The organism is Erwinia sp. PsM31 (assembly GCF_030433775.1).
In the GTDB taxonomy this organism is placed as follows: domain Bacteria; phylum Pseudomonadota; class Gammaproteobacteria; order Enterobacterales; family Enterobacteriaceae; genus Erwinia; species Erwinia aeris.
The window spans coordinates 56,259-113,389 of record NZ_JARUWZ010000011.1 but is presented as its reverse complement, the minus strand read 5'-3'; the positions used below and the strand labels follow the sequence as shown (position 1 = coordinate 113,389).

Below are 57,131 nucleotides of genomic sequence, written 5' to 3'. Positions count from 1 at the left end.
TGTGGTTGTGCTGGCGAGCGGGCGGCAGAATTGTGCGCCTGCTGAAAAAGCCCCGGCTTGCCGTTCGCCGCCTGATGCCTGTAGAACAGGGCCATCGGCACGGCGCACACTGCGGCTGCGGGCATCAGCACGTGCCGGATAGCGGAATGCTGGATAAGGCGGTCAGCGGTAAAACCAAAGCGCTGGTGGTGCTGTCAATGGGGCTGCGGCCGTGCTCCGGCGCGATTATGATGCTGCTGTTTTCTAAAGTGATCGGTGTTTACGCATGGGGCGTGCTTTCCGCACTGGCGATGGCGGTGGGAACGGCCGTTACGGTAACGGCTATGGCCGTGCTGGTGCAGGTTTCGCGCGCGCTGGCGCTGAAGCTGAGTCGACGAGAAAACGCGCAGAGCGATCGCGCTTTTATCTGGGCAACGCTGTCGCTGGCAGGCGGCCTGCTGCTGCTGGCAACCGGCGTAATGCTGTGGTTGAGCGCGCAGCCTGCGTTATCCGGCGGGATACGACCGCTTTTTTAAATGCGCGGCAATAAAAAAGGGCTGAACAAACGTTCAGCCCTTTCTTGAGAGTGATTTAGCGCTTCAGCGCTTCGCTCAGCTCGTCGCGCATGGTCGCCAGCATCGCTTTTACCACGCGTGGGTTACCGGCGACGATGTTGCCGGAGTGCATATAGCCATGCGCGCCAACGAAGTCGGTCACCAGGCCGCCTGCTTCACGTACCAGCAGCTCGCCCGCGGCGAAATCCCACGGCTTCAGGCCGATTTCAAAGTAGCCGTCCACGCGGCCGGCGGCAACGTAAGCCAGATCCAGCGCGGCAGAACCGGTGCGACGGAAATCCGCGCACTGGGTAAAGAGTTTACCCACGATATTGATATACGGCGTGGCGTGCTGCTTCAGCTTGAACGGGAAACCGGTCGCCAGGATGGTGCCATCCAGATCGCGAGCGGTGGAGCCGCGCAGGCGATAGCCGTTCAGCTGGGTGCCCTGGCCGCGTACGGCGCTGAACAGTTCGTTACGCATTGGATCGTAAACCACGGCCACTTCGGTGCGGCCTTTGATACGTACGGCGATAGAAATACAGAAATGCGGCAGGCGCTTAATGAAGTTAGTAGTGCCATCCAGTGGATCGATAACCCATTGCACATCCTTGTCTTCTCCGGGCAGCTCACCGCTTTCTTCACAAATAATGGTGTGCTTTGGATAAGACTTGCGGATCACCTCAATAATCAGGCGCTCGGCGTCGCGGTCAACATTGGTAACGAAGTCGTTGCTGCCTTTCTGGCTGGCTTCAACGGCGTCTGGCGTTTCATAATTCTTGGCAATTAAATTACCGGCCTTGCGCGCAGCGCGCACGGCGATGTTGAGCATCGGATGCATCGGTCTCTCTCACTGGATGTTAAAGAACGGAAAACGGCGCGGATTATAGCAGGGGGCTCGGTAAAAGTCCTGAAAATATGTTAACATTGGCAAATTATCTCACAGACCTGAACTCCTATGCTGCATAACATCCGAATCGTGCTGGTGGAAACTTCTCACACCGGCAATATGGGATCCGTCGCTCGCGCGATGAAAACCATGGGCCTGACCAACCTTTATCTGGTCAATCCGCTGGTCAAACCTGACTCGCAGGCTATCGCACTGGCCGCTGGCGCCAGCGACGTGATTGGCGAAGCGCACATCGTTGACACGCTTGATGAAGCGCTGGCCGGTTGCAGTCTGGTGGTTGGCACCAGCGCCCGTTCGCGTTCGCTACCGTGGCCGATGCTCGATCCGCGCGAGTGCGGCATCAAGAGCGTGCAGGAAGGGCAGCAGGCGCCGGTTGCGCTGGTGTTTGGCCGCGAGCGCGTGGGCCTGACCAACGAAGAGCTGCAAAAGTGCCACTATCACGTAGCCATTGCCGCTAACCCGGAGTACAGCTCGCTCAACCTGGCGATGGCGGTACAGATCATCGCTTATGAAGTGCGCATGGCGTTTTTGCAATCGCAGGAAACCACACAGCCCGACTACGAAGAGTCGCCTTATCCGCTGGTCGACGACCTTGAGCGCTTTTACCAGCATATGGAACAGATGATGGTGAGAAGCGGCTTTATACGTGAAGGCAATCCCGGCCAGGTGATGAGCAAGATGCGCCGCCTTTATACGCGGGCGCGTCCGGAGCGCGACGAGCTGAATATTCTGCGCGGCATGCTCTCTTCGCTGGAAAAGCCAAAGAGCGAGAAATAGTCGAGGCGCGCAAAAAAGCAGCGGTAATAGTTGAGTAAATTACCAGGTTAAATACTTGAGTGAATTACTCGGTTAAATAGTTGACCAAAACACTCAGGAATGGCAGACTTCGACCATCAAATGTTCACGAACAACCGAGGTCGTTTACGCCATGAGACTGACATCCAAAGGCCGTTATGCCGTTACCGCTATGCTTGATGTTGCGCTGCACTCGCACGAAGGGCCAGTACCTTTAGCTGATATTTCAGAGCGTCAGGGCATTTCGCTGTCCTACCTGGAGCAGCTTTTCTCTCGCCTGCGTAAAAACGGTCTGGTGGCCAGCGTACGTGGGCCAGGCGGCGGCTATCTGCTGGGCAAAGCGTCCGGCGAGATTGCGGTTGGCGCGGTGATCACCGCCGTGGATGAGTCTGTAGATGCGACCAAGTGTCAGGGCAAAGAAGGCTGTCAGGGCGGCGAACGCTGTCTGACCCACGTGCTGTGGCGCGACCTGAGCGAGCGCATCAGCGACTTCCTGAACAACATTACGCTGGCGGAACTGGTGAACAACCAGGAAATCCTGGATGTGGCCGATCGTCAGAACAACACTGAAAAAGCGCGCGTGCCGGCCGGCCGCCTGCATGAAACGATTAACGTCAATCTGCGAGCCTGATTAAAGCGGCGGCGAAAGCCGTCGTCCTCATACCACTCTGTGTCGGGGACGATGGTCACCGACGCGGCAGACCGCATTGAATGACATACTTAACTGTACGGAGTTCAACGCAATGAAAGTCCCGATTTACCTTGATTACGCCGCCACCACGCCCGCCGATCCCCGCGTAGCGCAAAAAATGGTGCAGTTTCTGACCCTTGACGGGACTTTTGGCAATCCGGCTTCCCGCTCCCATCGCTTTGGCTGGCAGGCGGAAGAAGCGGTCGACGTCGCCCGCAACCAGGTTGCCGAACTAATTGGTGCCGATCCCCGCGAAATCGTTTTTACCTCTGGCGCAACCGAATCCGATAATCTGGCCATCAAAGGCGCGGCCGAACTCCAGCAGGAGAAAGGCAAACACATCATCACCAGCCAGACCGAGCACAAAGCCGTGTTGGATACCTGTATCCAGCTGGAGCGCGAAGGGTTCGAGGTAACTTACCTGGCCCCGCAGGCCGACGGCATTATCACGCTGCAACAGCTGCAGGACGCGATGCGCGACGACACCATCCTGGTTTCCATTATGCACGTCAATAATGAAACCGGCGTGGTGCAGGATATTGCAGCTATCGGCGAACTGTGCCAGTCGCGCGGCGTTCTCTTCCACGTTGACGCCACGCAGAGCGTCGGCAAGCTGCCGGTGGATCTCAGCGAGCTGAAAGTCGACCTGATGTCTTTTTCCGCGCATAAGCTCTATGGCCCGAAAGGCATCGGCGGACTTTACGTGCGCAGAAAGCCCCGTATCCGTATCGCCGCGCAGATCCACGGCGGTGGTCACGAGCGCGGCATGCGTTCCGGCACGCTGCCCGTGCATCAAATCGTCGGCATGGGCGAGGCCTACCGTATCGCAAAGGAAGAGATGAGCAGCGAAAGCGCCCGGCTTAACCTGCTGCGCAGAACCCTGTGGGCGGGCCTGAGCGAAATTGACGAGGTGTATCTTAACGGTAGCCTGGAGCAGAGCGCGCCGAATATCCTTAACGTCAGCTTTGCGCACGTGGACGGCGAATCGCTGATTATGGCGCTGAAAGATCTGGCGCTCTCCTCCGGCTCCGCCTGCACCTCGGCCAGCCTTGAACCTTCCTATGTCCTGCGCGCGCTGGGCCTGAGCGAAGAGCTGGCGCACAGTTCGCTGCGCTTTTCGCTGGGGCGCTTTACCACGGGTGAGGAGATCGAATACGCTATCGAGCTGGTGCGTAAATCCATTACCCGCCTGCGTGACTTGTCTCCGCAATGGCGAGCGGCGTCTTCGCGCTAATCTTTTCCGTTCTACGGGCTGTTTAGCCCGTTATGCTTAATCTGTTAATCTTAAAACGAACAGGCAGCGTTATCGCTGCCGTCGGCCGTTGCAAGGTCGATATAACAAATTTTTAACAAGGAGCCAGGTTATGACAACCACGCCAATGATCATTACGCTGTCGACGACAGCGGCGGATGCGCGCTGGGGCGAAAAAGCGACCCTGACCAGCAACGACAGCGGCATGACCATCCACCTTAACGGCGGCGATGTGCTGACCACCATTCAGCGCGCGGCGCGCAAAATCGACGGGCAGGGCATTCGTCACGTCAGCCTGCAGGGCGACTGGGACCTGGAAAAAAGCTGGGCCTTCTGGCAGGGCTATCGCGGGCCGAAAGGCGAAAGAAAAGTTGAATGGGCCGCGCTGAGCGAGGCGGATCGGGCCGAGCTCGATCGTCGTCTGAAAATCATCGACTGGGTGCGCGACACCATCAACCTTCCGGCGGAAGAACTTAGCCCGGAGCAGCTGGCGCAGCGCGCGGTCGATCTGCTCTGCGGCGTGGCGGGCGAAAAGGCCAGCTACCGCATTACCAAAGGCGAGGATCTGCGTCTTCAGGGCTACAGCGGTCTGCATACGGTAGGACGCGGCTCAACACGCAGCCCGGCGCTGCTGGCGCTGGACTATAACCCGACGGGCGATGAGAAAGCGCCGGTCTTCGCCTGCCTGGTGGGCAAAGGCATCACCTTTGATACCGGCGGCTACAGCCTGAAACCCAGCGGCTCGATGGATTCAATGAAGTCGGATATGGGCGGTGCCGCCACGCTGACCGGCGCGCTGGCGCTGGCTATCGATCGCGGACTGGATAAGCGCGTGAAGCTGTATCTCTGCTGCGCCGACAACATGGTCAGCGGCAACGCTTTCCGTCTGGGCGATATTATTCGTTACCGCAACGGGAAAAGCGTAGAGGTGATGAACACCGATGCGGAAGGGCGCCTGGTGCTGGCGGACGGCCTGATCGACGCCAGCGAACAGAACCCGCAGCTGATGATCGATGCGGCGACGCTGACCGGCGCGGCCAAAACGGCGCTGGGCAACGATTATCACGCGCTGTTCAGCTTTGATGACGCGTTGGCGCAGTCGCTGCTGGAGAGCGCCGCCAGCGAGAACGAACCTTTCTGGCGACTGCCGCTGGCCGAGTTCCATCGCGGCTATCTGCCTTCTAACTTTGCCGATTTAAACAATATTGCCGCGCCTTCGCATACGGCAGGCGCCAGCACGGCCGCCGCGTTTCTGTCGCACTTTGTGAAGCACTATCAGCAGGGCTGGCTGCATATCGACTGCTCAGCGACCTACCGTAAAGGCGCGGTGGATCAGTGGTCTGCCGGCGCGACCGGACTGGGCGTACGTACCGTGGCGAATCTGCTGCTGAAATAGAACGTGTAGCCGGGCGCTGCGCCCGGCGCTTTGACTGGAAGCAAGCAATGAACGAAATCAACCAGCGCCTGGAAGAGGTGTTGAAACTGGCGGCGACCGAGCCTGCGCACCGCCCGGAGTTCTTTACGTTACTGATGGAAGCCAGCGTCTGGGTGCCTGGCGAAAGCGTGGAGCAGGCCGATGCGGAGCTGCAGCACTGGGAAAAAGAGGACGGCACCAGCATTATTCCCTTTTTCACCTCAGAGCAGGCGCTACAGCAGGCCGTCACCGAAGAACAGCCTTTTCTGGTGATGCCGGTACGCACGCTGTTTGCCATGACCCAGGGCGAAACGCTGTTTCTGAATCCCAAACTGCCCGTCGGCAAAGAGTTTTCGCCGGGGGAAATCAGCAGCCTGTTGGGGAAAGAGGGCAACGCCCTGAGCCAGCAAACGGTGCTGGAAGGCGGCGCTTCGCTGCTGCTGTCGGAAATTGCCGAACCGCCTGCGCAAACCATCGCCTCGCTGACGGAGCTGTTTGCTAAACATAAGCAGGTGCGGCGCGCATGGGTAGCGCATATTAAAGAAGCGGCGGACGCGAAGCCTAATTTGCTAATTGGCATTGAAGCCGACGGTGATATCGAAAATATCATTCAGGCGGCGGGCAGCGTGGCGACCGATACGCTGTTAGAGGATGAGCCGGTAGATATTTGCGAAGTAGTGGATAATGACAATATCAGCCACTTCTTTACCGCGCATATCACGCCCTTTTATGAACGGCGGTGGGGCAGCTTCCTGCGCTCGCTTAAGCAGGACAGGATCCTGTAAACCGCCGGGCGACTTCTGCTTTGCTGATGGCGTTAAAACAGCGCGGCCAGTGTAAATAGCCGCGCTGAATATCGATCGCCATCGCCCGTCTTAATAAGGCTTTCCTTCCGGCCGCCGGGGCGACTGTTTATCGGGTAGCGATCGGCAAATCGTCGCGGCTACCCCATTCGCCCCAGGAGCCGTCATAGAGCGTGACGTTTTCCACGCCCAGCGACGTCAGCGCCAGGATCAGCACGACCGCCGTCACGCCGGAGCCGCAGCTGGCCACCACCGGCTCGTCGAGCTTCACGCCCTGACGCTGGAAAATGGCCGTCAGCGCCTCCGGCGACTTCAGCTGACCGTTTTCCACCAGTTCGTTCCACGGCACGTTCAGGCTGCCGGGAATATGACCGCGATGCAGGCCCGGACGCGGCTCGTCCACTTCACCGTAAAACCTGTTGGCGGCTCTGGCGTCGACAATCTGCGCGCCGCCTTCATGGCTGATGACCATCACGTCGGTGATCCGCTTCACCACGGCCGGATCGAAACTGGCCTCGAACTCCGCTTCCGGCAGCGCGACGTCGCCGGTAGCCACCTCGTAACCGGCTTCGCGCCAGCCGCTCAGTCCGCCAGCCAGAATGGAAACCGAGGCTACGCCGAACTGACGCAGCATCCACCAGGCGCGCGGCGCAGAGAAGAGATTACCCTCATCGTAAACCACTAAATGTTTTTCGCTGCTGACGCCCAGCTCGCGCATCGCCACGGCAAAAGCTTCCGCTCGCGGCAGCATATGCGGATAAGGGCTGGCAGGGTCGGAAAGCGCTTCGATATTGAAAAAAGGCGCGTCCGGGAGATGGCCCGCACGGTACTCCGCCTGAATATCGCGAACCTTCTCCTGGCCCGGCGGCAGCATACGCGCGTCCAGTACCTGAATATCATCATCGGCATAGTGTTCCGCCAGCCAGTCGGCGGTCACAAACAAAGAGCAAGTCATAGCGGCCTCGCAACAGGAATAGTTGCCCTGAGTGTCGGTTATCCTGACGGGCATCTCAAGATCTTCTCGGGTTTTCTCCACGCCGGGCGGCGAGCTGAAGCATTTTTGCGCGATTGCGCACTAAGGTTGCCAGTCTGTAGGCGCTTAAGCGACTTTTTTAACGATTTGTTGAATATCCGATAGGAATGCGGGCTTATGCCCCCTATAATCGGCGCCATTTTCCCGGCCGGGGAGCCTTTTCACCGGCCAAACTCGACATCAAACAGGGGTCACTATGACTATCGAACGTACTTTTTCTATCGTAAAACCAAACGCGGTGGCAAAAAACGTAATTGGTGCCATTTTTAACCGTTTTGAAAGCGCTGGCTTCAAAATCGTTGGCACCAAAATGCTGCACCTGACCAAAGAGCAGGCTGAAGGCTTCTACGCAGAACACCAGGGTCGTCCTTTCTTCGACGGCCTGGTTGAATTCATGACCTCTGGCCCGGTAGTGGTTTCCGTGCTGGAAGGCGAAAACGCCGTACAGCGTCACCGCGATCTGATGGGCGCAACTAACCCGGACAACGCGCTGGCTGGTACGCTGCGTGCCGACTACGCGGACAGCTTCACCGAGAACGCGACCCACGGTTCTGACTCTGCCGAGTCTGCCGCTCGCGAAATCGCCTTCTTCTTTGGCGAAGGCGAAGTGTGCCCACGCACTCGTTAATTATTGATTATTGATGGCAGGGGAATGCGGCGCGTTTACAATTTATTTTCATAACGCCCTTTAATCCGCAGACGCTCTGCCTGTACAATAATGCGCCCCTGCTCAGCGGGGGCGTTTCATTTATACTTCTTATTAACCTCCCCAGCGCCATAACGTGTAACAACGAGGCCAGAGAATATTATGTCTGAACAAATTGTCACCCCGTCATCTGCTATCACCACGCCAAAAAAAGAAAAAATCAACCTGCTCGATCTGAACCGTCAGCAAATGCGCGAATTTTTTGTTGGCCTGGGCGAAAAGCCGTTCCGTGCCGATCAGGTAATGAAGTGGATTTATCACTACTGCTGTGATGATTTCGATGAGATGACCGACATCAACAAGGTTTTCCGCGGCAAGCTGAAAGAGCTGGCCGAAATCCGCGCGCCGGAAGTGGCGGAAGAGCAGCGCTCGGCGGACGGCACCATCAAATGGGCGATCACGGTCGGTGGCCAGCAGGTGGAAACCGTTTATATTCCGGAGAAAGATCGCGCTACGCTGTGCGTCTCCTCGCAGGTCGGCTGCGCGCTGGAGTGTAAATTCTGCTCGACCGCGCAGCAGGGCTTCAACCGCAACCTGCGCGTATCCGAAATCATCGGCCAGGTCTGGCGCGCGGCTAAAATTATCGGCGCGTCGAAAGTGACCGGCCAGCGTCCTATCACCAACGTGGTGATGATGGGCATGGGCGAGCCGCTGCTCAACCTGAATAATGTTGTCCCGGCGATGGAAATCATGCTGGACGATTTCGGCTTCGGGCTGTCAAAACGCCGCGTGACGCTGTCCACCTCCGGGGTTGTTCCCGCGCTGGACAAGCTGGGCGATATGATCGACGTAGCGCTGGCGATTTCGCTACATGCGCCAAACGACGCTATCCGCGACGAAATCGTGCCGATCAACAAAAAATATAATATCGAAACCTTCCTGGCTTCCGTCGCGCGCTACATCTCCAAGTCCAACGCCAATCAGGGCCGCGTGACCATCGAGTATGTCATGCTGGATCACGTCAACGACAGCACCGATAACGCGCATGAGCTGGCCGCGCTGCTGAAAGAGACGCCGTGCAAGATTAACCTTATTCCGTGGAACCCCTTCCCGGGCGCGCCGTATGGCCGGAGTTCGAACAGTCGCATCGATCGCTTCTCTAAAGTGTTGATGGATTATGGTTTTACCACTATTGTGCGTAAGACCCGCGGCGATGATATTGATGCCGCCTGCGGCCAGCTTGCTGGTGAAGTCATCGACCGCACGCGCCGCACGATGCGTAAAAAAATGGCCGGCGAAGCGATTTCTGTGAAAGCGCTCTGAAAGCCAGGCTCGCGGCTTGTCCGCTGAGTAAAAGGGCGTAACATCGCTTCCGCTAAGGAGGCGATGATGAATAAGGGATTATCATTTTGGCTGGTCGCGCTGCTGCTTGCGGGCTGTAGCCTGACGACACCGCGCAGCGAGCTGGCCGGGACGCGACTACAATTAGGCCTGGCCTGGCTGGCGCAGGATCAGCTGGCCCCGGCGGAACGCAATTTACGACAGGCGCTGCAGCTGGCGCCTGACGACTATCGCTGCAGGCTTGCCATGGCGCGCTATTTTCAGCGCGTGGGCGACAACGCCGCGGCGCAGGAGCATTACCGAAAAGCCGTGGCGCTGGCAGGACAAAACCGTGACGTAATCAATAATTACGGTGCGTTTCTCTGTCTTTTAGGGCAGTATGATGCGGCCCAGCAGCAGTTCAGTAAGGCGATCCGAATACCGGGTCGCGCCGACGCCCTGGAGAATGCTGGCTATTGCTATCTGCGGGCAGGTGAAGCGCAGAAGGCCAAAGCGGCGTTGCTGGAAGCGACGCAAAACGATGCGGAAAAGGGCGCTGCGCTGCTGGCGGAAGCCGAAAGGCGATTTGGAAAGAACGAGCGCGATTCATCGCGGCTCCTGTTAGATGTTTATCAACACAACTTTGCCGCTTCGGCGCAGAGCTTGTGGTTAGAGATTCGCTTCGCCGCGCGGGCAGGGCATCCGGAGAGCATCCGGCTTGCCGGGGAACAGCTGGCGCGAAATTTTCCACAATCGATACAGTACCTGCATTTTTTAGCTAATGAATACTGAAGCCACTCAAGATAAATCAGCAGTAAATTCAACAGGCGAGCGCCTGCGCGTAGCCCGTGAGCAAATGGGCCTGTCTCAGCAGAACGTTGCGGAGCGCCTTTGCCTGAAACTTTCCACCGTCCGCGATATTGAAGAGGACAAGGCGCCTGCGGATCTGGCGTCTACCTTCCTGCGTGGCTATATCCGTTCTTACGCCCGGCTGGTGCACGTGCCGGAAGAAGAGCTGCTGCCGATGATGGCGAAACAGGCACCCGTACGGGCTGCCAAAGTCGAGCCGATGCAGAGTTTTTCCCTGGGCAAACGCCGCAAAAAACGCGACGGCTGGCTGATGATTTTTACCTGGCTGGTGCTGTTTGTGGTGGTAGGCCTGACCGGCGCATGGTGGTGGCAGAACCACAAGGCGGCGCAGGACGATCTGGTTTCAATGGCCGATCAGAATGTCAGCGCAGGCGGCGATAACAGCCAGTCCATTCCGCTGAACAACAGCGGCGCGGACGGCATGTCGCCAGCCGAAGAGGCGCCGACGGCGCCGGCCCAGAGCGCGCCTGCGGATACTGCGGCCGCGCCTGACGCTGCTGCCACTTCTTCCGCGGCCAATACTTCAGCCGCCGCGACCGGTTCAGCCGCCTCTGCAGCCAATACTTCAGCTGCCGCGACCGGTTCAGCTGCTTCTGCAGCCAATACTTCAGCCGCTGCTACTGGCTCAGCCGCGCCGGTTGCGGTTTCGCCTTCGCAGGTGCCGGCCGACAACGGCCAGATGCCGACGGCTTCTGCAGGCGTTAGCGCGCCAGCCGCCGAGGCCAATGCGCTGGTTATGAACTTCAGCAAAGAGTGCTGGCTGGAAGTTTCCGATGCGACAGGCAAGAAACTGTTCAGCGGGATCCAACGTAGTGGTGGTAAACTCAGCCTTTCCGGCACGGCGCCATATCGTCTTAAGATTGGCGCGCCGGGCGCCGTTCAGATCCAGTATCAGGGCCAGCCGGTCGATCTGAGTCGTTTTATCCGTAGCAACCAGGTTGCCCGCCTGACAGTCGGTGCGCAATAACGCATCTTCTGGTCGCGAGTAATTTCGGAGAAAGAATATGCATAACGAAGCACCCATTATCCGTCGCAAATCAAAGCGCATTTACGTCGGCCAGGTGCCAGTGGGCGACGGCGCGCCTATCGCCGTCCAGTCCATGACCAATACGCGAACCACCGATGTGGCCGCAACGGTTAACCAAATCAAAGCGCTTGAGCGCGTCGGCGTTGATATCGTTCGCGTCTCTGTTCCCACCATGGATGCCGCCGAAGCGTTCCGCCTTATCAAGCAGCAGGTTAACGTCCCGCTGGTTGCCGATATCCATTTTGACTACCGTATCGCGCTGAAAGTGGCTGAATACGGCGTTGACTGCCTGCGCATCAACCCCGGCAATATCGGCAACGAAGAGCGTATTCGGCAGGTCGTTGACTGCGCGCGTTACAATAATATCCCAATCCGTATCGGCGTTAACGCCGGATCGCTGGAAAAGGATCTGCAGGAAAAGTATGGCGAGCCGACGCCGCAGGCGCTGCTGGAATCCGCTATGCGCCATGTCGATCACCTCGATCGTCTTAACTTCGATCAGTTCAAGGTCAGCGTAAAAGCGTCGGACGTGTTCCTGGCGGTGGAGTCGTATCGCCTGCTGGCTAAGCAGATCGAGCAGCCGCTGCACCTGGGCATTACCGAGGCAGGCGGCGCGCGCGCCGGCGCGGTGAAATCCGCGATTGGCCTGGGCCTGCTGCTGTCGGAAGGCATTGGCGATACGCTGCGTATTTCGCTGGCGGCCGATCCAATCGAAGAGGTGAAAGTCGGTTTTGATATTCTGAAATCGCTGCGCATTCGCTCCAGAGGCATTAACTTTATCGCCTGTCCAACCTGCTCCCGTCAGGAGTTTGATGTGATCGGCACCGTTAACGCACTGGAGCAGCGGCTGGAAGATATCATTACGCCCATGGACGTTTCTATTATCGGCTGCGTGGTCAACGGGCCGGGCGAGGCGCTGGTTTCCACGCTGGGCGTCACCGGCAGCAACAAGAAAAGCGGGTTTTACGAGGACGGCGTGCGCCTGCGCGAGCGTCTGGATAACCACGATATGATTGACCAGCTGGAAGCGCGTATTCGTGCCAAAGCCGCGATGATGGACGAATCCCGTCGTATCGATGTGCAGCAGGTTGAAAAATAAATAATGGCGGGGCGGGCCGCAGCTTGCGCGTCCGCCCCCGAAAGGAAAGAAGAGAAAACAGTGGCGAAGAATATTCAGGCAATCCGCGGCATGAACGACTATCTGCCTGTGGATACCGCGGTGTGGCAGCGTATTGAACAAACCCTTAAGCAGGTGCTGGCCAGCTATGGCTACAGCGAAATCCGCACGCCGATTGTAGAGCAGACCCCGTTATTCAAACGCGCTATCGGTGAAGTCACCGACGTGGTTGAAAAAGAGATGTACACCTTCGACGATCGCAACGGCGAAAGCCTGACGCTGCGTCCTGAAGGCACGGCAAGCTGCGTGCGCGCCGGCATCGAGCACGGTCTGCTCTACAATCAGGAACAGCGCCTGTGGTATATCGGGCCGATGTTCCGCTACGAGCGTCCGCAGAAGGGCCGCTATCGTCAGTTCCATCAAATCGGTGCGGAAGTGTTTGGTCTTCAGGGGCCGGATATCGACGCCGAGCTGATTATGATGACCGCGCGCTGGTGGAAGTCGCTGGGCATTGCCGATCACGTCCGTCTGGAGTTGAACTCTATCGGTTCGCTGGAGGCGCGCGCCAGCTACCGCGATGCGCTGGTGGCTTTCCTGGAACAGCATAAAGAAGTGCTGGACGAGGATTGTAAACGCCGCATGTACAGCAATCCGCTGCGCGTGCTGGACAGCAAAAACCCGGACGTCCAGCAGCTGCTGAACGACGCGCCGGTGCTGGGCGACTATCTGGACGCCGACTCCCGCGAACACTTTGACGGTCTTTGCCAGCTGCTGGATGCCGCCGGTATCGCCTACACGGTGAACCAGCGGCTGGTGCGCGGCCTGGACTACTATAACCGTACCGTCTTTGAATGGGTGACCAGCAGCCTGGGCGCGCAGGGCACGGTGTGCGCTGGCGGCCGCTACGATGGGCTGGTCGAACAGCTGGGCGGTCGCGCCACGCCGGCCGTCGGTTTTGCGATGGGGCTGGAGCGTCTGGTGCTGCTGGTGCAGGCGGTGAATCCGGAATTTGAACCGACGCGCATTGTCGATGTCTATGTTATCGCTTCAGGGGCTGGCGTACAGTCTGCGGCGATGCAGCTGGCGGAAAAACTGCGCGATGCGGATCCGTCTCTGAAGCTGATGACCAATTTTGGCGGCGGCAACTTCAAGAAGCAGTTTGCCCGCGCGGACAAGTGGGGCGCACGCGTCGCGCTGGTGCTGGGCGAGGAAGAAGTGGCCAACAATCAGGTTGTCATCAAAGATTTGCGCAACGGCGAGCAGCAGAAGCTGGAGCAGCATGAGGCGGCAGCGACGCTGGCAGCAATGCTGAAGCAGACGGCCGCGATTTAAGGAGAGTTTGCGTGGAAGTGTATAGCAACGAAAACGAGCAGGTCGACGCGCTAAAAGGCTTTTTCGCGCAGAACGGCAAGGCGCTGGCTATCGGCGTGATTATCGGCATCGGCGCGCTGGCGGGCTGGCGCTACTGGAGCAGCCATCAGGACACCAGCAGCCGCGAAGTCTCGGCGACCTACCAGCAGGTTTCGGGCGCGCTGGACGCCAGCAAGCCGGAAACGCTGACGGCGGCGGCGAAATTCGCCGACAGCAACAGCAACACCTATGGCGCGCTGGCTTCGCTGGATGTGGCAAAACGCTATGTTGACAACAACGAGCTGGATAAAGCCGCCGCGCAGCTGCAAAGCGGCCTGAAGGCGACCAAAGACGCCAATCTGCAGGCGGTGTTGAACCTGCGCCTGGCGCGTATTCAGCTGCAGCAGAAGCAGCCGGATGCGGTACTGAAGACCCTGGATGCGATCAAGGGCGACGGCTGGACGGCTATCATTGCTGACGTACGCGGCGAAGCGCTGCTCAGCAAGGGCGACAGCAAGGGCGCTCGCGAAGCCTGGAGTAAAGGCATTGCTTCCAACGCCTCGCCGGCGCTGAAAGAGATGCTGCAGATGAAAATGAATAATTTGCCAGGTTAATAATTGCCGCAACGGGCTTAAGAGGGATTTCATGGAATTGCGTAAGATACTGCTACCGGCACTGATTTCAGTCACGCTGCTCAGCGGATGTTCATGGTTCAGCGGTGAAGAAGACGTGGTCAAAATGTCGCCGCTGCCGAAAGTGGAAAATCAGTTTACCCCGGAAGAGGTCTGGAGCACGTCGGTAGGCGATGGCGTGGGCGATTACTACTCCAACCTGCATCCGGCCTGGTCTGAGAACACCGTTTACGCCGCCGATCGCTTCGGCGTGGTAAAAGCGCTGAACGCGGGCGACGGCAAAGAACAGTGGAAGGTCGATCTGTCGACCAAAACGGGCTTCTTCTCTAAGAACCTGCCCGCGCTGCTTTCCGGCGGCCTCTCTTACGACGGCGGTCACGTCTATGTCGGCAGCGAGCGCGGCCAGGTTTATGCGCTGAACAGCAGCGATGGTTCCATCGCCTGGCAGACCAAAGCGGCTGGCGAAGTGCTGTCGCGCCCGGTTGCCAGCGACGGTCTGGTGCTGGTGCATACCAGCAACGGCATGCTGCAGGGCCTGGATCAGAGCAGCGGCGTCGTAAAGTGGACGGTTAACCTTGACGTGCCGGCGCTGTCGCTGCGCGGTGAGTCCGCGCCTGCTACCGCCTTCGGTGCGGCTATCGTCGGCGGCGACAACGGTCGCGTCAGCGCGGTGATGATGAACCAGGGCCAGATTATCTGGCAGCAGCGTATCTCCCAGCCGGGCGGCGCGACGGAAATCGATCGTCTTGCCGATGTGGATACCACGCCGGTCGTCGTTGACGGCGTGGTTTACGCGCTGGCCTATAACGGCAGCCTGGCGGCGCTGGATCTGCGCTCAGGACAGGTGATGTGGAAACGCGAAATCGGCTCCGTAAACGATATGATCGTGGACGCGGGACGCATCTACCTGGTTGACCAGGACGATCGCGTAGTGGCCTTGAGCACCGATGGCGGCGTAACCCTGTGGCGTCAGAGCGATCTGCTGCACCGCAACCTGACCGCGCCGGTGCTTTATAATGGCTATCTGGTCGTAGGCGATAGCGAAGGCTACCTGCACTGGGTGAATACCACCGACGGCCGTTTTGTTGCGCAGCAGAAAGTGGACGGCTCTGGCTTCCAGACCTCGCCGGTGGTCGCCAGCGACAAGCTGCTGATCCAGGCGAAAGGCGGCGAAGTCTACGCTTTCACGCGCTAATACGCTGCCTGCACGTCGAAACGGCTCCTGATTGTTCAGGGGCCGTTTCGTTTTTTTACAGGCGTGGTATCCTCTACGCCTTCAGCCTGCGTGTGCGCCAGTAATCAAGTTGCAAGCGGTCAGGCGTTTAATTTTAGTAATGAGGCTTCAATATGGTACCTGTGGTCGCGCTGGTCGGGCGTCCCAATGTGGGAAAATCTACACTTTTTAACCGTCTTACGCGCACGCGAGATGCGCTGGTAGCGGATTTTCCTGGGCTAACCCGTGACCGTAAGTATGGTCGCGCCGAGGTCGAAGGGCGTGAGTTTATCTGCATTGATACCGGCGGTATCGATGGCAATGAAGAGGGCGTGGAAACCCGTATGGCCGAACAGTCGCTGCTGGCGATCGAAGAGGCCGACGTGGTGCTGTTTATGGTTGATGCGCGTGCGGGCCTGATGCCTGCCGATCAGGCCATTGCCCAACATTTGCGCTCACGCCAGAAACCCACTTTTCTGGTAGCCAACAAAACCGACGGCATGGATCCGGATTCCGCCGTGGTCGATTTCTATTCGCTGGGGCTGGGTGAAATCCATGCTATCGCCGCTTCGCACGGTCGTGGCGTTACCGGCCTGCTGGAAATGGTGCTGCTGCCGTGGATGGATGAGGTTGCGCCGCAGGCGGAGCTGACGGAAGAAGAAGAGAACGAAGCCTACTGGGCGGAGCTGGCGGCGAAAGAGAGCGGCGCAGAGCAGGAAGAAGAGGAAGACGACTTCAACCCGCTGGATCTGCCGATCAAGCTGGCTATCGTCGGTCGGCCTAACGTGGGTAAATCCACGCTGACTAACCGTATCCTCGGTGAGGATCGCGTTGTGGTTTACGATATGCCGGGCACCACGCGCGACAGCATCTATATCCCTATGGAACGCGACGGCCGCGAATATATCCTGATCGACACGGCAGGCGTGCGCAAGCGCGGCAAAATTACCGAAACGGTCGAGAAGTTCTCGGTGATCAAAACGCTACAGGCGATCGAAGACGCTAACGTGGTGATGCTGGTGATCGATGCCCACGAAGGGATTTCCGATCAGGATCTGTCGCTGCTCGGCTTTATCCTCAACAGCGGTCGCTCGCTGGTGATTGTGGTGAACAAATGGGACGGCCTGTCGCAGGAAGTGCGCGAAGAAGTTAAAGAAACCCTCGACTTCCGTCTTGGCTTTATCGATTTTGCCCGCGTGCACTTTATCTCCGCGCTGCACGGCAGCGGCGTAGGCAACCTGTTCGAATCGGTTACCGAAGCTTACGACTGCTCAACCCGTCGCGTGAATACCTCAATGCTGACCCGCATTATGAATATGGCAGCCGACGATCATCAGCCGCCGCTGGTGCGCGGTCGCCGCGTGAAGCTGAAGTATGCGCATGCCGGCGGCTACAACCCGCCGATTGTGGTGATCCACGGCAACCAGGTGAAAGATCTGCCGGATTCCTACAAGCGCTATCTGATGAACTACTTCCGCCGCTCGCTGGAAGTGATGGGTACGCCTATTCGCATCCAGTTTAAAGAAGGGGATAACCCTTTTGCCGGTAAACGCAACCTGCTGACGCCTAACCAGCAGCGCAAGCGCAAACGCCTGCTGAGCCATCTGAAAAAGAACAAACGCTGATTTGCGGGCGATGCCTTATCGCCCTGACAACGGTGTTTTCCGGGCCCGGCATTCTGTCGGGCTCGCTTTTTTGGGGTCGGAATTGATGTCGGCGAGCGGCTTTTCTCTTTGCGGGCCGCCAGCCGGTTACCTCTTTTCTTATTGCCCGACAAAGGCTGCTTCTTAAATGCGGCGGTGCAACTTTGTTTTATACTTATCAAATAAAACAGGAGAAAACGATGAGTGAACACTGCCCGATTTGCCAGCATCCCCTTGTCATCCAGGATGAACGGCTGTACTGCGCCAGCTGCCAGCGTGATTTTGCCGCCAAAGCTATCTGCCCTGATTGCGATCGGCCGCTACAGCTCCTCAAGGCCTGTGGCGCTACCGACTATTTTTGCCCTAACGGCGACGGCTTAATATCCAGAAAGCGGGTTGTCTTCAGGCCGCTGATTGAATCGCTGTAAGCGTATTAAAATAATGCTTCGCTCTGAATGCAGGTTGCTGCTAAGTGGCGAGGCCATTTTCATCAACTCTGCTTTTATTTCCCCGCCCTGAATCCGCTTTAACCCTTTCTTTTTTCGTACCGCCGCGTGCTGCTTATTAAGCTGGCGTGAACTATTATCCCGCGAAATTGTTTAGTAAAAGTTAAAATAACGTACCAATAAATGTGCTTAATACGCACGAGTGTGAAGTTTGTTAATTTTGTGTGTAGTTATTTATGAACCGCGTGGTACAATTTTGCCGTTAGCGGTCGGCAGGCCGCCAACGCAGGACGGGGTCAACCCGTATCGCCTTGTTAAGCGTCTATAGCATAATGTTGAGCTGCTTTACGCCGCGCCCGTTTAAAATGGGTGCAGAAGCAGCCTGAGATTACGCTAAACGCTGTTTTCCAGGAGTGTTTTTCCATGTCTCAAACAAATGCCCGGTCGTCGAAATGGCTGGGTCTGTGGTGCGTTCTGCTGGGCCTGATCTTGCTGGCAACCGGCCTGTTCTTCGTGGTTGGTGGCGGAAAACTGCTGTCGCTGGGCGGCAGCTGGTATTTCATGATCGCCGGTATTTTGACCGTGATTGCCGCTATCCAGTTTTTCCGCCGCAAATCTTCCGCCGTTGCGGTTTACGCGCTGGTCTTTATCGGCACGGTAATCTGGGCGCTGCTGGAGGTCGGTCTGGATTTCTGGCCGCTGGTTTCGCGCCTGATGACCATCGCCGGGCTGATGCTGCTGGCCTTGATTACGCTGCCCGCGCTGCGCAGGCACGAAGGGAAATCTGCTGCGGCTAAGCCTGCTTATATTTCTGCTGCCGTGCTGGTTGTAGGCCTGGTGGCGACCTTTGTACAGATGTTCCAGCCACACGCGCCGGTTGCCGACGGCAGCGAACTGCCGCTGGTGCCGGTAAATAAAGCGACCGAACAGAAAAACTGGGACAACTACGGCAATACGCCGGGCGGCAGCCGCTTTGTGGCGCTGGACCAGATCACGCGCGACAACGTGAAAGACCTGAAGGTAGCCTGGACTTTCCGCACCGGCGATATTCCTGACAGCCCAACCGGCAACGGCGCGGAAGATCAGCAAACGCCTTTGCAGATTGGCGATGTGCTCTACCTTTGCACGCCGCACAACAACGTGATCGCGGTCAACGCCGACACGGGGAAAAAGATGTGGGAACACGTGGTGAATGCGCAGGCAGAGGTCTGGAACCGCTGTCGCGGCCTGGCTTACTTTGACGCCACTCAGCCACTGAAACAGCCTTCAGTGCCTGGCTCTACGCCGGTGCCGCAGGCCGTGCTGCCTGCGGGCGACAGCTGCCAGCGTCGTCTGCTGATGAATACCATCGATGCGCGCCTGATGGCTATCAACGCCGACAATGGCGAACTGTGCCAGAACTTTGGCGACCACGGTGTGGTTGACCTGAAAGCGGGCCTGGGCGAAGCGCAGGATCCAAAATATCAGCTGACCTCTGCGCCAACGCTTGCGGGCACCACCGTTGTGGTCGGCGGCCGCGTTGCGGATAACGTCCAGACCGATATGCCTGGCGGCGTGATCCGTGGCTTTGACGTGATTACCGGCCAGATGCGCTGGGCCTTTGATACGGGCAATGACGATCCGAATGCAAAATTGCAGCCGGGCCAGAGCTATGCCCGCAGCACGCCTAATTCCTGGGCGCCGATGTCCTACGATCCCGCGATGAATACCGTGTTTATGCCAATGGGCAGTTCGTCGGTCGATCTGTATGGCGCAACGCGTACCGCGCTGAACCATAAATATGGCGCTTCCATTCTGGCGGTCGATGCGACTACCGGCAAAGAGAAGTGGGTTTACCAGACCGTGCACAACGATCTGTGGGACTTTGACCTGCCGATGCAGCCAAGCCTGATCGACTTCCCGATGAAGGATGGCACCAGCAAACCGGCCGTAGTGATTGGCACCAAAGCGGGCCAGATCTACGTGCTGGATCGTCTGACCGGCAAGCCGCTGACCGAAGTGAAAGAAGTACCGGTTAAAAAAGGCAATATCCCGAACGAGCAGTATACGCCAACTCAGCCTAAGTCTGTCGGCATGCCGCAGATTGGCGCGGAAACGCTGAAAGAGTCTGATATGTGGGGCGCTACGCCGTTCGATCAGCTTGCCTGCCGCGTGGCCTTTAAATCCATGCGCTACGATGGCCTGTACACCGTGCCGGGCACCGACAAAGCCCTGAGCTTCCCTGGCTCGCTGGGCGGCATGAACTGGGGCAGCCTGTCTACCGATCCGAACAATCACTACATCTTCGTCAACGACATGCGTCTTGGCCTGTGGGTGCAGATGATCCCGGCCAATACCGGCGCTACCGCTCGCGGCAGCAACGGCGGGGAAGCGATCAACACCGGCATGGGTGCGGTGCCGCTGAAAGGCACGCCTTATGCGGTAAACAAAAACCGCTTTATGTCGCCGCTGGGCATTCCTTGCCAGAAACCGCCGTTCGGTACGCTCTCTGCTATCGATCTGAAAACGCAGAAGCTGGTATGGCAGGTTCCGGTTGGTACGGTGCAGGATACCGGCCCGTTCGGCATCAAAATGCACGCGCAGATGCCGGTAGGGATGCCGACGCTGGGCGGCACGCTGGCTACGCAGGGCGGCCTGGTGTTTATCGCGGGCACGCAGGATTACTATCTGCGCGCGTTTGACACGGCTACCGGTAAAGAGGTGTGGAAAGCACGTCTGCCGGTTGGCAGTCAGGGCGGCCCCATTAGCTACAAGTCGCCGAAAACAGGCAAGCAGTACATCCTGATTTCAGCCGGCGGCGCGCGTCAGTCCCCGGATCGCGGCGACTACGTAATTGCTTACGCGCTGGATAAATAAGCGCGATAATAAAAAGCCCCGCCAGCAACGGCGGGGCTTTTTTCTGGCTACTGGCCATCGTGCCAGAGCTGCACCAGCTCGGGCGGCGCCAGATCCTCAGGAATTAGGATCACCAGATTGCCGACCTGCTGCCGCGTGGCATAGCTGATTTCGATACGGTAATAGCGCTGATCGCCTCTTCCGGCGCGGCTTTGCTCTCCCGGCGGTTCTCCCAGCCGCAGCGCGTGGCGCAATACGCTGCACACATGTTCCCGCTGCGGAGGATCCAGTTGGGCCAGCGCGATGCGTCTTGGGCTGGACAGTTTAGGGATAAAAGCAAAACCGCCTTCGCGCGCCACGTCGATGATCGCGTCGTCGCTCAGTTCCGGAAGTGAATTCATAACACGCCAACCTCCTTCCAGGCATTTTCAATGGCCTGACCTACCGATTTATTAAAACGTTTCTGACCGTGATTAACAGTATACTGCGCGAAAGTTTTAAAGTCGGCATTCTGCGGCAGCGTTTTATCGCATACCGTATCGTACCAGGCGTAGCCGGCCAGCTCCCAGGCGTAGCCGCCGAGCGTCTTCGCGGCCAGATAGAAAGCGCGATTGGGAATGCCGGAGTTCAGATGCACGCCACCGTTGTCTTCGCGCGTCTGGATATAGCCTTTCATATCCGCAGGCTGAGGATCTTTGCCCAGCAGCGGATCGTCGTAGGCCGTTCCCGGCGCCGACATAGAGCGTAGTCCTTTGCCGTTAATGCCTTCGGCCAGCAGCCCTTCGCCGATTAGCCAGTCCGCCTGATCGGCCGTCTGCTTGCGGCTGAACTGCTTAACCAGCGAGCCAAACACGTCCGACAGCGATTCATTCAGCGCGCCCGCCTGCTCAAAATAGATCAGGCCGGCTTCGGTTTCCGTTACGCCGTGCGCCAGCTCGTGGCCGACCACATCCAGCGCGATGGTAAAACGATTGAAGATTTCGCCGTCGCCGTCGCCGAACACCATTTGCTGACCGTTCCAGAAGGCGTTCTGATAGTCTTTGCCATAGTGCACGGTGCCTTTCAGCGTCAGCCCCTGATTATCCAGGGAATTACGCTTATAGGCCTGCCAGAAAAAGTCGTAGGTGACGCCAAGATAGTCGTAAGCCTCATTGGCGGCAACGTCGTTATTGCCTGACTGGCCTTCGCTGCGCACCAGCGTGCCGGGAAGATTTTGGGTCTGCTCTGAATCATAGATTTCCCGCTGGACCTGGCCCGGCGCGGCGGTTTTTGCCCCGTCCGGTTTGACCCAGGTTTCCGCCATCAGCGTCTGCACGTGCGCCAGAGTCTGGCGCGCGCAGCTCTGCTGCAGGCCGGAGCCGTTATCAATGATTTTGCTCAGCATATAGGGAGGGATGACGCCGTAATGCATACCATGCTCCTTGGTCCATCGTAAATGTCCAAAAAGTATAGTGGCTGCTTTGCGTACGCGCATAAACGGGCCTGCGGCATAGTCGCACTATGTCTGCAGGAGCCGCCACAGCCTGGGTTCTCGTCAAAGTAATGCAGGACGTCAGAGCGATAAGGCAGCCAGAAATCCCAATTTGGACAGGCTATTTTATGCAAAACCAGTCTTTTTTCTTAAAAAATAGAGTTAGTGCCGGAACTGGTTTTCCTGATGTGGCCAGGGCCATTACTATCGGGATCGGATAATTATCGAACAAGGACATGTTATGGAAAACGGTTTAACTATTGCGATGACGCCGGTACAGCTTGCGGCTGTAATGGCAGATGAAACCGCTACAGGGGATGCAATCAGCAACCGCATATGGGGCGGAGTAGGATTTCTGGGGAGCGTACTCGAACTTGCCAGCGCGACTGCTCTGTGTCTGGTGCCCGAGCCTACAGGTTTGACCAAGGCGGGTTGTATTATTGTGGGCGCTCACAGCCTGGACGGGATCGGTTCATCGGCTTATCAGGTATACACTGGCAAAAAGACAGCATCAGTGACCGCTCGTGCCACAGCGGGTATTGCCAGAGAGCTCGGCGCTTCAAACTTATCTTGTCTTCAGCTATGACGTTAAATCCAGGATAGGAGTTGTGGTTAAATATGATGCAACCCAGGCGGCAAGTGCGACCAGGATCGAGGTTGTTATGAAGAAAAAGCAATATAACAACAAGCCTTATTACATCGCCACAGCTTATCCGGTACTTTGAAATATGAAAAACTTCACCCCTGTCAGCAATTTCTTCGTCGTCTTTTTCGGCCAGGACAGCGATGAATATGGCGACAGTTATCCAGAGATTGTTGACGCTGCTTTCAAAATTTATCTCGAAGACGGCCCGCATTATCTTGATAATTTAATTCGTAATATCGATGATTTTCGGCGTACTTATCCAGATAATGAAACGGCCGCAGTAGCGCTGAATGAATTAACGCGAGGTTCCGCAGGTGACACAAGGGAATATACTCCGACGCTTATTGGTTTTCTTGATTGGTTATCAGCCTACCTCAAAAAAAAGCGGGATGGCATCTGATTTTTTGAACATCCGATTTTTTTGGATCTTATTTAATCCAGACTGGGGAGACATATACCCTTAAATCGTAGATACGTATCTTGAGTATCAGGATATGATTGAAGAATTTATTAAGCAAGTTGACGCGTTTTTAAAACGATTATCCAGATAATAAATCAGCAATCTCCGCCCTTCAGCTGCGCCGCCATCAGCATCTGCACGTGCGCCAGAGTCTGACGCGCGCAACTCTGCCGCAGGCCGGAGCCGTTATCAATGATTTTGCGCAGAATATAGGGAGAGATGACGCCATAATGCATACCATGCTCCCTGGTCCATCGTAAATGTCCTTTGCGTACCCGCATAAACAAGCCTGCGGCGCGTCCCGCATTTTTAAAACAGCGATTTTCTTTTGGTTTCTTCAGAGGGTAGATTTGTTTACGGCAACGCTGAATGGCGAAAAGGACGCTTGATATGTGGTCTTGTTGTGTCCACAATATCAGTCGGAGCTACCCCGACCATTTAGCCTTGACCGAAGGAGTAAATATGAACGCAGATGCACTGGTAAAGGCTCGTATCCCGCAAGATATCAAGGAACGAGCCGTCGCTGCCCTTAACAAAATGGGCCTCAGCACATCGGATGTAATCCGCATGGTAATGATCCGCGTGGCGGACGAAGGCCGTCTTCCTTTTGAGGTAAAAACCCCAAATGTGGCTACCCAGGCTGCTATGGAAGAGCTGGATAATGGCCACGGAGAACGCTTTGAATCCGCTGACGCTCTGTTTAAGGACACAGGGATCTGATGTTAAAACCGGTACTGGCGAGTGCCTTCAAAGGAGATATAAAAAGACAGCAGCGACGCGGCAAAGATATGACCCGACTGAAAATATTAATCACGTTGTTGGCCGAGGGGAGAAAGATCCCCTCTGAATATGAAGATCATCCTTTGCAGGGTACCTGGCGAGGCTACCGCGATGCGCATATTGAAGGCGACTGGATCTTGATTTACAAAGTCGTAGGTAACGATCTCAAACTCGCAAGAACCGGTACGCATCAGGATATCTTCAGCAGCGCCTGAGGTGAGAAACCCGAAGGCGGCGAAGCGATATGTCTGCCAAAAGCCTCACGCCTTTTTAGCGCGGGCTTTTTTAACGAGCGTGACCGCCGTGACCTCGCTCTCTATCCAGCCGTCGCTCAGCCGGGTTTTCAGCCTGTCGCCCGCCTTCAGCTGCGCGGCTTTTTTAATGGCCAGGCCGTCGGCTGCCGTAGTGACGCTGAAACCGCGCGCCAGCGTCGCCAGCGGGCTGACGCCTTCCAGCTGGGCCGCCAGCGTGGCGAACTGCTGTTTGCCGCCGTTGAGCTGCGCCTGCATCGCCTGCTGTAAACGATAGCGCCACTGCTGAAGCTGCTGCTGCGCGCGATAAAGTCGGTTCTGCGGCTGCGTGGCGGCAAGCCGCTGCGTAGCCTGTTCCTGCTGACGAGCGGCCTGGCGCAGCCGCAGCTGCATGGTGTCATCCAGCCTGCGGTGGAGCCGCATCAGCGTCGTCTGCTGGCGCGCCAGCCGCAGCTGGGGATGCTGCTGCTGTAAACGGTGGTGCAGGCGGGTAAAGGTGCGGTTCTGCTGCGCAAGATAGTAGTCCATCGCCATCTCCAGCCTTGTCTGCTGCGACTGAAGCTGGCGCAGCAGCTCAATCTGATTGCGGCTGACCAGCTCCGCTGCCGCAGAAGGCGTTGGCGCGCGCAGATCCGCCACAAAGTCAGCGATAGTCACGTCGGTTTCGTGCCCTACGGCGCTGACGATAGCGATGCGGCTGGCGAAAATTGCCCGTGCTACGCGCTCGTCGTTGAAGCTCCACAGATCCTCCAGCGAGCCGCCGCCGCGTCCGACGATCAGCACGTCGCACTCTGCGCGCTGGTTGGCCAGCTCAATCGCCCGCACGATACTGGCTGGCGCATCGGCACCTTGAACCGGCGTGGGATAAATCACCACCGGCAGGGAAGGGTCGCGGCGGTGTAAAACCCGCAGCACATCGTGCAGCGCCGCGCCGGTGGCAGAGGTGATCACGCCTACCTGGCGTGCAGGATCGGGCAGCGGCTGCTTATGGCTCTGTTCAAACAGGCCTTCGCTCGCCAGCTTTTGCTTCAGCTGTTCAAACTGCTGCTGAAGCAGGCCGTCGCCGGCAGGCTGCATACTTTCAGCAATCAGCTGATAGTCGCCGCGCGGTTCATAAAGCGTGATGGTGGCCCTGACCAGCACCTGCTGGCCATTTTGCGGACGAAAGGTTACGCGGCGGTTGCTGTTGCGGAACATCGCGCAGCGTACCTGTGCGCCGTCGTCCTTCAGCGTAAAATACCAGTGGCCGGAAGAGGGCTGGGAAAAGTTAGAGATCTCGGCGCTCAGCCAGACCTGGCCCATCTCCATTTCCAGCAGCTTGCGCACCGTGGTATTCAGGCGGCTGACGGTAAAAATATTGGCGGTTGGCGGTAGCGACATGTGATAGAGATCAAACTTTAAATCAGAGGGTTAATTAACCGATACTACATGCCTGACGGGAGGGATCAAGAGTTTTTCGTAAATAATGCTGGAGGCAATCGATTACGCCCTGTATAATGCCGCGGCAATATTTTACAAGTTCTCATTCACCCTGAGGTTGAGATATTGCCATGCTAAGAATCGCTAAAGAAGCCCTGACATTTGACGACGTGCTGCTCGTTCCCGCTCATTCGACTGTGTTGCCTAATACGGCCGACCTCAGTACCCAGCTTACCAAAACCATTCGCCTGAATATTCCTATGCTCTCTGCGGCTATGGACACCGTGACCGAAGCGGGCCTGGCTATTGCGCTGGCGCAGGAAGGCGGGCTGGGCTTTATTCATAAAAATATGTCCATCGAGCGCCAGGCGGAAGAAGTCCGCAAGGTGAAGAAACATGAAAGCGGCGTGGTGACCGATCCGCAAACCGTGCTGCCCACTACGGCGCTGAGCGAAGTGAAGCTGCTGACCGAGCGTAACGGCTTTGCGGGCTATCCGGTGGTTAACGGCGACAACGAGCTGGTAGGTATCATCACCGGCCGCGACGTGCGTTTCGTCACCGATATGAGCCTGCCGGTTTCGGCGGTCATGACGCCAAAAGAGCGTCTGGTCACCGTACGCGAAGGCGAAGCGCGTGAAGTCGTGCTGCAAAAGATGCACGAAAAACGCATCGAAAAAGCGCTGGTGGTGGACGATGCTTTCCATCTGCTGGGCATGATCACCGTTAAAGATTTCCAGAAAGCCGAACGCAAGCCTAACGCCTGTAAAGACCAGGAAGGTCGTCTGCGCGTCGGCGCAGCGGTAGGCGCGGGCGCGGGCAACGAAGAGCGCGTGGACGCGCTGGTCGCGGCTGGCGTTGACGTGCTGCTGATTGACTCTTCTCACGGCCACTCTGAAGGCGTATTGCAGCGTATCCGTGAAACCCGTGCTAAATATCCTGACCTGCAGATCCTCGGCGGCAACGTCGCGACCGGCGCTGGCGCGCTGGCGCTGGTTGAGGCTGGCGTAAGTGCGGTGAAAGTGGGTATCGGCCCTGGCTCCATCTGTACCACCCGTATCGTCACCGGCGTGGGCGTGCCGCAGATCACTGCAGTTTCTGACGCGGTCGCCGCGCTGGAAGGTACCGGTATTCCTGTTATCGCCGACGGCGGCATTCGCTTCTCCGGCGACATCGCCAAGGCGATTGCGGCTGGCGCCAGCGCGGTGATGGTCGGCTCTATGCTGGCGGGCACCGAAGAATCGCCGGGCGAAATCGAACTGTATCAGGGCCGCTCGTTCAAATCCTATCGCGGCATGGGCTCGCTGGGCGCGATGTCCAAAGGCTCTTCCGACCGTTACTTCCAGACCGATAACGCGGCGGACAAGCTGGTGCCGGAAGGTATCGAAGGTCGCGTGGCCTATAAAGGCCGTCTGAAAGAGATCGTACATCAGCAGATGGGCGGCCTGCGCTCCTGTATGGGTCTGACCGGCTGCGGCACCATCGAAGCTCTGCGCACCAAAGCGGAATTCGTTCGCATCAGCGGCGCGGGCATCACCGAAAGCCACGTGCACGACGTCACCATTACCAAAGAGTCGCCAAACTACCGCATGGGTTCCTGATAACCCGGCCCGATGCCCGGCGCTGACCGGGCATTTTACTTAATCCCTGTATTTGTTTATCGCTCTGGAATAGCCCAATGACCACGGAAAATATCCATAAACACCGCATCCTGATCCTTGATTTCGGCTCGCAGTATACGCAGCTGGTGGCACGCCGCGTGCGCGAGCTGGGCGTCTACTGTGAACTTTGGGCGTGGGACGTCACTGAAGAGCAGATCCGCCAGTTTAATCCAAACGGCATCATTCTTTCCGGCGGCCCGGAAAGCACCACCGAACACAACAGCCCGCGCGCGCCGCAATACGTTTTCAACGCGGGCGTGCCGGTATTCGGCGTTTGCTACGGGATGCAGACCATGGCGCTGCAGCTTGGCGGCAAGGTGGAAGGCTCCAGCGAGCGCGAGTTTGGCTATGCGCAGGTAGAAGTTGGCGTGGACAGCGCGCTGACTCGCGGCATTGAAGATTCCCTGAGCGCGGACGGCAAACCGCTGCTGGACGTCTGGATGAGCCACGGCGACAAAGTTACCGCTATCCCGTCCGATTTTGTGACCGTTGCCAGCACCGAAAGCTGCCCCTTCGCCATTATGGCTAACGAAGAGAAGCGCCTGTACGGCGTGCAGTTCCACCCGGAAGTGACGCACACGCGTCAGGGCCAGCGGATGCTGGAGCGTTTTGTGCTGGATATCTGCCAGTGTGAAGCGCTGTGGACGCCGGCAAAAATCATCGAAGATGCGGTTGAGCGCCTGCGCGTGCAGGTGGGCAACGACAGGGTGATCCTGGGCCTGTCCGGCGGCGTGGACTCTTCCGTGACCGCGATGCTGCTGCACCGCGCCATCGGCGATCGTCTGACCTGCGTATTCGTCGACAACGGCCTGCTGCGCCTGAACGAAGCGGAGCAGGTGCTGGAGATGTTCGGCGATCACTTTGGCCTGAACATTGTCCACGTGGAAGGCGAAAAACGTTTCCTGGACGCGCTGGCGGGCGTCGACGAGCCGGAAGCCAAGCGAAAAATCATCGGCCGCGTCTTCGTGGAAGTGTTCGATGAAGAGGCGCTGAAGCTGGAAGACGTGAAGTGGCTGGCGCAGGGCACCATCTATCCGGACGTGATCGAATCCGCCGCTTCTGCTACCGGCAAAGCGCACGTTATCAAGTCGCACCACAACGTGGGCGGCCTGCCGAAAGAGATGAAGATGGGCCTGGTTGAACCGCTGCGTGAGCTGTTCAAAGACGAAGTGCGTAAAATCGGCCTGGAGCTTGGCCTGCCGTACAACATGCTTTACCGTCATCCGTTCCCTGGACCAGGTCTGGGCGTGCGCGTGCTGGGCGAAGTGAAGAAAGAGTATTGCGATCTGCTGCGTCGCGCCGATGCGATCTTTATCGAAGAGCTGCACAAGGCCGATCTGTATAACAAAGTCAGCCAGGCGTTCACCGTGTTCCTGCCTGTACGTTCAGTAGGCGTGATGGGCGACGGGCGTAAGTATGACTGGGTGGTTTCGCTGCGTGCGGTAGAAACCATCGACTTTATGACCGCGCACTGGGCGCATCTGCCTTATGAGTTCCTGGGCCGCGTCTCTAACCGCATCATCAATGAAATCAACGGTATTTCCCGCGTGGTTTACGATATCTCCGGCAAGCCGCCGGCGACGATCGAGTGGGAATGAACCTTATTCTCAATTGGTTGATTTAATTCTATAAAAATAAGCCATTAATGTTCTTCTCGTATCATTAATGGCATATTGCATGGAATGTGAACGGTATGTGTTGGGAAAACACGGATGCCATGACTGGAAGATTAGTTCTTATGTGATATTGATACTGTGTTTTTTGAAACTCCCTTGGTCATATTCTTTCACACAGCCTTTTGCGCTGAATTCTCTTTGGCATGAAATGTAAGTGTAAACACTTTTTCTCCGGTTCCTTGTACGCTGCATTCTGCTTCGCATAACGCTGATTCGGGCTGATTGTGCTGGAATACATGTAGAAAATGCTGAGCAACTGCGAAGGCTGCACGAGGTGTAACTTTGGTTCCCGGCATAGTGATGTCGTACTGATGCCGTCTGTCGAAGACTTCTTCTGGCTCACGGAATCTGAATTTTATTTCGAACACGATAGTGGCTCCTACATGCTTTGCGTTTTCAAAGTGGCGCTTCTCTAGTTCTGCGACGAACATCGGCTCTGCCGCCTTCATGGTTATTGTTGTGATAATACCTATTGCGAGAAGTGCCAGAGCTTCTGCCGCGCCTTGTTCATGGGGCTTCCAGGCGTTCTTCCGTTTTACATTCCCGTGAAAATAGAAGCCACGTTTTTCAACTAGATGATTGATAACGTCATCTGCTTCTGGATTCGTCATTAAAAGTTTCGCCGTATCTGAGTTCCTATCGTTCTTTGCTGGGATCATATCTTTGATCGCAAGCTCAACAATGGTACGAAATTCTTGGTTTGATTTGAGCGCCGATTGCAAGCTTGGTGTTTTAAATTGACCATTCCCGTAAAGAGATTCAATCAACAGGAAGGAATAGCGGAAGGAATTTATGAACTCCTGATTTTTAAGCATTTTGCGAGCGTTTTTTACAAAGGCAACTTCAAATCTCGGCCCATCATGTTTCTCAGCAGCCATAAGCGCTCGTGTAAGCATATCGAAACTGAGAGGCAATGCATCATCATGCCTTCCCATTGAGAGACTTTTTATGGAGAGTCGGTCTTCTTCCTCTGGAGTTTCTCCTTCATATTTAGTCTCAATTTCCTCTGTGATGAGTTCAATATCATGGAAGCATTCGAGAAAAGTGGCGGCGTCATCAAGTTGACGTTTCACAAATGCCAAACGGTCATCATGCCCTGTTATCGTTGTTATGGCCTCGAACGAAGTAGGTTTCTGAAAGTTCGGCGCATATTCCAGAGGTTGCCTCTCAAAAGTAAGTTCAATCGCCTTAGCGTAACCGCTCTCTTCAATGATACGAAGCCTACCGCCCTGCACTGGAATTTCCCAGTGATCGTCAATGATAATTTTGCGTTTGAACTGGACAATGTAACGAATTCTCACGGGTAAAGTCCTCAAACCTTATCGTTAAAGAATAGAATGATATCTGGAAGGGGTGTTTTTAGCATTATTGAAAATTAAAGTTATTTATATTCAACAATATAGTTCGAGTCTTGGGAGAGGTAACACAATCCTTTACAAGGGGCGGAACTCGAATAGGATTGAACTCGACCAATATTTGGGGACCGTTTCGTCGGTCGACATGATGGCCACAAACTCATAGATGAGACAGATGATGAATGGCTAAACCTTATTTTGGAAGATCTAGTCTTTCGATGTTATGATTGTATGTATCACAGGTGACACATAGCTGAACGAGGTTAAGATGCCCGAAGAAAAAAATACGAGTAAACTTCGTCGGACAAAAGGCTCGGTTGTTCGGCCCTCAACCGAAGCAGCTTTGGTCAAGTTAGGCAAAGATATCGAGTTTGCACGTAGAGTAAGGGGTATCCCCGCTGATAGGTTTGCAAACTCAGCGGGAATTTCGCGCTCTACTTTACATCGACTTGAGAGTGGTAATGGTGCCGGGATTTCACTTAACACCCTCGCGATGGTGCTCACTGTTCTTGGGAAGCTTGATCTATTGAGTAATTTGATCGACATACGTAACGACGATATCGGTCTATCTATGCTGCGTGAAAATGTTATGCAAAAAGCAAACACGCTCCGTAGTAAAGGTATCAAAGCGAGCGTGGTGATCCGGCCGGGAGCGACAATGGTGAAACGAGCGGCAGGTACAGCGGCCACTAAGAAACCGACAACATCTAGTATAGAAGCGAAGCGTCAGGGAAATCAGAAGACGTTGGTAGTCAGCCCATCAGGACGTACATCATCGCTGCTCTCTCGCTTAAAAGCTACACGAGACTCTTCTGGCTCATGATTAGAGAATTTATATGAGGCAAAGACTTTACGTCTGGATGGATGATCAAGATCTGGTCGGACAGTTGGATTTCAACGTCGACGGGATGCGACAGAACTCCGTTTTCACCTATGCGCAGAGTTGGATCGATAATCCGGAAGGCTTCGACCTGTCTCCTTTCATGCCTCGTAGTCAGGTAATCGCATCGGCTAGTCTGCAGGGAAATTCATCTCCCCTTGTTATGCCGATAGCCGATAGCGCGCCTGATTCTTGGGGGCGCGCTATTATGCGTGCGGCAAATGGCGGCCGCGCAATGAATGATTTCGAATATCTTATTGGGGTCGATGATTTCCTACGTTCGGGTGCACTTCGCTTTTATGAGAACGATGAGCCGGACGCGCTTCCTTTGGCCCAACCCCGGACTGGTGGAAATGCTTATTCCATACCACGGCTCATCGAACTCGAGGATATGATTCATGAGGCTCGCGCCTTAGAAGCAGACCCGACCCATTATCGTGAAAACCGGGCACAGTTGCTTGCTGGACAAATGTTACTTGACGCTGCCGGTTCGCTCGGCGGTGCGCGACCAAAAGTAAATGTGCGTGACGAGGATCAGACTATCTGGATAGCGAAGTTGCCGAAGATGGGCGATGAATACGATATGGCGCGTGCCGAAGTACTCACACTTCGTCTCGCAGGCGAAATAGGGATGATGGTTGCGGAAGCTAAGCCACTTGTCGTATCTGGGCAGTTTCCGGTTGCTTTAATCAAACGTTTTGATCGTTCTTATGAAGATGTTATAAACCCTAGTCGTATCCATTTCATCACGGCACAAACTTTTATGGGACTAGCGGGGACCGAGCCATCAAACTACGCCTCTATAGCAGAGCAGATGATGATATATGGTGCGGATGATGATATAGCCGAACTTTGGGCACGTATGGCTTATTCTGTGATGATCCAGAATACAGATGATCATCTGCGTAATCACGGCTTCATCCGAGCAGCCAATCGCTGGGCTCTTTCCCCCGCCTATGATATCAATCCCGACCCGTCAGTTGGCGGTACCCTCAAGACTGCGATAAGCGAGATCCACGGCAACGTACTTAACATTTCGGCGGTTTTGGACGCGGCACCGCTCTTCAATATCGACACAGATGAAGCTCGCGAGGCTCTTAGGGTTATGGCGGAAATCATTACAGGCAGATGGCGCCCTCTTGCCTTTGAGTTGGGAATGACTGCGAAGGACATTAAGGCGCTTGTACCAGCCTTTGAAAGCCCGCAGGTGAAGGCAGCATTGAATCTGTGATGAGCGAATTTCTGTAGCGAGATTAAGTTTCGACAATCACTAACTATCTATCGATTGTGGTTTTTATATCTTGGATCAAGAACCGTTTTTTATTGATTCATGGCAGACCGCATAACGTGTGTAGCAAAGGTCTGCTTATCAGCTTTGAGTGTTATACCTGCTACAATTCTGTACCGGACAAGACAGAATACAATGACAAATTACTTGTATCGCTTTGGTTGTCAGTACTAGGTCGAAATAGCTATCACTGTATGGTATAAGTTATGGCATAGTGTGACGAGATTTCCTGTATTTGTATGATTTTAAATAATTTTCCTGTTTTAAATATAATAGAGTGGGAATAGTACTGTAGTTAACCGCCTGTTTTTATACCTGGAATAAAAACAGGCGGTGGTTTTTCTGCGTCATCAATCGTTTTGGTGCGCAGTGCAGGCCTCATCAGAAAAGCCCCTCGAAACCCTGTTCAGTTAGTTAATGCTGACAGGGTATCAGGCACGCTTGTCCGCTCAACGCAGCAAGCGAAAAGTCTCACGCACATGGTCGGTAAGCACTGCCGGGTTTTCCATCGCGGCAAAGTGGCCGCCGTGCTCAGCTTCAGCAAAGAACCTCAAATCCTCGAAACGCGCCTGCGCCCAGCGCCGTGAGAGACGAAGCAGCTCGCCCGGAAACATGCTCACGCCCGCAGGGGTGGGGATGGCAGAAGCGGGACCTTGCTGTTGCATTTCACGTATTCCTTCCCAGTAGAAGCGGACCGAGCCTGGTCCGGCGTTAGGCAGCCAGTACAGCATGATGTCATCGATCAGGGCGTTGATATCGATCGCCCGCTCAGGTTCGCCGCCGCTGTCGGAGGCGTCCTGAAATAGCGCGTATATCCATGCGGCCAGGCCCACGGGGGAGTCCGCCAGGGCAAAGCCTACCGACTGCGGCCGGGTGCTTTGCACCTTCATATAGCCCGAAAGCTCCTGGTCGTAGCGTTGCGCATCAGCCAGCATGCGCTGCTCTTCAGGGGTGGCCTGCGCGATTTCATCCTGGGTCGGCTGATACATCACCATGTTCAGGTGAATGCCGACCAGGCCTGGCGGGCGCATATGCCCCAGAGCGGTGGTCACGGCCGATCCCCAGTCTCCACCCTGGGCAGCCCAGCGCTGGCCATAGCCCAAACGCGCCATTAGCTGCACCCAGGCGCTGGCGGTTTTACCCACGCCCCATCCCGGGGAAGTTGGCTTATCACTGAAACCAAAACCCGGTAGCGCAGGGATAACCAAATGGAACGCATCGCTGGCTTGCCCCCCATAGGCCGTAGGGTCGGTAAGCGGGCCGATCATTGCCCTGAATTCAAGAACAGAGCCTGGCCACCCGTGGGTCATCAGCAAGGGAAGGGCGTCAGAATGGGGCGAGCGAATATGCAGAAAGTGAATGCCGAGGCCGTCGATCTCGGTGCGGCTGCTGTTCCACTGGTTGAGCTGGGTTTCAGTGGCGCGCCAGTCATAGTCTTTTTGCCAGTGCGCTACCAGAGCGCGAAGACGTTCAAGCTTCGGCCCCTGGCTGTTGTCGCTTACGGTTTCCGGATCTGGCCACCGGGTTTGCGCCAGGCGCTGGGCCAGATCGTCAAGCTGCGTCTGGGGAATGTGAATGGGGAAGGACTCTACAGGACTGGTCATCGTTTGATTCCTTGCATAGAGGTGTGGGCCAGTGTGTCGCGGATGGAAGCCCATTCCCGCAGGCAATGGCGTGAGCCGCTATCTTGCAAACCCTGCCGGGCGGGAAAGGGGGTTTACGCGCAGGCGTTAGCGCGCGCTACGCTGATAAGGGTGGACAGCGTCCCGATATTGCCGGGTGGTGTGATCCATAAAGCACCTGTTGGTTAGTGGATGCGGATGAGTAAAGCAACGGTTATACGTGTTGATTCCTGACGTTACCGTTTAATTAACGAACAAACAAGGCATGGATAAGTTGCAGGCCATATCGTTGACCCAATTTGGACTTTATTATCTTGTCCTGCCGGGCGGGAGTAGCGCCATACTGCTAACGCCATCGGCTACCCGCTGGCGTAGCGGAAAGTCGCCGTTATCGCTGCCATAACCAGAGCTTTGCAGGCGCGCGCAACAGCTTCTCATTAGCGGCATCCTGCTCTCTACAGCAGCGCGTCCGGCCCTCTGAAGGCCCGACGCCATTCGCTGGGGCTGACGGCAAACCGGTGTTTAAAATTCTGTCGGAACGATACCGGCGACTGAAATCCCGACATGGCTGCCACCACCTCAATACTGTGATCCGTCGACTCCAGCAGCACCTGGCTGCGCTGAAGCCGCTCGCCGATCAGCCAGTCGCTCAGCGTCAGGCCGGTAGCGGCAAAAAAGTGGCGGGTCAGGGTGCGGCGGCTCATATTGCAAAAGGCCGCCAGCGAATCGATAGTGTGCGGTCTTTCGAGGTTTCTGCGCAGATAGCCGATCAGTTCGTTAATCGCATTATCGCGAGTGGTTTCCGGGACGGGACGCTCGATATACTGCGCCTGTCCGCCTTCCCGATAGGGCGGCATCACCATGCGCCTGGCGACCTTGTTGGCTAACACGCTGCCATAACGATCGCGCACGATACTCAGGCAGCAGTCGATGCCGGCAGCCGTCCCGGCGGAAGTGGTCAGGCGTTCATCAGTGATATAAAGCGCGTTGGTATCAAGATGCACCTGCGGGAAGCGTTCCGTGAAGTCTTTTTCATATTCCCAGTGCGTAGCCGCGCGTCGGTTTTCCAGCAGTCCTGCATAGGCCAGCACGTAGGTGCCCAGACATAATCCCACCACCTCTGCGCCGCGCCGCCAGGCTGCTTTTAGCGCGCTGAGCAGCGCCGGAGAGGGTTTCTCTTCCGGACGATCCCAGAAAGGCACCACGATAATATCGGCCTTTTCCAGCAGCGCCAGCCCGTGTTTTACGTTAATAAACAGGCCAATATCGGACAGAACGTTGCCGGGCGTTTCCGCACAGATTTGCAGATCGAAGCGATCCGGCTCGGGCAGCGCCTTGCCGAAAACGATACAGGGGACGGAAAAGTGAAAGGTGCTGACTCCGGCAGTGGCAATCACGGCAACAACAGGAACGGTCACGTTTTTTCTCCTGACTGGGCTGGGAACCCGCCGAACTGAGCAGGTTCCCCAAAAGCATCAGAATACCAGCGTTTCGCCATCTTCAGGCGCGCACACGCTCTGTTGCATACCTTTTTGCTGAGCAAACTCACGGATTTCCGCGCGGGTCAGCACGCAGTGATTAACGGCTTCCAGATGCGAAGCCACGATCGTCGCCTCTGGCAGCATTTGGTGAGTACGCAGGATATCTTCGGTGCCCATAATAATGGCGCCATAACCGTCGACCTGAGCAAAACCGGCATTAAGCACCACGACGTCCGGCCGGTGGCTTTGCAGGCTTTCCTCATAGGGTTTCACCCAGATAGTATCGCCGGCGATATACAGCACTTTTTCATCGGCGTGGCGGAACACCAGGCCGCAGGCATCACCCAGCATGGCAGCCATTTCCGGGTTTGCATAGGCTTCATCGCTGCCGTGCTGCCCGCCCGTTTTAATGATAGTAATGCCTTCATAGCTGTTTTCCGTCGTCAACACGCGAACGTTGGTAAAGCCCTGGCTGCGGATCAGCGTGGCATCAGCATCGTGCTGGGTAAAAATAAGCTTGTCGTCAGGAATAAGCTGCTGCGCCGCATCGTCCCAGTGGTCGAGATGGGTATGGGTCACGATCACCGCATCGACGTTCAGCAGGGTATCCACGGCAACCGGCAGCGCCACCAGCGGGTTACGCAGATGCGGACGTGCCGTTCCGGGAAAGCCCGGCCAGGCTTCTTTGTCCGCCAGCATAGGATCGATAAGAAATTTTTTCCCCGCATATTCAAGAATAAGCGTGGCGTTACGGATTTGCGTCAGTTTCATCGTTTCTTCCTTCTGTAGTCTTTTTCCGCGTAGCGAAAGGCTTTTAAGCAGGTACGGAAGCAGTATAGGGAGGATAAACAGCGAGGCGTGAGTAGCCCGATGGTCAATAAGCGATGAGATTGGGCCAACCTGAAAGTGAGGGTGTGCCGGGGCGTTTCGATCAGGATCGCAGCTGAATCAGCCTGCCTTTCCAGCGCACTATGCCTTTACTATCAAGCAAATACCGCGACAACTATGGCCGTTCTGAAGCAACAGCGCACAAATTACCTGGCGATCCTTTTGCAAGCGACAGGAAAATCTGCCAGGATTATCTAGTGCACTAGATAATCAACCAACAGATATTACGAGATGACCATTAACAAACAACGCCGGGAAATAGGCACCGAGCTTTCCTTTGCCCTTTACGGGGCGGCAAACAGGATGAACCGGATGCATAAACCTTTCCTCGATCCGCTGGGGCTGACCTTCCCGCAGTATCTGGTGATGCTGGAATTGTTTAACGGAACGCCCCGATCGGTAGGGGATTTGGGCGGCAGGCTGGGGATGGATACGGGCACCATTACGCCGCTCCTGAAGCGGTTGGAAGCGGCGGGAAAAGTGTCCCGCCGACGCGATCCAAAAGACGAACGTCGGGTGCTGGTCACGCTGACAGAGAGCGGAGAGGCGCTGCGTGACACCCTGTGGGCCGTGACCGATCAAATCAGATCGGCCTGCAAACTGACGGAAGCAGGGCTGGTTCAGCTACGCGACACGCTCAATGACTTTGCCCATCCGGCAGCCGAATAACCCCTCAGCAATCAGGAGACATTTATGAATATCGGCATTATTGGCGCGGGAAATATCGGTGCCACACTGGCAGCCAAACTCTCTGCCTGCGGCCATAGCGTCAGGCTGGCAAATTCACGGGGGCCGGAAACCATCGCCGAGGTCGCCCGCAAGGCTGGCGCAACGGCGGTGACGCGGGAAGAGGCCGTCAAAGGCGCCGACGCCGTTATCCTGTCAACGCCCTTTACCGCTCACCAGGGTCTGGCCGAACTGTTGAAAATCGTGCCGGCCAGCGTACCGGTTATCGATACCTCTAACTACTATCCGTTTCGGGATGATGCTATTCCCGCTCTCGCGCAAGGTAAGCCGGAAAGCGTTTGGGCCAGCGAGCAGGCAGGCAGACCGCTTATCAAAGCCTGGAATGCCGTGCTGGCGGCTACCCTGGCTGACAAGGGGATGCCTGTGGGCGTAACCGAACGGATTGCCATTCCGGTCGCTGGCGATGATGAAACAGCCAAACGCATCGCGATGGCGCTGGTCAGCGATACCGGGTTTGATGCCGTGGATGCCGGTAGCCTCGCGGAGTCCTGGCGTCAGCAGCCCGGTACGCCAGCCTACTGTACAGAACTTAGCGCAGCGGCGCTGAAGAAGGCGCTGCTGGCGGCAGATAAAGAACGTGCCCCCGTAAACCGCGAGGCGCTGCTGAAAGAGTTTATGTCTGCCAGCGAACCGCTGACCCACGAGCATATCGTTGCCCGCAACCGGGCAGTGACGACATAACGCCGTTTGCACAATGACAATAATCACGGCGTTCGGGCTGTAGATATCGCCAAAGACACGCCGTATTGGAGAACGCTGCCCCGAGCGGCAGCCAATAAGACAGGAGAGAACCATGAACCCTTCATCCCCTTTGAAAATCGGTATTCTCGGTACAGGTCATATAGGCAAAACCCTGGTCCGTAAGCTGGCCGCCGCCGGGCACCAGGTGAAGGTCGCCAACTCGCGCGGGCCGGAAACCATCGAGGCAGAAACGCTTGCCACGGGCGCCCAGGCGGTAAGAACAGAAGAGGCCGTTAACGATATTGACGTCCTGATCCTTTCTATTCCGCTCGTCCGCATTCCGGACGTGGCGCCGCTTATTCGCGCGCTGCCTTCCGGCGTTGTGGTGGCGGATACCTCCAATTATTATCCGCACCGGGATCTGAAAATCGACGCTATCGAAAATGGCCAGCCAGAAAGCCTGTGGGTGTCAGAGCAGATCGGTCGACCCGTGATCAAAGCCTGGAACGCCATCGGCTCGGGATCTTTTGCCGAAAAGGGCATGCCGCAAGGCGCGGCGGATCGCATTGCGATACCGGTTGCCGGCGATGATGAGGCGAGTCGGCAGCTGATTATGCGTCTGGTGAATGATACCGGCTTCGATGCTTTTGACGCCGGCAGCCTGGCGGATTCCTGGCGTCAGCAGCCTGGCTCGCCGGTTTACTGCACGGATTTGCACTATGATGAGATCCCGGCGGCGTTGGCCGAGGCCGATATCTCTCGTCTGCCGAAAAGAAGAGATCTTGCCGTTGCTGTTTTCCAGGAGCGGGCTGGCGACTCGGTTACCAATCCGAACGCGGACTTTGGCGTCCAGGTATCGCGGATAATCTTCAGGTAAGCGAACCACAAATCTTAAAGTCCTGGCAGCGTGGCGTCTTTTCAGAGGATGTCGGGCGAGGATAAAAGAGTGGCCGTGGGGCGCGGGTACAAAGTGAACAGGCTTTGTGCGCGCGCCCCGGACGATACCGTTATTTATGCAGTAAAAAAATCGTCGCCAGACCCAGGAAAATGAAAAAGCCGCCGGTATCGGTCAGCGCAGTGATCAGAACGCTGGAGCCGACTGCCGGATCGCGTTTTAGTTTGGTCATAATCAGCGGAATAAGGACGCCCATCAGCGCCGCCAGCAGCAGATTCAGCACCATCGCCAGCATCATGACGCCGCCCAGCGCCGGATTGCCGTACATCGCCCAGGTGACGCCGCCCATAATACCGCCCCAGCAAAGACCGTTAATCAATGCCACGCCCAGTTCGCGCGCGATCAAAAACGAAAAGTTACCCGGTTCGACCTGATGCAGCGCCAGCGCGCGCACGATCATGGTAATGGTCTGATTGCCGGTATTGCCGCCGATCCCGGCTACAATCGGCATCAGCGTCGCCAGCGCCACCAGCTGGGAAATCGTATCCTCAAACAGGCCGATCACGCGTGAGGCGACAAAGGCTGTACAGAGGTTAACCGCCAGCCATGTCCAGCGAGTGCGTACCGCTTTCCTGACCGGGGCAAAAACGTCCTCGTCAGGGTTTACGCCGCCCATCTTACGAATATTGCTGTCGTTCGCCTCGTTAACCAGGTCGATAACGTCTTCGATGGTGACGCGCCCCATCAGCTTGCCTTTGGCATCGATAACGGCGGCAGAGATCAGATCGTAACGCTCAAACGCGCCCGCCGCGTCTTCAGCCTTGTCATCCAGCCGAAAGGTCACCGGCCTGTCGTTCATCACCTCGAAAACCCGCTTGCCGGGCTTGTTCAGCAGAATATCCATCAGCGTCAGCTCGCCCAGCAGCATATTGTTTTCGTCGGTAATAAAAAGCTTATCGGTGCCTTCCGGCATCACTTTCTTCCGTCGCAGATAGCGCTGTACGGTTGCAAGCTTGATGTCGGCCGGTACGGTAACCAGCTTAAAATCCATGATGCGCCCGACGCGGTCGCGGTCGAAATCCATCACTTCCAGCACGCGTGAACGCTGCGCCGGATCGAGCGAGGTCAGCAGCCGGCCCGTTAAATCACGCGATAAATACTTGGCGAGATAAACCTGTTCATCAATATCCAGCGGTTCGATCGCCTGGAGCAGATCGCGATCGCTCATCTCCTCGATCAGGCTTTCCCAGACGTTTTCAGACGCTTCGACCAGCACTTCGCCGCGTCGGTTGGTACCGACCAGCTGCCAGAGCGCCTGGCGTTCCTCTTCCGGCAGCGCTTCCAGCAGGTCGGCGATATCCGCCGCGTGCAGCAGCGGCAGATAGTCTCTCAGCTCCTGCACCTGCTCCTGATGCGCTGCAGCTTCGGCTTCGCTTTGTTTCAGCGGTTTGCGGAGCAGCGTATCCACGAGGTCGTTGTCGTTGAGCAGAAGATTAAGTATACGGTTACGGATTTCAGCAAGCTGCTGAGCATGTGACTGAGCTACAGACATAAAAATTCCCTTGTGTCTGGCAAAAGCGGACAAAGAAGTAAGTATTGCTTAATTTGGGCGGATGAACGGAATAAGTTGCACTTTTTCAGGCGGCCAGGCCGCTATTTAGCGCCGGGGGCAGAGACCGTCGTTTCCTGCTGTTTTTGTTTGTGGTGTTCGATAGCCCCGGGCAGCACATAAAGCAGGCGTGCTGCCAGGATAATAAAGCTGACCAGCAAAACGATCCGGGTCATACGGCTTGTTTTACGCTGTTTTCTGAATGGCATGGCGCGGTTCACGCAAGTTTCCTGAAGTTAGCCCGTAGGCAATTGCACAATTTAGACACAGCGCGGCCGCCAGGTCAATGCCGATCGCCCGAAGGAGAGGGCTTTGTTCAGACGCGCGGCGCGGCGGGTTTACCTCTCAGCTTCCCTGACGGCAGCGAGATTCTGGCAGAGAAAAGCATTGAAAATGATGAAGATCAATTTTAGCCGGAGGAATATGCATAGTATTGCGGATACGCCAGCGCCGGTCTGCTCCGGCCTATCCTGTTCGGGCGTGATCGCCCTGTTATCCAGCGAGTATCATGATCATCACGGCCCGCCTTAACCGCTTCCGTCAAAGCCCCTGGGGGCTTGCCCTTATTCTGCCGGCTATTCTGATGCCGCTCACCACGCAGCTTTCGGTGCGCCTTTGGATGCTGGATGGCTACGTTTATCTGATCTATCTGCCGCTGGCTATGATCATAGCGATGCTGCTGGTGTATGACTGGAAGGCTTTTCCGGGGATAGCAACAGGGCTGAGCCTCTACTATTTTAACCGCTACGCGCCCGGGCCTGCGGCGGCGATCGCCGCCACCTGGCTGTTGGTGCTGTTAAGCGGCTGGAGCGGCTACCGGCTTCAGGTGAAACGGCGCTGGGGCGTCAGCTATGGCGAGCTGCGCCTGATGCCCAACAGGCTGTTCTGGCTGGCTTTTTTTATTCCCTCGCTGTTTGTTTTTATGATGCAGGGGCTGGCGACGGCAGGCCTTGTGCCGCTAAAAGGCTCGATTTTCCCCTGGGAACCGTTTTCGCTGCATACGCTGCTGAATTTTCAGTCCGTGCTGCTGGCTTGCGTCACTATGGTGCCGGTCTGCTATCTGGTCGTCCGCAGCCTGCGCAGTCCGGGCTATCTGCGGCTGACGATCTTTCGCCTTCGCCAGCAGTTTTCACCCGAGGTCAGCAAAACGGAAGGCGTGGTATGGACGCTGCTGTTGGCGTTTCTGTTGACCATGCTGCTTCAGGTCGCGCCTGGCCGGCAGAATCTGTTGGCAACCGAATACGGTTTGCCCCTGATGCTGCCTTTAATGCTCTGGGCAGCGATGCGTTTCGGCTATCTTTTTACCGGCCTGCTCTGGGCGCTGCTGCTGATGGTGCTTTATCAGCTGCGCGATCGTTTTCTTCATCCGGATACCGGGCCTTATCAGCTGGCGGTTATTTCAGCCAATCTGCTGGTGTTCAGCCTTAGCCTGCTGCTGATGGCGGCTATCACCACGCGCCAGCGCCGCACGCTGGCCAGAACCAAAGCGGCGGCGTTAAACGATCCCGTCATGAACCTGCCTAATCTGCGCGCGCTGAGCCTGGCGCTGGCAAACAGCCCCGGCTCCACGCTCTGCTTTCTGACTATCCCCGATCTGGATCGCCTGAGCCGTATCTATGGACTGCGCCTGCGTATTCATTATAAAAGCAGCCTGGCCGCCCATTTGAAGCCTGAACTTCAGCCGGAGGAAGACGTTTATCAGCTCCCCGGCTTCGATTTAGTGATGCGGCTGGAAGGGAGCGGGCAGCTGGCGCGGATTGAAAAGATCACGGCCCGGCTGAAAGATTACTGCCTGAGCTGGGACGGCCTGCCGGTGCATCCCGGTATCGGCGTCAGCTATTGCAGCGTCCTGCCGCCGGTCAATCATCTTTATGAGCTGCTCGGCGAGCTGAGCGGCATGGCGGAGCTCTCGCTGACCAGCGGCATAACGGAGAACCTGCAGCAGAAAATGACGCAGCCGGTGCAGTACCGCATCAGCAAAAAAATCGCGCTGCTGAATACCATCCAGCAGGCGCTAAAATCCAACGGTTTCCAGCTGATTGCGCAGAGAATTTGCGGCGTGCGCGGCGACGACTATCACGCGGTCTGGCTTGCTTTGGAAAACGACCATCGCGAACCGGTACCGGCAACAGAGTTTTATGCGGTCATCAACGAGTTCGGCTTAACCTGGGAGCTGGACTGCTGGCGGTTGCGCCAGATCCTCTCTTTTATCAACCAGCATCGGACAAGGCTGCCCGGGATCCGCATTGCGACGGAGCTTTTCACCCTTAGCCTGTGCAGGCCGGGGCTGGCGAAAGAGATACAGGCGATGTTACAGGATTACTGCGTTGAGCCGTGGCAGCTGATCTTTTACGTGGAAGAGTCGCCGATGCTGACGCCGCACGGCGGTGGCTATCGGGCCATCGACCAGCTGCGCTATCTGGGTTGCCGCGTCGCTATCAGCAACTTTGGCCACGGCTACGGCAGCTACGCGCTGTTAAAGCAGATCGAAGCGGATATGCTGCGGCTTAACGGCGAGTTTGTCCGCAATATGTTTAATAACAGCCTGGATTATCAAATCATTGAATCAACCTGCATTATGGCCCGGCTGAAAAAGATGCAGATTGTGGCGGCGGATGTGGAAACGCAGGAGGCAGACACTCTGCTGCGCAAGCTGGGCGTGGATTACCTTCAGGGCGCGCTGTACGGCGAAGCAAAGCCGCTGTATTCGCTGGTGGAGAAGGACGAGGCGCCTCCGCAGAGGCTGCCCGACTAGCCGCTACTCTTTCACCCGTTCTTTTTGCGCCAGCAGCGTGGCGAAACGCAGCGAAATGCGGTTGCCGTGCTCGTCCGTGCGGTGCAGCTGGCCGACATGCTCGTTATATTTCACGATCCGCCATTTGCGATAGTACTCGCTCAGCTCGCCGGATTTAAACGTGAAGGGGAACAGCGAACACGGATAGTCCTCCGTGTCCATCGCCGAGACAATCAGGTTATAGCCGCCCCGTACCGTGCTGGCCTGCATATCGGCAATCAGCTGCGGAATGGCTTCCGGCTGTAAAAACATCATCACCACGGTAGAGAGCACCAGCTCGTAAGCGCCGTTAAACCTCACATCATTAAGATCTTTAACCGCCGTGTGAATGCCGCTCAGCTGCTCTTCCGCAATAATTTGCTCAAGACGCGCCGGATTGCGATCCCAGGCGGTTACCTCAAATCCCTTCAGATGAAGATAAAGCGAATTCCGCCCGCTGCCGCAGCCCAGATCGAGCGCCCGACCGCCGGGCGCTATCTGACTAACGGCCGCCACCACTTCAGAGTGCGGGGCGGTAAGCTGATACTTTTCGGTGTAGTAATGGTCGGGCTTCTGGTTCATTCATCGGACTCTTTGATCGTCAGCTGCCAGCCGGTCACCTCTTTCCAGTAGCTCTGTTCGCGTTCCAGATCGAGCTGAACCAGATTGTTCTGGCTAAAGTAATCGCGGGGGAAGGTCAGCGTCCAGTGGCCGTCGTCCGTCTCCAGCAGCAGCGAATCGGGCGTCGAAGTCGCCTGGCGCTGATTGTTCAGCAGCGTGCCCAGCCGCAGCAGAAACACCAGCGGCAGAAACTGCTTTTTCTTGTACAGCGTCAGGCGCGGCAGCTCGTCCACCTTCACCGCTTTGCGATGCCAGCGTACCAGCGTCGCCAGCAGCGTTTGCTGATCCTGATTAAAGCCCGGCATATTGGTGTTTTGCAGGATATAGGACGAATGGCGATGCAGGCCGCTATGGTTGATGGTCAGCCCCACCTCATGCAGCATCGCCGCCCATTTCAGCAGCGCGGCCAGCTGCGGATTCGCCTGCTTAGGATTTTGATCCCGCCACTGGACGTAGAGCTGTTCGGTGGTGTCCAGCACGCGCCGGGCCTGGTCGCTGTCGATGGCGTAGTGGTTCGCCATGCTCTGCGCGGTACGGCTGCGAATATCCTGATGGCGGAAGCGGCCCTCCATCTCATAAAGCACGCCTTCGCGCAGCGCGCCGTCGGAAAGCCGAAGCTCGCGGATAGCCAGCGCGTCAAAGACGCCGCAGAGAATAGCCAGGCCCGGCACAAACACCACCTTACGCTCGTCGGAAAGGCCCGGCAGGCTCAGGCTGTCGAAAGACTTATGCTTAATCACCTCGTCATAAAGACTCTCCAGCCGCTCTGGCGTAATCAGCTTGTCTTTCTCGCCCATCGCCTGGAGCACTTCCACCGTGGCTTTGATGGTGCCGGACGCGCCCAGCGCGTACTGCCAGCCGTGCAGGCGATACTGCCAGGAGAGCGTTTCCAGCTTTTGCGTGGCGGCCAGCCGCGCGCGGCGGAAATTCTCTTTGCTGATGGCGCCGCCGGGGAAATAGAGATTGGCGAAGCTGACGCAGCCCATGCGGCGGCTTTCCACCAGTTTGGGTTCGAAATCTTCACCGATCACCAGTTCGGTCGAGCCGCCGCCGATATCGATCACCAGCTTGCGGCCTTTTTCAGGCTGGGTGTGCTCCACGCCCATAAAAATCAGGCGCGCCTCTTCCTGCCCGGAAATAACTTCAATCGGGTAGGGGATGACGTCCGCCGCGCGCCGTAAAAAGTCTTCCGCATTCACCGCCTGGCGCAGCGTGTGGGTGCCGACGATGGTAACGTTGGCCGCGCTGAAGCCCTGCAAACGCTCGGCGAACAGCGCCAGACAGCTCAGGCCGCGTTCAATCGCCTCTTCGGCCAGCACGTTGTTGTGATCCAGGCCGTCGGCCAGATGCACCCGTTGTTTCAACCTGCCGAGCACCTGCATGGCGCCGTCCACCACGCGGGCAATCACCATATGAAAACTGTTTGAGCCCAAGTCGATGGCGGCGAATTCCTGGGGTTTGGGCGTACTTTTCTGGGATATTGGCATAGTGGTTAGTCAGGTTGTTCCAGAGATTTAATGTAATCGTAAATAGCCAGCTGCGCGCGCACCTTACGGCGGTTGCCGCGCGGAACGTAACGGTTGCTAAGCTCTTTGTCTACGAAGCGCGCCTTAAGCGTATCACTGAAGAGGATGCCAATAATATCCAGCACCCGCTGTTTCAGAATAGGGTCAAGGATGCAGCAGGCCACTTCAATACGGTAATCGATATTGCGTGTCATCCAGTCGGCGGAGGAGAGGAACACTTTTTTGTCGCCGCCGTTATCGAAAATATAGACGCGATCGTGCTCCAGATAGCGATCGACAATGCTGATCACGCGGATATTATCGCTGATGCCTTCCAGATTGGGGATCAGCGAGCACATGCCGCGCACCAGCAGGTTAACCTTCACGCCGACGCTGGAGGCGGTGTAAAGCCGATCCACCAGGCCTTTATCGACCAGATTGTTGATCTTCAGCGTGATGCCGGCCTGAATGCCTTTCTGCGCGTTGGCTATCTCGTTATCAATCAGCTGATAGAGCATCTGGCGTGAGTTCTGCGGCGACACCATCAGGTGCTCGAAACTCACCGGGCGATAGGGGTTTTCGATAAAGTTAAAGACGCGTCTGACCTCGTTGGTGATGCGGGCATCTGCGGTCAGTAAGGAGTAGTCGGTGTAAATCCGCGCCGTTTTTTCGTTGAAATTGCCGGTGCCGATATGGGCGTAGCGGACGATCTCGCCGTTTTCACGACGGGAAATTAAAAACAGCTTGGCGTGAATTTTCAGGCCCGGCGCGGAGAAAATCACGTGCACGCCCGCTTCCGTCAGGCGTTTCGCCCAGTGAATATTCGCCTCTTCGTCGAAACGCGCCTGTAGCTCCACCACCACGGTGACTTTTTTACCGTTATAGGCCGCGTGGATCATCGCATCGATAATGCGTGAATTCTTCGCCACGCGGTAAATGTTGATCTTTATCGCCAGCACGGCAGGGTCGAAAGAAGCCTGGCGCAGCAGCTCCAGCACGTGCTCAAAGGTGTGATAAGGATAGTAAAGCAGCACGTCGCGATTGCGGATGGCGTCAAAGCCGTTGCGGAAGCGGTCAAACCAGATGTGGCGCAGCTGCGGCAGCGGTTTGTTGACCAGATTGGCCTTGCCGACGTTCGGGAAGCCGATAAAGTCTTTAAAGTTATGGTAGCGGCCGCCGGGCACGATGGAGTCATAGTTGCTGATGTTCAGCTTCTTGCTGAGCATCTCCACCATCGCGTCGGGCATATCGCGCTGATAGACAAAGCGCACCGGCTCGGCGGTCAGGCGCTGCTTCAGGCTGGAAGACATCAGCTCCAGCAGGCTGGACTCCATTTCGGTGACCAGGTCATATTCCGCATCGCGGGTCATCTTCATCGAATAGGCGTTCAGCGCATCGTAATCAAAAAAGCCGCGGAAGATATCGCCCAGACAGTAGCGCAGAATGTTATCCAGCAGGATCATCGGTTTGCGGCGGCGCGGTGTTTCCGGCGGCAGGTTGACAAAGCGCGGCACCTTATCAGACGGGATCTCCAGCAGCGCATAGTCAATCTTTTCGCCGCGAATAATCTCTACCGCCAGATAGGTGTAGTCGTCTTTCAGAAACTCAATCAGATCGGTGTCGGGATAAACCAGGATCGGCGTAATGTGCTGCCGCAGCTCGTGTTTAAAATAGTGCCGCAGCCAGCTTTGCTGATTGGGAGAGAGCTGACGTTCGTTGATCAGAAAAATTTGGTTGCGCGCCATTTCCAGCAGCAGATCGTTATACAACCCGTCAAATTCCTGATCGGCTTTCAGCACGCGCGCCTGGATTTTTTTCAGCAGATGGCGCGGCGTGTCGGGCGAACCCTGTTCTTCCCCAATCAAAATGCGGCGTTTCAGATCGGCGAAGCGGACTTTATAAAACTCTTCCAGATTATTGGAGTAGATGCCCAAAAACCGCATCCGTTCAATCAGGGGATTGGATTTGTCCGCCGCTTCCTGTAAAACGCGCTCATTAAAGGATAACCAGCTTAGTTCTTTCTCTATATAAAGCTTTTCCTGACCCATTTTTACTCCGTTCCACAGATCCTGTAAAAAACCAGGCATTGTCTCGGGGCATTATGACGAGAGTATGACAGCCCTGTCTATGGCGAATCCCGATTGTCTTATTAGCCACATACGGGCAACATAAGGCGCTTAAGCGCATTTTATAGCGAAGACTGGCATGAACCCAATTCCCATTCCTGCACATTATAACGATCGGCGGCGGCAGTTTATCGATCGGCTGACCCGACGCGTGGTGATGGCCTGCGGACTGGCGATTTTGCTGGTGATGCTGCTGCTGTTCGTCTGGCTGATCTGGGTGGTGGTGCCGCTTTTTTCGTCGCCGACGCTCGGCAGCGTTAGCCGCATTGCGCTGGATCAGGACCAGCCGGCCGTAGCAATGGGCATGGACGCGCAGCAGCAGTGGGGATGGCGTATTGACGCGCAGGGCAGGGCGGAATTCCTTTCGCTGATGAATCAATCGAAAGTGCCTGCGCTACGGCTGGCGCAGGGCCGCGTCGCCGTTGCGACGGATAACGACAGCGTCCTGCTGAAAAGCGCCGCCGGCCTGACGCTGGTGCAGCCCGACTTCAGCGAAGCGGAGCCGCGCTGGAAGTTTCCGCTGGGCGACCAGCCGCTGGGCGGCAATCCCGACGCGAAGGTTATTGCGCTGGCGCAGACGGCGGAAAACCGCTGGCTGGTGGCCGAGGCCAGCGCCACGCAGATCACGCTTTACCGCTTTCAGCCGCTACAGGCGACGGCAAGCTTCAGCGTCAGCGTGCCGGACGTCAGCCAGCTGATGATTTCGCCCGATGGACGGCTGCTGTACGGCCTTGCCAAAAACAGCCTGCGCGTCTGGCGCATCACCGACGGCGGTCTGACGCTGCGCGAATCCCACACCTTACTGCAACAGCCGGAACGGCTGGCCCAGCTCAGCGGGGGCAGCACGCTGCTGATGGCTGACCACGACAGCATCACCCAGTGGTTTGATATCGCCAGCGCGACCGGCCCGCATCTGAACGCTATCCGTGCTTTCCATCACGCCAGCAACCAGCCTCTGCTGTTAAGCGAGGCGCATCGCCGCGTGTTCGCTACCTTAAACCCGGCGGGCGAATTTAAGCTGTTCGCCAGCAAGCAGGAAGGCGTGGTGCTGCGCAGCCAGCTCGATCCCGGCGTGCTGAACGCGGCCTTTGCGCCGCGCGGCGACGGGCTGCTGGTGGAGCGACAGGGCAGCTGGCAGCATTATCACCTCAGCAACCCCTGGCCGGATATCAGCTGGCGCAACCTGTGGCAAAAAGTCTGGTATGAGCACTATCCGCAGGCGGACTACGTCTGGCAGTCCACGTCGGCCAACGACGATTACCAGGGCAAGTTCAGCCTGGTGCCAATGGTGGTCGGCACGCTGAAGGCGGCGGGACTGGCGATGCTGTTCGCCACGCCGCTGGCGCTGGCCGCCGCTATGTATACGGCCTGGTTTATGGCGCCCGCGCTGCGTCGCTGGGTAAAACCGGCGATAGAGATGATGGGCGCGCTGCCCAGCGTGGTGATCGGGCTGATTGCCGGGCTGTGGCTGGCGCCGCAGCTGGCGGATCGCCTGGCGGGCGTGCTGCTGTGGCCGCTGGCGCTGGCCGCCGCGCTGCTGCTGTGCAGCCACGTTTCACAACGGCTGCCGGAAAAATGGCGCAGGCGGCTGTGCGGCGAAGGGCGTGAAATCTGGATTTTACTGCCGGTACTGCTGCTGGTGACGCTGGGCTGCCTCTGGCTGCTGCCGATGCTGGAACACCGCGTGCTGGGCGTCAGCCTGGCCGACAGCCTGTGCGGCGGCTATCAGCAGCGTAACCTGCTGATCGCCAGCGTGGCGATGGGCTTTGCGCTGGTGCCGCTGATCTTCACCCTGGCCGAGGACGCCATTTTCAGCGTGCCGCCGTCGCTGGGGCAGGGATCGCTGGCGCTGGGCGCGACGCAGTGGCAAACCTTAACGCGCGTTGTGCTGCCGGGCGCGTCCGCCGGTATTTTTGCGGCGCTGATGATCGGCTTTGGCCGGGCGATAGGAGAAACCATGATCGTGCTGATGGCAACGGGCAACACGCCGGTGACGGAAGGCGGATTATTACAGGGCGTACGCACGCTCTCCGCTAACGTGGCGATAGAAATGCCGGAAGCCGCTGCAGGCAGCGGCCATTATCGGGTGTTGTTTCTGAGCGCGCTGGTGCTGCTGGTCTTTACGCTGGTGGTCAACACCCTGGCGGAGCTGGTGCGTCAGCGGTTGCGTCAGCGCTTCAGCCAGCAGGAAATGCAGGGATGAGCGCCGTTAGCCGCAATCATCGCTGGCGATGGCTGACCGGCGGCGCGGTGGCGCTGAGCCTGTTGGCGTTTCTGTTGCTGATCGCGCTGCTCGGCTGGTCGGCCATGCGCTACTTCTGGCCGCAGCCGGTGACGCTGTTTACGGTGGATCATGCGCCGCAGACGCTGGGTGAAATCGCCAGCTCTCAGGGCGTCCCGCGCGAGCGTCTCGAGGCCAGCGGCGCGCCGCTGCCGGATAATCTGCCGGAACACGTGACGCGTTACCTGATTAAAACCGGCAACCGCGACTTCAGCGACAGTGATTTTCACAGCCTGCTCAGCAGCGATATTATCGCGACGGAGCGGCCAGGCAACGTTATCGCCCTGCAACGTCGCGTCGGCGGTATGGCCTACGGCTGGTTTGACGGCCTGCGCGAAAACGGAAGGCCGCTGGTGGCTGCCGATATGATGCGCGTGCTACAGCAGCGGATTAAAGAGACGCGGCAGCGCCAGCGGCAGGCAGAAAAAATTCGCCATGTGGCGCTGGCGCGGCTGAACAGCGAAATGGAGCAGCTGGATCGTAAACGTCAGCGCCTGGAGCAGGAGCAGCGCTATACGCCGCAGGCGCAGAGCATCTGGCAGGCGGACAGCGCCGAGCTTCAGCGGCAGTTTCGCCAGCAGGCGCAGGCGCTGACCGGACTGAGCCAGGAGAACGAAGGCACCGTGCTGGTGCTGCGCGACGTCACGGGATCGCAGCATCTTATTCCGCTGACGCAGATCCTGGCGGCCTGGTATCCCAACGCCATGAGCTACGGCGAAAAGTGGCGCCATTTTGGCTCGCAGCTGTGGCATTTTGTCAGCGGCGCTTCCGGCGGCAGCCTGGGCGAAGATGGCGTATTTCCGGCTATTTTCGGCACGATTTTAATGGTGCTGCTGATGTCCGTGGTGGTGATGCCGCTTGGCGTGGTGGCGGCGATCTGGCTGCATGAGTATGCCGGCAACGGTTTTCTTACGCGTCTTGTGCGCATCGCGGTAGTCAATCTTGCTGGCGTGCCCTCCATCGTTTACGGCGTGTTCGGGCTGGGCTTTTTTGTCTGGCTGGTCGGCGGCAGCCTGGATCGGCTGTTCTTCGCGCACGCGTTGCCCAATCCCACTTTCGGCACGCCGGGCCTGCTCTGGGCGTCGCTGACGCTGGCGCTGCTGACGCTGCCAGTGGTGATTGTCGCCACGGAAGAGGGGCTGTCGCGCATTCCGCAGACGCTGCGGCAGGGATCGCTGGCGCTGGGCGCAACCCAGGCGGAAACGCTGTGGCATGTGGTTTTGCCGCTGTCGATCCCGGCGATGCTGACCGGGCTGATCCTGGCGGTGGCGCGAGCGGCAGGCGAAACCGCGCCGCTGATGCTGGTTGGCGTGGTGAAAATGGTGCCGGAGCTGCCGGTGGATGCGGTTTTTCCCTATCTGCATCTTGACCGCAAATTTATGCATCTTGGCTTCCAAATCTACGATCTGGCGTTTCAGAATCCCCACGCGCAGGCGGACAGGCCGCTGGTTTTCGCCACGGCGCTGCTGCTGGTGCTGATTATTCTGGCGCTGAACCTGCTGGCGATGGCGCTGCGCCACCGGCTGCGTGAACGCTACCGCGCGCTGATTAATTAATGGAGAAGAGCGTAATGCCAAACGAGCAGGACACCGCGCTGGAGGTGGAGAACCTTTCGCTGTGGTATGGCGAGAAACAGGCGCTGAAGGCAATCGATCTGCGCGTGCCCAAAAACCGCATTACCGCGCTGATTGGCCCGTCGGGCTGCGGTAAATCGACGCTGCTGCGCTGCTTTAACCGCATGAACGATCTGATTGACGGCTGTCGGGTTACGGGCGATATCCGCCTGCAGCAGCAGTCGATTCTGGGCGGCAATGAGGATCTCGCGGCGCTGCGCAGAAGGGTCGGCATGGTTTTTCAGCGGCCAAACCCGTTCCCCAAAACCATCTATGAAAACGTGGTGTACGGGCTGCGTCTTCAGGGCGTACGCGACAGGCGCGTGCTGGACGAGGCGGTGGAAAGCGCGCTGCGCGCGGCGGCGCTCTGGTCAGAGGTAAAAAACAACCTCTGGCAGAATGCCTTAACGCTCTCCAGCGGCCAGCAGCAGCGGCTGGTGATCGCCAGAGCCATCGCCATCGAACCGGAAATTTTGCTGCTGGACGAGCCGACCTCGGCGCTCGATCCGATCTCCACGCTGGTGATTGAAGAACTGATGAGCACGCTGAAACAGCATTTCACGCTGGTGCTGGTCACGCATAATATGCAGCAGGCCGCGCGCGTATCCGACTATACCGCGTTTATGCATCACGGCAGCGTGGTGGAGTTTGACGAAACGGACAGGATTTTTACCGCGCCGCGCCAGCGACGCACAGAGGATTATATTACGGGACGCTATGGCTGAATAAAAAAGGGAAACGCCGGTTTCCCTTTTAGCCCCAGGCGTAGCCTTCCGGCGGCAGTTGCTCGCCGTCCAGCCAGGCCGCGCCGTCCTGCATTTTCAGGCGGCCATCCGCAAACCAGCCGACCACCAGCGGATAAATAGCGTGCTCCTGATGCTGCACGCGCGCCGCGACCTCATCGATCGTATCTCCGGAAAAAACCGGTACTTTGGCCTGAAGGATCACCGGGCCACCGTCCAGCTCTTCGGTAACGAAATGCACCGAGGTGCCGTGCTCTTCGTCGCCGTTTTCAATCGCCTGGCGATGCGTGTGCAGGCCAGGATATTTCGGCAGCAGGGAAGGGTGGATATTCAGCATCCTGCCCGCGTAGCGCGCCACGAAATCCGCACTCAGAATACGCATATAGCCTGCCAGGATCACCAGGTCGGGCGCGTAGGCGTCAATTTCCAGCATCAGCTGGCGATCGAAGGCGTCGCGATCGGCAAACTGCGCGGCCGCCAGCGCATGAGCGGGCACGCCCGCCTCGCGCGCGCGCGTCAGGCCGTAAGCGTCGGCTTTGTTGCTGAACACGGCAGCAACGCTGCCGTGGATCCGTCCCTGCCGGCAGGCGTCCAGAATGGCCTGGAGATTGCTCCCCTGGCCGGAAACCAGCACGACGAGCCGCTTCATGCGTTAATCACCACGCGCTCTTCGGCATCGGAGGCTTTAATCACGCCAATCTTCCAGGCTTTTTCGCCGGCGGCGGTCATCAGCTCTACCGCTTTATCCGCTTCGCTGGCGTCCAGCGCAATCACCATGCCGACGCCGCAGTTAAAGGTGCGATACATTTCAAAGCGGCTGACGTTGCCCGCTTCCTGCATCCAGCCGAACACGGCAGGCCACTGCCAGCTTGACTCCGACAGCACCGCCTGGGTGTTGTCCGGCAGCACGCGCGGGATGTTTTCCCAGAAGCCGCCGCCGGTCAGGTGGGCGATAGCGTGGACGTCAACCTGCTCAATCAGGCTGAGAATATTTTTAACGTAAATGCGGGTTGGCTCCAGCAGATGATCCGCCAGCGGCTTGCCTTCAAGCAGGGTGGTTTCCGGGTCGGTATTGCTGAACGCCAGAATTTTGCGCACCAGCGAATAGCCGTTGGAGTGCGGGCCGCTTGAACCCAGCGCAATCAGCACGTCGCCGTCTTTGACTTTGCTGCCGTCGATAATTTCCGACTTTTCCACCACGCCAACGCAGAAGCCCGCCACGTCGTAATCTTCGCCGTGATACATGCCGGGCATTTCAGCCGTTTCGCCGCCGACCAGCGCGCAGCCGGACTGTAAGCAGCCTTCTGCAATACCGGTAATCACGCTGGCGGCCGTCTCCACATCCAGCTTACCGGTGGCGTAGTAATCAAGGAAGAACAGCGGCTCGGCGCCCTGGACCACCAAATCGTTCACGCACATCGCAACCAGGTCGATACCGATGGCATCGTGGCGCTTCAGGTCCATGGCCAGACGCAGCTTGGTGCCGACGCCGTCAGTGCCGGAAACCAGAACCGGTTCACGGTATTTTTGCGGCAGCGCACAAAGCGCACCGAAACCGCCCAGTCCGCCCATCACTTCCGGGCGACGAGTCTTTTTCACTACGCCTTTGATACGGTCGACTAAAGCATTGCCAGCATCGATATCTACACCGGCGTCTTTATAGCTGAGAGAGGTTTTGTCGGTCACTGCGAAATCCCCACGCGGTTTGCGGTTGGTGGTTGGTAATAAAGCGCGGCAATTCTAACAGCGCAGGCAAACGTTTGCGAGCCTCATCTTCGCCACCATTGCGCCGCGCTCACTTTACGCTAATCCTTAAGGGGATGGCAGGGATCCGGCAGAAGTCGGATTAAGTAATAGGTACTGGCTGCTAAATGGCGCTATAATCTCGCGATTTTTTTTTGCAGCCATACACTCCGGGAGTAAAACAATGAAGATCGTGGAAGTCAAACACCCGCTGGTCAAACATAAACTGGGTCTGATGCGTGAACAGGACGTCAGCACCAAACGTTTTCGTGAACTCGCCTCGGAGGTGGGAAGTCTGCTGACTTATGAAGCCACATCGGATTTAGAAACGGAAAAGGTCACTATCGAAGGCTGGAACGGCCCGGTGGAAATCGACCAGATCAAAGGCAAAAAAATTACCGTTGTGCCTATCCTGCGTGCCGGCCTGGGCATGATGGAAGGCGTGCTGGAGCACGTGCCCAGCGCGCGCATCAGCGTCGTGGGCGTGTATCGCGACGAAGAGACGCTGGAGCCGGTGCCTTATTTTCAAAAGCTGGTTTCCAATATCGAAGAGCGCATGGCGCTGGTGGTTGACCCTATGCTGGCGACCGGCGGCTCGATGATCGCCACTATCGACCTGCTGAAGAAAGCGGGCTGCAGCAGTATTAAAGTGCTGGTGCTGGTTGCCGCGCCGGAAGGCATCGCGGCGCTGGAAAAAGCGCATCCGGACGTGGAGCTGTATACCGCCTCCGTCGATCAGGGACTGAACGAAAAAGGCTATATCATTCCGGGCCTTGGCGACGCGGGCGACAAGATCTTCGGTACGAAATGATAAAGCCGCAGGCCTTTTATCCGCCCGTCCGGGGCCGGACAGCGTCCGGCATCGCCGCGCGTTGCCCAACGGCCGCGCCGGGCATCGGCCTGCAACCCGCGTTTTATCATGACTGCCAGCGATCAAGCCGACCAGAGAGTCGGTTTTTTATTGTGAAAAATAAGGGGTAACTCACCATGACGCGTCGCGCTATCGGCGTAAGCGAGCGGCCACCGTTGCTGCAAACCATCCCACTCAGCTTCCAGCATCTGTTCGCCATGTTTGGCGCGACGGTGCTGGTGCCTATCCTGTTTCATATCAATCCGGCCACCGTGCTGCTGTTTAACGGCATCGGCACGCTGCTGTACCTTTTTATCTGTAAAGGGAAAATCCCGGCCTATCTGGGCTCCAGCTTTGCCTTTATTTCGCCGGTGCTGCTGCTGCTGCCGCTGGGCTACGAGGTGGCGCTGGGCGGCTTTATCCTTTGCGGCGTGCTGTTCTGCCTGGTGGCGCTAATTGTAAAAAAAGCCGGAACGGGCTGGCTGGACGTGATGTTTCCACCGGCTGCGATGGGCGCTATCGTGGCGGTCATCGGGCTGGAGCTGGCCAGCGTGGCGGCGAATATGGCCGGTTTGCTGCCGGCTAACGGCGCGGCGGTCGACGGCAAAACCATTCTGATTTCCATGGTGACGCTGGCGGTGACCGTTTTCGGCTCGGTGCTGTTCCGCGGCTTTCTGGCGATTATCCCTATCCTGATCGGCGTGCTGGTCGGCTATGCGCTTTCCTGGTTTATGGGCATCGTAAACTGGTCATCGGTTGAAGCGGCACCGTGGTTTGCGCTGCCGACCTTCTACACGCCGCGCTTCGAGTGGGCGGCAATGCTGACCATTCTGCCTGCGGCGCTGGTGGTGATCGCCGAGCATGTCGGGCATCTGGTGGTTACGGCGAACATCGTTAAAAAAGACCTGCTGAAAGATCCCGGCCTGCATCGCTCGATGTTTGCCAACGGCGTCTCGACGATTTTTTCCGGCCTGTTCGGCTCTACGCCTAACACCACCTATGGCGAAAATATTGGCGTGATGGCAATTACCCGCGTTTACAGCACCTGGGTGATTGGCGGCGCGGCTATTCTTGCCATTCTGCTTTCCTGCGTTGGCAAGCTGGCCGCCGCGATCCAGGCGGTGCCGGTGCCGGTGATGGGCGGCGTGTCGCTGCTGCTGTACGGCGTGATTGGCGCTTCCGGTATCCGCGTGCTGATTGAATCCAAAGTGGATTACAACAAGGCGCAGAACCTGATCCTGACCTCGGTGATCCTGATCATCGGCGTCAGCGGCGCCACGGTGCATATTGGCGCGGCAGAGCTGAAAGGCATGGCGCTGGCGACTATCGTCGGCATCGGGCTGAGCCTGATCTTCCGGCTGATTACGCTGATCCGCCCGGAAGAGGTCATTCTGGATCCGCAGGATCGCGAGTAAAGATCTGACGGGCAGCGGCGCTGCCCGTTTCATAATCCTTAAAGAACTGTGATAAACTGCCGCCGGATTTCGACCCATTACTGAGGTGCTTCTGAACACTCCGGCACAGCTCTCACTGCCGCTCTATTTGCCCGATGATGAAACCTTCGCCAGCTTCTGGCCGGGGGATAACCCGTCGCTGATCGCCGCGCTGCAAGGGGCGTTACAGCAGGAGCACGGCAGCTATCTCTATTTCTGGTCGCGTGAAGGCGGCGGGCGCAGCCATCTGCTCCACGCGGCCTGTGCGGAACTCTCCGCGCGTGGCGAAGCCGTGGGCTACGTGCCGCTCGACAAGCGTACCTGGTTCGTGCCTGAAGTACTGGACGGTATGGAACAGCTGGCGCTGATCTGCATCGACAACATCGAGTGCATCGCCGGCGACGAACCCTGGGAAATGGCGATTTTCGATCTCTATAACCGTATTCTGGAAACGGGCCGCACCCGTCTGCTGATCACCGGCGATCGCCCGCCGCGCCAGCTGAACCTGAAGCTGCCCGATCTCGCTTCCCGTCTGGACTGGGGACAAATCTATCGTTTGCAGCCGCTGTCGGATGACGACAAGCTTCAGGCGCTCCAGCTGCGGGCGCGGCTGCGCGGTTTTGAACTGCCAGAAGATGTCGGCCGCTTTCTGCTAAAAAGGCTGGATCGGGAAATGCGCACGCTGTTTATGACGCTGGACAAGCTGGATCGCGCCTCGATCAGCGCCCAGCGCAAGCTGACCATTCCCTTCGTGAAAGAGGCGCTGGATCTTTAAAGGATAGCCAGCACCTGCTCCGGCGGCCTGCCCAGCCGCGCCTTGCCGTTAGCCACCACGATCGGGCGCTCAATCAGCTCCGGATAAGCGACCATTGCCGCCAGCAAATCCGCTTCGCTAAGCGTGGGATCGTCCAGGTTCAGCGCCTGATAGCGCGCCTCTTTGCTGCGCATCAGCTTGCGCGCAGAGCTGAAGCCCGCCTGAAGGAGCAGTCTTTCCAGCGTGGCGACAGTCGGCGGATTTTTCAGATAGAGCACGACTTCCGGTTCAATCCCTTTACTTTGCAACAGCGCCAGCGTTTCGCGGCTTTTGGAGCAGCGTGGGTTATGGT

Annotated in this window: 53 protein-coding genes and 1 pseudogene (2 of these 54 cut by a window edge); 36 read left to right on the top strand and 18 right to left on the bottom strand. The window is 57.2% G+C overall.

Annotation, left to right across the window (positions count from 1 at the left end; all coding sequences use genetic code 11):
• Positions 1-515 carry the 3' portion of a nickel/cobalt transporter gene (locus tag QCD69_RS11190; RefSeq protein ID WP_301252044.1) on the top strand. It extends 487 nt beyond the left edge of the window, so 515 of the gene's 1,002 nt are visible here — the last part of the coding sequence; its start codon lies beyond the left edge, outside the window; it ends in the stop codon at positions 513-515.
• Between the two features lie 55 nt (positions 516-570).
• Here the strand turns inward: QCD69_RS11190 and suhB are convergent, their stop codons facing one another.
• The gene (gene suhB / locus QCD69_RS11185) at positions 571-1,374 is read right to left on the bottom strand and encodes an inositol-1-monophosphatase (RefSeq protein WP_253459288.1); all 804 of its coding nucleotides are present in this window, start codon (positions 1,372-1,374) and stop codon (positions 571-573) included.
• A gap of 117 nt (positions 1,375-1,491) precedes the next feature.
• Between suhB and trmJ the strand changes: the two genes are divergently transcribed.
• The 5 genes from trmJ to sseB all read left to right on the top strand — a co-directional run bounded on the left by trmJ (position 1,492) and on the right by sseB (position 6,380).
• Entirely contained in the window at positions 1,492-2,220 is a 729-nt protein-coding gene (gene trmJ / locus QCD69_RS11180; protein ID WP_253459291.1) for a tRNA (cytosine(32)/uridine(32)-2'-O)-methyltransferase TrmJ, read from the top strand.
• Positions 2,221-2,371: 151 nt separating this feature from the next.
• Positions 2,372-2,869, top strand: coding sequence for a Fe-S cluster assembly transcriptional regulator IscR (gene iscR / locus QCD69_RS11175; RefSeq protein WP_253459294.1), 498 nt, complete (start codon positions 2,372-2,374; stop codon positions 2,867-2,869).
• A 112-nt stretch (positions 2,870-2,981) separates the two neighbouring features.
• Positions 2,982-4,163 carry an IscS subfamily cysteine desulfurase gene (locus QCD69_RS11170; protein ID WP_253459297.1) on the top strand — a complete coding sequence of 394 codons (1,182 nt, stop codon included), beginning with the start codon at positions 2,982-2,984 and terminating at the stop codon, positions 4,161-4,163.
• Between the two features lie 130 nt (positions 4,164-4,293).
• The gene (pepB, locus tag QCD69_RS11165; protein ID WP_253459300.1) at positions 4,294-5,577 is read left to right on the top strand and encodes an aminopeptidase PepB; all 1,284 of its coding nucleotides are present in this window, start codon (positions 4,294-4,296) and stop codon (positions 5,575-5,577) included.
• Positions 5,578-5,624: 47 nt separating this feature from the next.
• The gene (gene sseB / locus QCD69_RS11160; RefSeq protein ID WP_253459304.1) at positions 5,625-6,380 is read left to right on the top strand and encodes an enhanced serine sensitivity protein SseB; all 756 of its coding nucleotides are present in this window, start codon (positions 5,625-5,627) and stop codon (positions 6,378-6,380) included.
• A 127-nt stretch (positions 6,381-6,507) separates the two neighbouring features.
• Here the strand turns inward: sseB and sseA are convergent, their stop codons facing one another.
• Positions 6,508-7,353, bottom strand: coding sequence for a 3-mercaptopyruvate sulfurtransferase (sseA, locus tag QCD69_RS11155; protein ID WP_253459307.1), 846 nt, complete (start codon positions 7,351-7,353; stop codon positions 6,508-6,510).
• Between the two features lie 274 nt (positions 7,354-7,627).
• On the opposite strand from sseA, the gene ndk reads away from it, so the two are divergent.
• From ndk to QCD69_RS11100, 11 genes are all read left to right on the top strand, one after another.
• A complete protein-coding gene (ndk, locus tag QCD69_RS11150; RefSeq protein WP_125289523.1) occupies positions 7,628-8,059 on the top strand; it encodes a nucleoside-diphosphate kinase in 432 nt (143 codons plus the stop codon).
• A gap of 180 nt (positions 8,060-8,239) precedes the next feature.
• On the top strand, positions 8,240-9,400 hold the full coding sequence (locus QCD69_RS11145) for a bifunctional tRNA (adenosine(37)-C2)-methyltransferase TrmG/ribosomal RNA large subunit methyltransferase RlmN (protein WP_253459309.1): 1,161 nt from the start codon (positions 8,240-8,242) through the stop codon (positions 9,398-9,400).
• A gap of 66 nt (positions 9,401-9,466) precedes the next feature.
• Positions 9,467-10,189, top strand: coding sequence for a type IV pilus biogenesis/stability protein PilW (pilW, locus tag QCD69_RS11140; RefSeq protein WP_301252041.1), 723 nt, complete (start codon positions 9,467-9,469; stop codon positions 10,187-10,189).
• The gene (gene rodZ / locus QCD69_RS11135) at positions 10,179-11,234 is read left to right on the top strand and encodes a cytoskeleton protein RodZ (RefSeq protein WP_301252039.1); all 1,056 of its coding nucleotides are present in this window, start codon (positions 10,179-10,181) and stop codon (positions 11,232-11,234) included. The genes pilW and rodZ overlap by 11 nt, the downstream gene beginning before the upstream one ends.
• Positions 11,235-11,271: 37 nt before the next feature.
• Positions 11,272-12,393 (top strand): flavodoxin-dependent (E)-4-hydroxy-3-methylbut-2-enyl-diphosphate synthase, encoded by a 1,122-nt coding sequence (gene ispG, locus QCD69_RS11130; protein ID WP_125289527.1) that lies wholly within the window; start codon positions 11,272-11,274, stop codon positions 12,391-12,393.
• 60 nt (positions 12,394-12,453) lie between these two features.
• Positions 12,454-13,743 (top strand): histidine--tRNA ligase, encoded by a 1,290-nt coding sequence (hisS, locus tag QCD69_RS11125; RefSeq protein WP_253459318.1) that lies wholly within the window; start codon positions 12,454-12,456, stop codon positions 13,741-13,743.
• Positions 13,744-13,754: 11 nt separating this feature from the next.
• The gene (locus tag QCD69_RS11120; RefSeq protein WP_253459321.1) at positions 13,755-14,375 is read left to right on the top strand and encodes a YfgM family protein; all 621 of its coding nucleotides are present in this window, start codon (positions 13,755-13,757) and stop codon (positions 14,373-14,375) included.
• Between the two features lie 31 nt (positions 14,376-14,406).
• Positions 14,407-15,588 (top strand): outer membrane protein assembly factor BamB, encoded by a 1,182-nt coding sequence (gene bamB / locus QCD69_RS11115; RefSeq protein WP_253459324.1) that lies wholly within the window; start codon positions 14,407-14,409, stop codon positions 15,586-15,588.
• Between the two features lie 152 nt (positions 15,589-15,740).
• Positions 15,741-17,231 carry a ribosome biogenesis GTPase Der gene (der, locus tag QCD69_RS11110; RefSeq protein WP_301252036.1) on the top strand — a complete coding sequence of 497 codons (1,491 nt, stop codon included), beginning with the start codon at positions 15,741-15,743 and terminating at the stop codon, positions 17,229-17,231.
• 218 nt (positions 17,232-17,449) lie between these two features.
• The gene (locus QCD69_RS11105; protein WP_253459330.1) at positions 17,450-17,677 is read left to right on the top strand and encodes a zinc ribbon domain-containing protein; all 228 of its coding nucleotides are present in this window, start codon (positions 17,450-17,452) and stop codon (positions 17,675-17,677) included.
• Positions 17,678-18,118: 441 nt separating this feature from the next.
• Complete coding sequence (locus QCD69_RS11100) at positions 18,119-20,551, top strand: glucose/quinate/shikimate family membrane-bound PQQ-dependent dehydrogenase (RefSeq protein WP_253459333.1); 2,433 nt, start codon at positions 18,119-18,121, stop codon at positions 20,549-20,551.
• Between the two features lie 47 nt (positions 20,552-20,598).
• On the opposite strand, the gene QCD69_RS11095 is transcribed toward QCD69_RS11100, so the two are convergent.
• A complete protein-coding gene (locus QCD69_RS11095; RefSeq protein ID WP_301252034.1) occupies positions 20,599-20,931 on the bottom strand; it encodes a protealysin inhibitor emfourin in 333 nt (110 codons plus the stop codon).
• Positions 20,928-21,941: a M4 family metallopeptidase gene (locus QCD69_RS11090; protein WP_253459339.1), complete on the bottom strand. Its 1,014-nt coding sequence runs from the start codon at positions 21,939-21,941 to the stop codon at positions 20,928-20,930. The genes QCD69_RS11095 and QCD69_RS11090 overlap by 4 nt, the downstream gene beginning before the upstream one ends.
• 301 nt (positions 21,942-22,242) lie before the next feature.
• Between QCD69_RS11090 and QCD69_RS11085 the strand changes: the two genes are divergently transcribed.
• From QCD69_RS11085 to QCD69_RS11075, 3 genes are read left to right on the top strand one after another with little or no spacing between them, the layout of a single operon-like run.
• Positions 22,243-22,587 (top strand): hypothetical protein, encoded by a 345-nt coding sequence (locus tag QCD69_RS11085; protein ID WP_301252033.1) that lies wholly within the window; start codon positions 22,243-22,245, stop codon positions 22,585-22,587.
• Between the two features lie 22 nt (positions 22,588-22,609).
• Positions 22,610-22,726, top strand: a complete 117-nt coding sequence (locus QCD69_RS11080) for an RNase A-like domain-containing protein (RefSeq protein WP_301252031.1) — start codon at positions 22,610-22,612, stop codon at positions 22,724-22,726.
• A 3-nt stretch (positions 22,727-22,729) separates the two neighbouring features.
• Positions 22,730-23,047: a contact-dependent growth inhibition system immunity protein gene (locus QCD69_RS11075; RefSeq protein ID WP_301252029.1), complete on the top strand. Its 318-nt coding sequence runs from the start codon at positions 22,730-22,732 to the stop codon at positions 23,045-23,047.
• A 185-nt stretch (positions 23,048-23,232) separates the two neighbouring features.
• Here QCD69_RS11075 and QCD69_RS11070 read toward each other — a convergent pair.
• Positions 23,233-23,343: pseudogene (locus QCD69_RS11070) on the bottom strand (protealysin propeptide domain-containing protein); the annotation flags it as partial.
• Positions 23,344-23,569: 226 nt separating this feature from the next.
• Between QCD69_RS11070 and QCD69_RS11065 the strand changes: the two are divergent.
• Positions 23,570-23,827: a type II toxin-antitoxin system RelB/DinJ family antitoxin gene (locus QCD69_RS11065; RefSeq protein WP_253459348.1), complete on the top strand. Its 258-nt coding sequence runs from the start codon at positions 23,570-23,572 to the stop codon at positions 23,825-23,827.
• Positions 23,827-24,102 (top strand): type II toxin-antitoxin system YafQ family toxin, encoded by a 276-nt coding sequence (locus QCD69_RS11060; protein ID WP_253459350.1) that lies wholly within the window; start codon positions 23,827-23,829, stop codon positions 24,100-24,102. Before QCD69_RS11065 ends, QCD69_RS11060 begins: the two co-directional genes overlap by 1 nt.
• A gap of 45 nt (positions 24,103-24,147) precedes the next feature.
• Here the strand turns inward: QCD69_RS11060 and xseA are convergent, their stop codons facing one another.
• Positions 24,148-25,518, bottom strand: coding sequence for an exodeoxyribonuclease VII large subunit (gene xseA, locus QCD69_RS11055; protein ID WP_301252027.1), 1,371 nt, complete (start codon positions 25,516-25,518; stop codon positions 24,148-24,150).
• Positions 25,519-25,688: 170 nt separating this feature from the next.
• Between xseA and guaB the strand changes: the two genes are divergently transcribed.
• A complete protein-coding gene (gene guaB / locus QCD69_RS11050) occupies positions 25,689-27,155 on the top strand; it encodes an IMP dehydrogenase (RefSeq protein WP_253459355.1) in 1,467 nt (488 codons plus the stop codon).
• Positions 27,156-27,232: 77 nt separating this feature from the next.
• A complete protein-coding gene (gene guaA, locus QCD69_RS11045; protein ID WP_301252025.1) occupies positions 27,233-28,813 on the top strand; it encodes a glutamine-hydrolyzing GMP synthase in 1,581 nt (526 codons plus the stop codon).
• Positions 28,814-29,001: 188 nt separating this feature from the next.
• Here the strand turns inward: guaA and QCD69_RS11040 are convergent, their stop codons facing one another.
• Positions 29,002-30,192, bottom strand: a complete 1,191-nt coding sequence (locus QCD69_RS11040) for a hypothetical protein (RefSeq protein ID WP_094121730.1) — start codon at positions 30,190-30,192, stop codon at positions 29,002-29,004.
• 322 nt (positions 30,193-30,514) lie between these two features.
• Between QCD69_RS11040 and QCD69_RS11035 the strand changes: the two genes are divergently transcribed.
• Positions 30,515-31,069 (top strand): helix-turn-helix domain-containing protein, encoded by a 555-nt coding sequence (locus QCD69_RS11035; protein WP_301252022.1) that lies wholly within the window; start codon positions 30,515-30,517, stop codon positions 31,067-31,069.
• Between the two features lie 37 nt (positions 31,070-31,106).
• A complete protein-coding gene (locus QCD69_RS11030) occupies positions 31,107-32,357 on the top strand; it encodes a type II toxin-antitoxin system HipA family toxin (protein WP_301252020.1) in 1,251 nt (416 codons plus the stop codon).
• 506 nt (positions 32,358-32,863) lie between these two features.
• Here QCD69_RS11030 and QCD69_RS11025 read toward each other — a convergent pair.
• From QCD69_RS11025 to QCD69_RS11015, 3 genes are all read right to left on the bottom strand, one after another.
• Complete coding sequence (locus tag QCD69_RS11025) at positions 32,864-34,018, bottom strand: epoxide hydrolase family protein (RefSeq protein WP_301252018.1); 1,155 nt, start codon at positions 34,016-34,018, stop codon at positions 32,864-32,866.
• 473 nt (positions 34,019-34,491) lie between these two features.
• The gene (locus QCD69_RS11020) at positions 34,492-35,454 is read right to left on the bottom strand and encodes a GlxA family transcriptional regulator (RefSeq protein WP_301252016.1); all 963 of its coding nucleotides are present in this window, start codon (positions 35,452-35,454) and stop codon (positions 34,492-34,494) included.
• Between the two features lie 57 nt (positions 35,455-35,511).
• Entirely contained in the window at positions 35,512-36,288 is a 777-nt protein-coding gene (locus tag QCD69_RS11015) for an MBL fold metallo-hydrolase (RefSeq protein WP_301252015.1), read from the bottom strand.
• A 429-nt stretch (positions 36,289-36,717) separates the two neighbouring features.
• On the opposite strand from QCD69_RS11015, the gene QCD69_RS11010 reads away from it, so the two are divergent.
• The 3 genes from QCD69_RS11010 (at position 36,718) to QCD69_RS11000 (ending at position 38,710) form a co-directional block, all read left to right on the top strand.
• Entirely contained in the window at positions 36,718-37,074 is a 357-nt protein-coding gene (locus QCD69_RS11010; RefSeq protein ID WP_253459366.1) for a MarR family winged helix-turn-helix transcriptional regulator, read from the top strand.
• 24 nt (positions 37,075-37,098) lie between these two features.
• Complete coding sequence (locus QCD69_RS11005; protein ID WP_441004982.1) at positions 37,099-37,833, top strand: NADPH-dependent F420 reductase; 735 nt, start codon at positions 37,099-37,101, stop codon at positions 37,831-37,833.
• A 112-nt stretch (positions 37,834-37,945) separates the two neighbouring features.
• Positions 37,946-38,710 (top strand): NADPH-dependent F420 reductase, encoded by a 765-nt coding sequence (locus tag QCD69_RS11000; protein WP_301252014.1) that lies wholly within the window; start codon positions 37,946-37,948, stop codon positions 38,708-38,710.
• 130 nt (positions 38,711-38,840) lie between these two features.
• Here QCD69_RS11000 and mgtE read toward each other — a convergent pair whose 3' ends face one another.
• Together mgtE and QCD69_RS10990 are read right to left on the bottom strand one after the other, a co-directional pair.
• Entirely contained in the window at positions 38,841-40,280 is a 1,440-nt protein-coding gene (gene mgtE, locus QCD69_RS10995; protein WP_125289544.1) for a magnesium transporter, read from the bottom strand.
• Between the two features lie 101 nt (positions 40,281-40,381).
• Positions 40,382-40,558 carry a YfgG family protein gene (locus tag QCD69_RS10990; RefSeq protein ID WP_125289545.1) on the bottom strand — a complete coding sequence of 59 codons (177 nt, stop codon included), beginning with the start codon at positions 40,556-40,558 and terminating at the stop codon, positions 40,382-40,384.
• A 287-nt stretch (positions 40,559-40,845) separates the two neighbouring features.
• Between QCD69_RS10990 and QCD69_RS10985 the strand changes: the two genes are divergently transcribed.
• Positions 40,846-43,092, top strand: a complete 2,247-nt coding sequence (locus tag QCD69_RS10985) for a sensor domain-containing phosphodiesterase (protein WP_253459372.1) — start codon at positions 40,846-40,848, stop codon at positions 43,090-43,092.
• Between the two features lie 3 nt (positions 43,093-43,095).
• Here the strand turns inward: QCD69_RS10985 and tehB are convergent, their stop codons facing one another.
• From tehB to ppk1, 3 genes are read right to left on the bottom strand one after another with little or no spacing between them, the layout of a single operon-like run.
• Positions 43,096-43,692 carry a tellurite resistance methyltransferase TehB gene (gene tehB / locus QCD69_RS10980; RefSeq protein ID WP_253459374.1) on the bottom strand — a complete coding sequence of 199 codons (597 nt, stop codon included), beginning with the start codon at positions 43,690-43,692 and terminating at the stop codon, positions 43,096-43,098.
• Positions 43,689-45,218 (bottom strand): exopolyphosphatase, encoded by a 1,530-nt coding sequence (ppx, locus tag QCD69_RS10975; RefSeq protein ID WP_253459376.1) that lies wholly within the window; start codon positions 45,216-45,218, stop codon positions 43,689-43,691. The genes tehB and ppx overlap by 4 nt, the downstream gene beginning before the upstream one ends.
• A 5-nt stretch (positions 45,219-45,223) precedes the next feature.
• A complete protein-coding gene (ppk1, locus tag QCD69_RS10970; protein ID WP_253459378.1) occupies positions 45,224-47,284 on the bottom strand; it encodes a polyphosphate kinase 1 in 2,061 nt (686 codons plus the stop codon).
• A gap of 157 nt (positions 47,285-47,441) precedes the next feature.
• Here ppk1 and QCD69_RS10965 point away from each other — a divergent pair, with 157 nt between their 5' ends.
• The 3 genes from QCD69_RS10965 to pstB are packed head-to-tail and all read left to right on the top strand — an operon-like array spanning position 47,442 to position 51,981.
• On the top strand, positions 47,442-49,565 hold the full coding sequence (locus tag QCD69_RS10965) for an ABC transporter permease subunit (RefSeq protein WP_301252012.1): 2,124 nt from the start codon (positions 47,442-47,444) through the stop codon (positions 49,563-49,565).
• A complete protein-coding gene (pstA, locus tag QCD69_RS10960; protein WP_301252011.1) occupies positions 49,562-51,199 on the top strand; it encodes a phosphate ABC transporter permease PstA in 1,638 nt (545 codons plus the stop codon). The genes QCD69_RS10965 and pstA overlap by 4 nt, the downstream gene beginning before the upstream one ends.
• 14 nt (positions 51,200-51,213) lie before the next feature.
• On the top strand, positions 51,214-51,981 hold the full coding sequence (gene pstB / locus QCD69_RS10955; RefSeq protein ID WP_301252009.1) for a phosphate ABC transporter ATP-binding protein PstB: 768 nt from the start codon (positions 51,214-51,216) through the stop codon (positions 51,979-51,981).
• A 28-nt stretch (positions 51,982-52,009) separates the two neighbouring features.
• On the opposite strand, the gene purN is transcribed toward pstB, so the two are convergent.
• Both purN and purM read right to left on the bottom strand, forming a co-directional pair.
• A complete protein-coding gene (gene purN, locus QCD69_RS10950) occupies positions 52,010-52,648 on the bottom strand; it encodes a phosphoribosylglycinamide formyltransferase (protein ID WP_253459388.1) in 639 nt (212 codons plus the stop codon).
• Complete coding sequence (gene purM, locus QCD69_RS10945) at positions 52,645-53,685, bottom strand: phosphoribosylformylglycinamidine cyclo-ligase (RefSeq protein WP_253459391.1); 1,041 nt, start codon at positions 53,683-53,685, stop codon at positions 52,645-52,647. Before purM ends, purN begins: the two co-directional genes overlap by 4 nt.
• Positions 53,686-53,926: 241 nt before the next feature.
• On the opposite strand from purM, the gene upp reads away from it, so the two are divergent.
• The 3 genes from upp to hda all read left to right on the top strand — a co-directional run bounded on the left by upp (position 53,927) and on the right by hda (position 56,800).
• Complete coding sequence (gene upp, locus QCD69_RS10940) at positions 53,927-54,553, top strand: uracil phosphoribosyltransferase (protein WP_125289554.1); 627 nt, start codon at positions 53,927-53,929, stop codon at positions 54,551-54,553.
• 176 nt (positions 54,554-54,729) lie between these two features.
• Entirely contained in the window at positions 54,730-56,007 is a 1,278-nt protein-coding gene (uraA, locus tag QCD69_RS10935; RefSeq protein ID WP_301252008.1) for a uracil permease, read from the top strand.
• Positions 56,008-56,092: 85 nt separating this feature from the next.
• Positions 56,093-56,800 (top strand): DnaA inactivator Hda, encoded by a 708-nt coding sequence (hda, locus tag QCD69_RS10930; RefSeq protein ID WP_125289556.1) that lies wholly within the window; start codon positions 56,093-56,095, stop codon positions 56,798-56,800.
• Here hda and arsC read toward each other — a convergent pair.
• Positions 56,797-57,131: the 3' portion of an arsenate reductase (glutaredoxin) gene (gene arsC / locus QCD69_RS10925; RefSeq protein WP_253461249.1), read on the bottom strand. 19 nt of this gene lie beyond the right edge of the window; 335 of the gene's 354 nt are visible here — the last part of the coding sequence; the start codon falls outside the window, past its right edge; the stop codon is at positions 56,797-56,799. The genes hda and arsC overlap by 4 nt on opposite strands.

Bases quoted from the DNA above. Each gene is read 5' to 3' on its own strand.
- QCD69_RS11100 (WP_253459333.1), top strand. From the start codon at position 18,119: ATGTCTCAAACAAATGCCCGGTCGTCGAAATGGCTGGGTCTGTGGTGC.
- QCD69_RS11065 (WP_253459348.1), top strand. From the start codon at position 23,570: ATGAACGCAGATGCACTGGTAAAGGCTCGTATCCCGCAAGATATCAAG.
- QCD69_RS11030 (WP_301252020.1), top strand. From the start codon at position 31,107: ATGGATGATCAAGATCTGGTCGGACAGTTGGATTTCAACGTCGACGGG.
- QCD69_RS11010 (WP_253459366.1), top strand. From the start codon at position 36,718: ATGCATAAACCTTTCCTCGATCCGCTGGGGCTGACCTTCCCGCAGTAT.
- QCD69_RS11025 (WP_301252018.1), bottom strand. From the start codon at position 34,018: ATGACCAGTCCTGTAGAGTCCTTCCCCATTCACATTCCCCAGACGCAG.
- purN (WP_253459388.1), bottom strand. From the start codon at position 52,648: ATGAAGCGGCTCGTCGTGCTGGTTTCCGGCCAGGGGAGCAATCTCCAG.
- QCD69_RS11105 (WP_253459330.1), top strand. From the start codon at position 17,450: ATGAGTGAACACTGCCCGATTTGCCAGCATCCCCTTGTCATCCAGGAT.
- ppk1 (WP_253459378.1), bottom strand. From the start codon at position 47,284: ATGGGTCAGGAAAAGCTTTATATAGAGAAAGAACTAAGCTGGTTATCC.
- iscR (WP_253459294.1), top strand. From the start codon at position 2,372: ATGAGACTGACATCCAAAGGCCGTTATGCCGTTACCGCTATGCTTGAT.
- sseA (WP_253459307.1), bottom strand. From the start codon at position 7,353: ATGACTTGCTCTTTGTTTGTGACCGCCGACTGGCTGGCGGAACACTAT.
- QCD69_RS11060 (WP_253459350.1), top strand. From the start codon at position 23,827: ATGTTAAAACCGGTACTGGCGAGTGCCTTCAAAGGAGATATAAAAAGA.
- QCD69_RS11015 (WP_301252015.1), bottom strand. From the start codon at position 36,288: ATGAAACTGACGCAAATCCGTAACGCCACGCTTATTCTTGAATATGCG.
- upp (WP_125289554.1), top strand. From the start codon at position 53,927: ATGAAGATCGTGGAAGTCAAACACCCGCTGGTCAAACATAAACTGGGT.
- mgtE (WP_125289544.1), bottom strand. From the start codon at position 40,280: ATGTCTGTAGCTCAGTCACATGCTCAGCAGCTTGCTGAAATCCGTAAC.
- der (WP_301252036.1), top strand. From the start codon at position 15,741: ATGGTACCTGTGGTCGCGCTGGTCGGGCGTCCCAATGTGGGAAAATCT.
- QCD69_RS11005 (WP_441004982.1), top strand. From the start codon at position 37,099: ATGAATATCGGCATTATTGGCGCGGGAAATATCGGTGCCACACTGGCA.
- trmJ (WP_253459291.1), top strand. From the start codon at position 1,492: ATGCTGCATAACATCCGAATCGTGCTGGTGGAAACTTCTCACACCGGC.
- QCD69_RS11075 (WP_301252029.1), top strand. From the start codon at position 22,730: ATGAAAAACTTCACCCCTGTCAGCAATTTCTTCGTCGTCTTTTTCGGC.
- QCD69_RS11145 (WP_253459309.1), top strand. From the start codon at position 8,240: ATGTCTGAACAAATTGTCACCCCGTCATCTGCTATCACCACGCCAAAA.
- guaB (WP_253459355.1), top strand. From the start codon at position 25,689: ATGCTAAGAATCGCTAAAGAAGCCCTGACATTTGACGACGTGCTGCTC.
- QCD69_RS11090 (WP_253459339.1), bottom strand. From the start codon at position 21,941: ATGCATTACGGCGTCATCCCTCCCTATATGCTGAGCAAAATCATTGAT.
- pstA (WP_301252011.1), top strand. From the start codon at position 49,562: ATGAGCGCCGTTAGCCGCAATCATCGCTGGCGATGGCTGACCGGCGGC.
- ndk (WP_125289523.1), top strand. From the start codon at position 7,628: ATGACTATCGAACGTACTTTTTCTATCGTAAAACCAAACGCGGTGGCA.
- QCD69_RS11085 (WP_301252033.1), top strand. From the start codon at position 22,243: ATGGAAAACGGTTTAACTATTGCGATGACGCCGGTACAGCTTGCGGCT.
- sseB (WP_253459304.1), top strand. From the start codon at position 5,625: ATGAACGAAATCAACCAGCGCCTGGAAGAGGTGTTGAAACTGGCGGCG.
- ispG (WP_125289527.1), top strand. From the start codon at position 11,272: ATGCATAACGAAGCACCCATTATCCGTCGCAAATCAAAGCGCATTTAC.
- rodZ (WP_301252039.1), top strand. From the start codon at position 10,179: ATGAATACTGAAGCCACTCAAGATAAATCAGCAGTAAATTCAACAGGC.
- uraA (WP_301252008.1), top strand. From the start codon at position 54,730: ATGACGCGTCGCGCTATCGGCGTAAGCGAGCGGCCACCGTTGCTGCAA.
- QCD69_RS11170 (WP_253459297.1), top strand. From the start codon at position 2,982: ATGAAAGTCCCGATTTACCTTGATTACGCCGCCACCACGCCCGCCGAT.
- pepB (WP_253459300.1), top strand. From the start codon at position 4,294: ATGACAACCACGCCAATGATCATTACGCTGTCGACGACAGCGGCGGAT.
- bamB (WP_253459324.1), top strand. From the start codon at position 14,407: ATGGAATTGCGTAAGATACTGCTACCGGCACTGATTTCAGTCACGCTG.
- QCD69_RS10965 (WP_301252012.1), top strand. From the start codon at position 47,442: ATGAACCCAATTCCCATTCCTGCACATTATAACGATCGGCGGCGGCAG.
- QCD69_RS11000 (WP_301252014.1), top strand. From the start codon at position 37,946: ATGAACCCTTCATCCCCTTTGAAAATCGGTATTCTCGGTACAGGTCAT.
- guaA (WP_301252025.1), top strand. From the start codon at position 27,233: ATGACCACGGAAAATATCCATAAACACCGCATCCTGATCCTTGATTTC.
- xseA (WP_301252027.1), bottom strand. From the start codon at position 25,518: ATGTCGCTACCGCCAACCGCCAATATTTTTACCGTCAGCCGCCTGAAT.
- QCD69_RS10985 (WP_253459372.1), top strand. From the start codon at position 40,846: ATGATCATCACGGCCCGCCTTAACCGCTTCCGTCAAAGCCCCTGGGGG.
- ppx (WP_253459376.1), bottom strand. From the start codon at position 45,218: ATGCCAATATCCCAGAAAAGTACGCCCAAACCCCAGGAATTCGCCGCC.
- pilW (WP_301252041.1), top strand. From the start codon at position 9,467: ATGAATAAGGGATTATCATTTTGGCTGGTCGCGCTGCTGCTTGCGGGC.
- tehB (WP_253459374.1), bottom strand. From the start codon at position 43,692: ATGAACCAGAAGCCCGACCATTACTACACCGAAAAGTATCAGCTTACC.
- QCD69_RS11095 (WP_301252034.1), bottom strand. From the start codon at position 20,931: ATGAATTCACTTCCGGAACTGAGCGACGACGCGATCATCGACGTGGCG.
- pstB (WP_301252009.1), top strand. From the start codon at position 51,214: ATGCCAAACGAGCAGGACACCGCGCTGGAGGTGGAGAACCTTTCGCTG.
- suhB (WP_253459288.1), bottom strand. From the start codon at position 1,374: ATGCATCCGATGCTCAACATCGCCGTGCGCGCTGCGCGCAAGGCCGGT.
- QCD69_RS11035 (WP_301252022.1), top strand. From the start codon at position 30,515: ATGCCCGAAGAAAAAAATACGAGTAAACTTCGTCGGACAAAAGGCTCG.